At 64.6% G+C, this 56,399-nt stretch carries 54 protein-coding genes and 1 tRNA gene (2 of these 55 running past the window's edge); 33 read left to right on the top strand and 22 right to left on the bottom strand.

The features are described from left to right. The 8 genes from LDZ26_RS02165 to recA all read right to left on the bottom strand — a co-directional run. A protein-coding gene (locus LDZ26_RS02165) for a Wzy polymerase domain-containing protein (RefSeq protein ID WP_244847968.1) crosses the window boundary here: on the bottom strand, window positions 1-1,762 show its 5' portion. Its footprint begins 62 nt before the window's first position; the window shows 1,762 of its 1,824 coding nt (coding positions 1-1,762); its start codon is at window positions 1,760-1,762; its stop codon lies beyond the left edge, outside the window. A gap of 137 nt (window positions 1,763-1,899) precedes the next feature. Then, window positions 1,900-2,484: a pilin gene (locus LDZ26_RS02160; protein WP_370650658.1), complete on the bottom strand. Its 585-nt coding sequence runs from the start codon at window positions 2,482-2,484 to the stop codon at window positions 1,900-1,902. Between the two features lie 130 nt (window positions 2,485-2,614). Beyond that, on the bottom strand, window positions 2,615-3,313 hold the full coding sequence (locus LDZ26_RS02155) for a TerC family protein (protein ID WP_244847967.1): 699 nt from the start codon (window positions 3,311-3,313) through the stop codon (window positions 2,615-2,617). A 123-nt stretch (window positions 3,314-3,436) separates the two neighbouring features. Further along, a complete protein-coding gene (gene sucD, locus LDZ26_RS02150) occupies window positions 3,437-4,318 on the bottom strand; it encodes a succinate--CoA ligase subunit alpha (RefSeq protein ID WP_159835338.1) in 882 nt (293 codons plus the stop codon). Window positions 4,319-4,417: 99 nt separating this feature from the next. Beyond that, on the bottom strand, window positions 4,418-5,584 hold the full coding sequence (gene sucC, locus LDZ26_RS02145) for an ADP-forming succinate--CoA ligase subunit beta (protein WP_244847966.1): 1,167 nt from the start codon (window positions 5,582-5,584) through the stop codon (window positions 4,418-4,420). A 132-nt stretch (window positions 5,585-5,716) separates the two neighbouring features. Beyond that, window positions 5,717-6,343 (bottom strand): DUF2889 domain-containing protein, encoded by a 627-nt coding sequence (locus LDZ26_RS02140; RefSeq protein WP_244847965.1) that lies wholly within the window; start codon window positions 6,341-6,343, stop codon window positions 5,717-5,719. A gap of 120 nt (window positions 6,344-6,463) precedes the next feature. Further along, the gene (gene recX / locus LDZ26_RS02135; protein ID WP_370650628.1) at window positions 6,464-7,642 is read right to left on the bottom strand and encodes a recombination regulator RecX; all 1,179 of its coding nucleotides are present in this window, start codon (window positions 7,640-7,642) and stop codon (window positions 6,464-6,466) included. Between the two features lie 19 nt (window positions 7,643-7,661). Beyond that, the gene (gene recA / locus LDZ26_RS02130; RefSeq protein ID WP_305038311.1) at window positions 7,662-8,732 is read right to left on the bottom strand and encodes a recombinase RecA; all 1,071 of its coding nucleotides are present in this window, start codon (window positions 8,730-8,732) and stop codon (window positions 7,662-7,664) included. A 262-nt stretch (window positions 8,733-8,994) separates the two neighbouring features. Here recA and LDZ26_RS02125 point away from each other — a divergent pair, with 262 nt between their 5' ends. The 4 genes from LDZ26_RS02125 (at window position 8,995) to LDZ26_RS02110 (ending at window position 13,369) form a co-directional block, all read left to right on the top strand. After that, window positions 8,995-9,702, top strand: coding sequence for a response regulator (locus LDZ26_RS02125; protein WP_370650627.1), 708 nt, complete (start codon window positions 8,995-8,997; stop codon window positions 9,700-9,702). 12 nt (window positions 9,703-9,714) lie between these two features. Continuing rightward, window positions 9,715-11,310, top strand: coding sequence for a sensor histidine kinase (locus tag LDZ26_RS02120; protein ID WP_244847963.1), 1,596 nt, complete (start codon window positions 9,715-9,717; stop codon window positions 11,308-11,310). 227 nt (window positions 11,311-11,537) lie between these two features. After that, window positions 11,538-13,196 (top strand): MFS transporter, encoded by a 1,659-nt coding sequence (locus LDZ26_RS02115; RefSeq protein WP_244847962.1) that lies wholly within the window; start codon window positions 11,538-11,540, stop codon window positions 13,194-13,196. Between the two features lie 96 nt (window positions 13,197-13,292). Next, window positions 13,293-13,369 (top strand) — tRNA-Met (locus LDZ26_RS02110). A 360-nt stretch (window positions 13,370-13,729) separates the two neighbouring features. Here LDZ26_RS02110 and LDZ26_RS02105 read toward each other — a convergent pair. Genes LDZ26_RS02105 through LDZ26_RS02095 form a run of 3 tightly spaced genes read right to left on the bottom strand, consistent with a single transcriptional unit; the run spans window position 13,730 to window position 15,606 of the window. Next, on the bottom strand, window positions 13,730-14,116 hold the full coding sequence (locus tag LDZ26_RS02105) for a hypothetical protein (protein WP_244847961.1): 387 nt from the start codon (window positions 14,114-14,116) through the stop codon (window positions 13,730-13,732). Window positions 14,117-14,152: 36 nt separating this feature from the next. Then, complete coding sequence (gene bamE / locus LDZ26_RS02100) at window positions 14,153-14,704, bottom strand: outer membrane protein assembly factor BamE (RefSeq protein WP_175939542.1); 552 nt, start codon at window positions 14,702-14,704, stop codon at window positions 14,153-14,155. Window positions 14,705-14,718: 14 nt separating this feature from the next. Then, window positions 14,719-15,606: a peptidoglycan DD-metalloendopeptidase family protein gene (locus tag LDZ26_RS02095; protein ID WP_244847960.1), complete on the bottom strand. Its 888-nt coding sequence runs from the start codon at window positions 15,604-15,606 to the stop codon at window positions 14,719-14,721. Window positions 15,607-16,149: 543 nt separating this feature from the next. On the opposite strand from LDZ26_RS02095, the gene LDZ26_RS02090 reads away from it, so the two are divergent. Further along, window positions 16,150-16,401 (top strand): GlsB/YeaQ/YmgE family stress response membrane protein, encoded by a 252-nt coding sequence (locus LDZ26_RS02090; RefSeq protein ID WP_244848846.1) that lies wholly within the window; start codon window positions 16,150-16,152, stop codon window positions 16,399-16,401. Window positions 16,402-16,502: 101 nt separating this feature from the next. On the opposite strand, the gene LDZ26_RS02085 is transcribed toward LDZ26_RS02090, so the two are convergent. Continuing rightward, window positions 16,503-17,162, bottom strand: a complete 660-nt coding sequence (locus LDZ26_RS02085) for a VTT domain-containing protein (protein WP_244847959.1) — start codon at window positions 17,160-17,162, stop codon at window positions 16,503-16,505. Window positions 17,163-17,329: 167 nt separating this feature from the next. On the opposite strand from LDZ26_RS02085, the gene mutL reads away from it, so the two are divergent. Beyond that, entirely contained in the window at window positions 17,330-19,267 is a 1,938-nt protein-coding gene (gene mutL / locus LDZ26_RS02080) for a DNA mismatch repair endonuclease MutL (RefSeq protein WP_244847958.1), read from the top strand. Next, a complete protein-coding gene (miaA, locus tag LDZ26_RS02075; RefSeq protein ID WP_244847957.1) occupies window positions 19,264-20,220 on the top strand; it encodes a tRNA (adenosine(37)-N6)-dimethylallyltransferase MiaA in 957 nt (318 codons plus the stop codon). The genes mutL and miaA overlap by 4 nt, the downstream gene beginning before the upstream one ends. 52 nt (window positions 20,221-20,272) lie before the next feature. Here the strand turns inward: miaA and purM are convergent, their stop codons facing one another. Then, entirely contained in the window at window positions 20,273-21,328 is a 1,056-nt protein-coding gene (purM, locus tag LDZ26_RS02070; RefSeq protein ID WP_244847956.1) for a phosphoribosylformylglycinamidine cyclo-ligase, read from the bottom strand. 234 nt (window positions 21,329-21,562) lie between these two features. Between purM and hda the strand changes: the two genes are divergently transcribed. From hda to LDZ26_RS02035, 7 genes are all read left to right on the top strand, one after another. After that, window positions 21,563-22,381 (top strand): DnaA regulatory inactivator Hda, encoded by an 819-nt coding sequence (hda, locus tag LDZ26_RS02065; protein WP_244847955.1) that lies wholly within the window; start codon window positions 21,563-21,565, stop codon window positions 22,379-22,381. An 11-nt stretch (window positions 22,382-22,392) separates the two neighbouring features. Then, the gene (locus tag LDZ26_RS02060; protein ID WP_244847954.1) at window positions 22,393-23,079 is read left to right on the top strand and encodes an HAD family phosphatase; all 687 of its coding nucleotides are present in this window, start codon (window positions 22,393-22,395) and stop codon (window positions 23,077-23,079) included. Continuing rightward, window positions 23,072-24,718 (top strand): polynucleotide adenylyltransferase PcnB, encoded by a 1,647-nt coding sequence (gene pcnB / locus LDZ26_RS02055; protein WP_244847953.1) that lies wholly within the window; start codon window positions 23,072-23,074, stop codon window positions 24,716-24,718. Before LDZ26_RS02060 ends, pcnB begins: the two co-directional genes overlap by 8 nt. 116 nt (window positions 24,719-24,834) lie before the next feature. Then, window positions 24,835-25,398: a 2-amino-4-hydroxy-6-hydroxymethyldihydropteridine diphosphokinase gene (gene folK, locus LDZ26_RS02050; protein WP_244847952.1), complete on the top strand. Its 564-nt coding sequence runs from the start codon at window positions 24,835-24,837 to the stop codon at window positions 25,396-25,398. After that, window positions 25,395-26,075 (top strand): deoxynucleoside kinase, encoded by a 681-nt coding sequence (locus LDZ26_RS02045; RefSeq protein WP_244847951.1) that lies wholly within the window; start codon window positions 25,395-25,397, stop codon window positions 26,073-26,075. Before folK ends, LDZ26_RS02045 begins: the two co-directional genes overlap by 4 nt. A 55-nt stretch (window positions 26,076-26,130) precedes the next feature. Continuing rightward, complete coding sequence (gene panB / locus LDZ26_RS02040; RefSeq protein ID WP_244847950.1) at window positions 26,131-26,946, top strand: 3-methyl-2-oxobutanoate hydroxymethyltransferase; 816 nt, start codon at window positions 26,131-26,133, stop codon at window positions 26,944-26,946. 118 nt (window positions 26,947-27,064) lie between these two features. After that, window positions 27,065-27,364, top strand: coding sequence for a hypothetical protein (locus LDZ26_RS02035; RefSeq protein ID WP_244847949.1), 300 nt, complete (start codon window positions 27,065-27,067; stop codon window positions 27,362-27,364). Window positions 27,365-27,389: 25 nt separating this feature from the next. On the opposite strand, the gene LDZ26_RS02030 is transcribed toward LDZ26_RS02035, so the two are convergent. Then, the gene (locus tag LDZ26_RS02030) at window positions 27,390-28,322 is read right to left on the bottom strand and encodes a CopD family protein (protein ID WP_244847948.1); all 933 of its coding nucleotides are present in this window, start codon (window positions 28,320-28,322) and stop codon (window positions 27,390-27,392) included. A gap of 435 nt (window positions 28,323-28,757) precedes the next feature. On the opposite strand from LDZ26_RS02030, the gene LDZ26_RS02025 reads away from it, so the two are divergent. The 4 genes from LDZ26_RS02025 (at window position 28,758) to LDZ26_RS02010 (ending at window position 33,239) form a co-directional block, all read left to right on the top strand. Then, window positions 28,758-29,501 carry a cytochrome c gene (locus LDZ26_RS02025; protein ID WP_175940592.1) on the top strand — a complete coding sequence of 248 codons (744 nt, stop codon included), beginning with the start codon at window positions 28,758-28,760 and terminating at the stop codon, window positions 29,499-29,501. 21 nt (window positions 29,502-29,522) lie between these two features. Next, entirely contained in the window at window positions 29,523-30,821 is a 1,299-nt protein-coding gene (locus tag LDZ26_RS02020; RefSeq protein WP_244847947.1) for a cytochrome c, read from the top strand. 80 nt (window positions 30,822-30,901) lie between these two features. After that, entirely contained in the window at window positions 30,902-31,522 is a 621-nt protein-coding gene (locus tag LDZ26_RS02015) for a hemolysin III family protein (protein ID WP_244847946.1), read from the top strand. Window positions 31,523-31,739: 217 nt separating this feature from the next. Further along, window positions 31,740-33,239 (top strand): DEAD/DEAH box helicase, encoded by a 1,500-nt coding sequence (locus LDZ26_RS02010; RefSeq protein ID WP_244847945.1) that lies wholly within the window; start codon window positions 31,740-31,742, stop codon window positions 33,237-33,239. Between the two features lie 95 nt (window positions 33,240-33,334). On the opposite strand, the gene LDZ26_RS02005 is transcribed toward LDZ26_RS02010, so the two are convergent. The 5 genes from LDZ26_RS02005 to LDZ26_RS01985 all read right to left on the bottom strand — a co-directional run bounded on the left by LDZ26_RS02005 (window position 33,335) and on the right by LDZ26_RS01985 (window position 38,652). After that, a complete protein-coding gene (locus tag LDZ26_RS02005) occupies window positions 33,335-33,844 on the bottom strand; it encodes a hypothetical protein (RefSeq protein WP_244847944.1) in 510 nt (169 codons plus the stop codon). 51 nt (window positions 33,845-33,895) lie between these two features. Continuing rightward, the gene (locus tag LDZ26_RS02000) at window positions 33,896-34,720 is read right to left on the bottom strand and encodes a ferritin-like domain-containing protein (protein ID WP_244847943.1); all 825 of its coding nucleotides are present in this window, start codon (window positions 34,718-34,720) and stop codon (window positions 33,896-33,898) included. 353 nt (window positions 34,721-35,073) lie between these two features. After that, on the bottom strand, window positions 35,074-36,339 hold the full coding sequence (locus LDZ26_RS01995) for an MFS transporter (protein WP_244848844.1): 1,266 nt from the start codon (window positions 36,337-36,339) through the stop codon (window positions 35,074-35,076). A 255-nt stretch (window positions 36,340-36,594) separates the two neighbouring features. Then, window positions 36,595-38,232 carry a gamma-glutamyltransferase gene (gene ggt, locus LDZ26_RS01990; RefSeq protein ID WP_244847942.1) on the bottom strand — a complete coding sequence of 546 codons (1,638 nt, stop codon included), beginning with the start codon at window positions 38,230-38,232 and terminating at the stop codon, window positions 36,595-36,597. Between the two features lie 126 nt (window positions 38,233-38,358). Next, the gene (locus tag LDZ26_RS01985) at window positions 38,359-38,652 is read right to left on the bottom strand and encodes a hypothetical protein (RefSeq protein ID WP_244847941.1); all 294 of its coding nucleotides are present in this window, start codon (window positions 38,650-38,652) and stop codon (window positions 38,359-38,361) included. Between the two features lie 10 nt (window positions 38,653-38,662). Here LDZ26_RS01985 and LDZ26_RS01980 point away from each other — a divergent pair, with 10 nt between their 5' ends. Further along, a complete protein-coding gene (locus tag LDZ26_RS01980) occupies window positions 38,663-38,860 on the top strand; it encodes a hypothetical protein (RefSeq protein ID WP_175940590.1) in 198 nt (65 codons plus the stop codon). 47 nt (window positions 38,861-38,907) lie between these two features. Here LDZ26_RS01980 and LDZ26_RS01975 read toward each other — a convergent pair whose 3' ends face one another. Next, window positions 38,908-39,288, bottom strand: coding sequence for a hypothetical protein (locus tag LDZ26_RS01975; RefSeq protein WP_244848842.1), 381 nt, complete (start codon window positions 39,286-39,288; stop codon window positions 38,908-38,910). Window positions 39,289-39,497: 209 nt separating this feature from the next. On the opposite strand from LDZ26_RS01975, the gene glpK reads away from it, so the two are divergent. The 13 genes from glpK to gloA all read left to right on the top strand — a co-directional run bounded on the left by glpK (window position 39,498) and on the right by gloA (window position 53,846). Beyond that, window positions 39,498-40,994 carry a glycerol kinase GlpK gene (gene glpK, locus LDZ26_RS01970; RefSeq protein WP_244847940.1) on the top strand — a complete coding sequence of 499 codons (1,497 nt, stop codon included), beginning with the start codon at window positions 39,498-39,500 and terminating at the stop codon, window positions 40,992-40,994. Window positions 40,995-41,175: 181 nt separating this feature from the next. Beyond that, window positions 41,176-42,552, top strand: a complete 1,377-nt coding sequence (gene miaB, locus LDZ26_RS01965; RefSeq protein ID WP_244847939.1) for a tRNA (N6-isopentenyl adenosine(37)-C2)-methylthiotransferase MiaB — start codon at window positions 41,176-41,178, stop codon at window positions 42,550-42,552. A 33-nt stretch (window positions 42,553-42,585) separates the two neighbouring features. Then, window positions 42,586-43,701, top strand: a complete 1,116-nt coding sequence (locus LDZ26_RS01960) for a PhoH family protein (protein WP_244847938.1) — start codon at window positions 42,586-42,588, stop codon at window positions 43,699-43,701. Next, window positions 43,698-44,162 carry an rRNA maturation RNase YbeY gene (gene ybeY, locus LDZ26_RS01955; protein WP_244847937.1) on the top strand — a complete coding sequence of 155 codons (465 nt, stop codon included), beginning with the start codon at window positions 43,698-43,700 and terminating at the stop codon, window positions 44,160-44,162. Before LDZ26_RS01960 ends, ybeY begins: the two co-directional genes overlap by 4 nt. Before the next feature lie 30 nt (window positions 44,163-44,192). After that, complete coding sequence (locus LDZ26_RS01950) at window positions 44,193-44,879, top strand: gamma-glutamylcyclotransferase (RefSeq protein ID WP_370650626.1); 687 nt, start codon at window positions 44,193-44,195, stop codon at window positions 44,877-44,879. A gap of 190 nt (window positions 44,880-45,069) precedes the next feature. Continuing rightward, window positions 45,070-45,975 carry an HlyC/CorC family transporter gene (locus tag LDZ26_RS01945; protein WP_244847936.1) on the top strand — a complete coding sequence of 302 codons (906 nt, stop codon included), beginning with the start codon at window positions 45,070-45,072 and terminating at the stop codon, window positions 45,973-45,975. Window positions 45,976-46,038: 63 nt separating this feature from the next. Then, entirely contained in the window at window positions 46,039-47,697 is a 1,659-nt protein-coding gene (lnt, locus tag LDZ26_RS01940) for an apolipoprotein N-acyltransferase (protein WP_244847935.1), read from the top strand. Between the two features lie 198 nt (window positions 47,698-47,895). Next, complete coding sequence (glyQ, locus tag LDZ26_RS01935) at window positions 47,896-48,924, top strand: glycine--tRNA ligase subunit alpha (protein ID WP_175939512.1); 1,029 nt, start codon at window positions 47,896-47,898, stop codon at window positions 48,922-48,924. Between the two features lie 17 nt (window positions 48,925-48,941). After that, complete coding sequence (gene glyS, locus LDZ26_RS01930) at window positions 48,942-51,041, top strand: glycine--tRNA ligase subunit beta (protein WP_244847934.1); 2,100 nt, start codon at window positions 48,942-48,944, stop codon at window positions 51,039-51,041. 3 nt (window positions 51,042-51,044) lie between these two features. Then, a complete protein-coding gene (gene gmhB, locus LDZ26_RS01925; protein WP_244847933.1) occupies window positions 51,045-51,596 on the top strand; it encodes a D-glycero-beta-D-manno-heptose 1,7-bisphosphate 7-phosphatase in 552 nt (183 codons plus the stop codon). A 36-nt stretch (window positions 51,597-51,632) separates the two neighbouring features. After that, on the top strand, window positions 51,633-52,406 hold the full coding sequence (locus LDZ26_RS01920; protein ID WP_244847932.1) for a 1-acyl-sn-glycerol-3-phosphate acyltransferase: 774 nt from the start codon (window positions 51,633-51,635) through the stop codon (window positions 52,404-52,406). Window positions 52,407-52,493: 87 nt separating this feature from the next. Further along, window positions 52,494-53,375, top strand: coding sequence for a M48 family metallopeptidase (locus tag LDZ26_RS01915; protein ID WP_244847931.1), 882 nt, complete (start codon window positions 52,494-52,496; stop codon window positions 53,373-53,375). Between the two features lie 84 nt (window positions 53,376-53,459). Then, window positions 53,460-53,846, top strand: coding sequence for a lactoylglutathione lyase (gene gloA / locus LDZ26_RS01910; RefSeq protein ID WP_244847930.1), 387 nt, complete (start codon window positions 53,460-53,462; stop codon window positions 53,844-53,846). Window positions 53,847-53,913: 67 nt separating this feature from the next. Here the strand turns inward: gloA and LDZ26_RS01905 are convergent, their stop codons facing one another. Further along, window positions 53,914-54,594 carry a FadR/GntR family transcriptional regulator gene (locus LDZ26_RS01905; protein WP_244848823.1) on the bottom strand — a complete coding sequence of 227 codons (681 nt, stop codon included), beginning with the start codon at window positions 54,592-54,594 and terminating at the stop codon, window positions 53,914-53,916. A gap of 145 nt (window positions 54,595-54,739) precedes the next feature. Here LDZ26_RS01905 and dgoD point away from each other — a divergent pair, with 145 nt between their 5' ends. Continuing rightward, window positions 54,740-55,888, top strand: a complete 1,149-nt coding sequence (dgoD, locus tag LDZ26_RS01900) for a galactonate dehydratase (protein WP_175939507.1) — start codon at window positions 54,740-54,742, stop codon at window positions 55,886-55,888. A gap of 6 nt (window positions 55,889-55,894) precedes the next feature. On the opposite strand, the gene pabB is transcribed toward dgoD, so the two are convergent. Beyond that, window positions 55,895-56,399, bottom strand: the end of a protein-coding gene (gene pabB / locus LDZ26_RS01895; RefSeq protein ID WP_244847929.1) for an aminodeoxychorismate synthase component I. 1,295 nt of this gene lie beyond the right edge of the window; the window shows 505 of its 1,800 coding nt (coding positions 1,296-1,800); its start codon lies off the right edge, out of view; its stop codon occupies window positions 55,895-55,897.

The raw sequence follows: 56,399 nt of genomic DNA, 5'->3' as shown, positions 1-56,399 counted from the left end.
CCAGATCGGCCTTGAAGCCCGCCAACGGCGCACCGATTTCATCGACGGTCCGATACACCGACGCAAGTTGCGTCGGCCAGTCATGGAGTTGGGTCGCGAAGATTTGCAGACGCGCCATCGTATCCATTGCTTCGCTACGCTGACCCGCGAGCGCCTGCAACACCGCGTAACGGCGCAACACCGTCTCGCCGGGCAGCAAAGCGATGGCCTGCCGATGCGCCGCCAGCTTCGCTTCGATGTCCTGCGCGTTCATCGGCAGCAGCGTCGCCGCGCCATACTCGCCCCAAGCGCCGAAGAGGAACGACGGATCGTCGCGATACTGCTCCGCGGGCCGCGAGCCGTAGTACAGCACCTCGGCGCGGTTGTAGTCGCGCATCGTCGGATAGAGCGCGATCAGACCCGCCACGACGAGAAAGACATAGACGCCATACGACACCGGCCGCGCCACGAGCCGCAACGGCCGCGTCTCCAGAAGACCGATCACGAGCATCGCGGGCATCAGAAAGAACATGTACTGCTGCGGATATTCGACGAGCGCGTGCATCATCAGCACGCCCAGCAGCGAGAGCGCGAAAACGCGCGCCGGCGTATGCGGCGCCCGCAGCACGCGAATCAGCCACAAGACGATGCCCGCAACCAGCACCGCGACGCCGAGCAGCCCGGTCTTCGCCAACAGGTCGATGAAGATATCGTGCGCGTTGTTCGCAATCTCGACGCCGCCGAGCTCGCGCACCATGTCGAACTGGTAACGCGGAAACTCGCCCCAGCCGACGCCGAGCAGCGGATGCGTCTTGAACATCGTCCAGCCGTACTTCCACAGCGCGAGACGCGGCGCGATCTGATTGGCGTCCTGCATGCGCTCCGCCGCCGATTGCGCGAGGTCCAGTTGATAGCGCACGTTCACCCAGCGCACCACCGCGTTCACCGCCACGAAGAGCACGGCAAGCACGAACGGCACGACCCATGCGCGGACGTCACGCGCCTCGCGTCCATCGCTCCCGGTCGGGCCGTCGAGGTCGTCCGCCGCGCCGGGGCGTCGGCGAATGAAGGCCATCCAGAATCCGGCGACGACGATTACCGCCGTTTGCAGCCACGGTCCGCGCGAGACGGTGAGCGCGAGCCCGAACGAAAGCACCGCCGACACCACGAGCCCGATCACCACCGGCATGCGGCGCGTCTGCACCAGATACATCGCCCCTGCCAGGCCGAACGCGATGACGGTCGCGAGATGGTTCGCCTGCGCCATGTTGCCGAAGAGCCGCCGTTCCGTCGCGACGTTGTAGGCCACGACGAACGGCGCGAACCGGGCTTCCATGTGGAACAACTGCACGGTCTGGCAGAACACCGCGAAGAGGCCGCCCGCCAGCAACGCGGCAGCGCCGATGCGCAGCGCCTTCTCCGACAGTCCCGCGCGCACCAGCCCGAACCCCGTATGCACGGCCACGAACGATGCGAGCAGATAGGCGCCGCCGAGCCAGTTCATCGAAGGCTGCGCGACCGGCAGCAGCACCGTCTGCGCCACCAGCACGATGCCGAACGCGAGCGGCATCAGCCCGACAACCGGCGACGCGAACGGCACGCGCGGCTCCGAAACGCGGACGAGTATGGCGACCGTGGCTCCGAGCGCGAGATACAAGGCCAACGCGCTGTATTCGGCGTAGAACGTCGGGATCGGATACGTGTGGTTGACGACGCCGAACGGAATCGTCAACGCAAGACACAGAACGGCAAAGCAAAGGTAGCGCGCGAATTGGGAAGGCATGAGGGGCTGGGAACGTCGGGAACCGGCGCACTATACAAAACTTTGCGTCCGCTGTGCGCCGCGCACCGGCAAATGCTACGAAATCCACCGGTTCCCGCGCGGCGCTCATGCCTTCTTCTTCACCGCTTGCGATTCGCTCAGGCGCGGCACTCGGGCGGCGCAAGATTGGCCGGCAGGGTCGCGGCTTGCGCGGGCGCAGGTCCCGCGCCCGGCGCAGGCAGCGACGAAGCCGCTTTGCCTGCCGCGAAGCATTCCCACGTGATCGTGCCCGCCTGCACCGAGCCGCGCGTCAGCGCGACGCGGGCCGTCGGCGTCTCGGCGTTATCGGGCGCGGAAGGCACGAGCACGAGCGTATTCGATCCGGCCGGCGCGACGCGCGTCGTATAGGCAATCGTGATCTGCCCGCTGTCGCTGTCGACGTGGATGGACTCGATGTTGCGCGTGCCCGGCGGCGACGCATACGCGCTCGCCAGATCCGCGCCGCTCGCGGCATTCTCGGCCACCGCGAGCCGCGCCGATGCCGCGAGCGACATGCCCTCGCCCACGCGGCTACGCGACAGATAGTCCTGATACGCGGGAATCGCGTAAGCCGCGACCACGCCGACGATCGCCAGCACGATCATCAACTCGATCAGCGTGAAACCGCGCGCGCCGGCCTGCGCGCGTTTCAGCCATGCACCGAAGCCGTCGCCCTCGCGCGACGCCTTTACATCCAAAGCCATGCTCGTCATTGCCACTCCCTGAAAGACACGAAGCGTCGGCCGCGATATGCGAACCGAACGCTTCGATGGTAGGGAGGGCGCGACGGCCGCGACAGTCGGCCATTCGGCTAACGCCTGCGTACGTGGGGAGTCAGCCCGTGCTCGCGAGCGCGCGGCGCTTCATCAGCCAGCCCGCCGCGATCACGAGCGCCGCGCCCGCGAGGCGCGCGGCATACCCTGCCGCTTCGGTGTTGAGCGCGGGCCAGCGGTCGATGAACGGATCGTCGATGATGAGTCCGCCCGCGATCCATCCGAGCAAGCCCGCGCCGAGCAGCACGACAATCGGGAAGCGGTCGAGCAGCTTCAGCACCAGCGTGCTGCCCCACACGATCAGCGGAATGCTCACGACGAGCCCAAAAATGACGAGCACGAAGCGGTGCTGCGGGTCCGCGGTCTCGGCGGCACCCGCAATCGCGATTACGTTGTCGAGACTCATCACCGCGTCGGCGACGATGATCGTCTTGACGGCCGCCCAGAGCTTGTCCGACGAACCGATGTCGGGCTCGTCGTGGCCGGGTTGCAGGAGTTTCATGCCGATCCACAGAAGCAGCAAGCCGCCGAGGAATTTGAGGAACGGGATATCGAGCAGAAAGACCGCGAACGCGATCAGCACGACGCGCAAAACAATGGCGCCGAGGGTGCCGAGCACGATGCCGCGCGTGCGCTGCGTGGCGGGAAGATCGCGGCACGCGAGCGCGATCACGACGGCGTTGTCGCCCCCGAGCAGAATGTCGATGACGATGATTTGCAGAACCGCGCCCCAATGGAGCGTCGCGAAAAATTCGAGCATGGGCAGAACGAGCTGTGACCGGAAACAAAAAAGCGAGGAAGCCAACGCTCCCTCGCTTTTTATTCGCCTTAACGAAAGGATTCAGTAAGAGTACCAAACCCTCGCGTTGCGCGCCCGACTGCCTTAGATCACCGACTTCAGCAGGCGGCCCATCTCGGACGGGTTCTTCGTGACCTTGATGCCGCACGCGTCCATGATTTCGAGCTTGGCGTCCGCGGTGTCCGCGCCGCCCGAGATCAGCGCGCCAGCATGGCCCATGCGCTTGCCGGGAGGCGCCGTCACGCCCGCGATAAAGCCGACGACCGGCTTCTTCATGTTGTCCTTGATCCAGTAAGCGGCGTTCGCTTCGTCCGGACCGCCGATCTCGCCGATCATGATGACGGCGTCCGTTTCCGGATCGTCGTTGAACATCTTCATCACGTCGATGTGCTTCAGACCGTTGATCGGATCGCCGCCGATGCCGACCGCCGACGACTGGCCGAGGCCGAGCGCCGTCAGTTGGCCGACCGCTTCGTACGTCAGCGTGCCCGAACGCGACACCACGCCGATGCGGCCCTTGCGGTGAATGTGGCCCGGCATGATGCCGATCTTCAGCTCGTCCGGCGTGATGGTGCCGGGGCAGTTCGGTCCGAGCAGCAGCGTCTTGCGATTTTCGCGGCGCATGCGGTCCTTGATTTCGAGCATGTCGCGAACCGGAATGCCTTCCGTGATGCAGATCGCGAGATCGAGATCGGCCTCGACGGCTTCCCAGATCGCGGCGGCTGCGCCCGCGGGCGGCACGTAGATGACCGAAACGGTCGCGCCGGTTTCCGCCTTCGCTTCCTTGACGGACGCGTAGATGGGAATGCCTTCGAAGTCTTCGCCGGCCTTCTTCGGGTTCACGCCCGCAACGTACGCTTCACGGCCGTTCGCGTATTCGCGGCACGCGCGCGTGTGGAACTGGCCGGTCTTGCCGGTGATGCCCTGCGTGATGACCTTCGTGTCTTTGTTGATCAGAATCGACATGTAGTGACCTCTGTTCGTTTGGCGTCGCCAAAGCAGTTGCCTTGCGCCGCCATTCGTATCTGGTGGAACGCTCTCTTAGGCTCGGTAAGCGAAGCGCGCTTACTTGCCTTCGGCAGCCGCGACGACCTTCTGCGCGGCTTCTTCCATGCTGTCGGCCGAAATGATCGGCAGTCCCGACTCCGCCAGCATCTTCTTGCCGAGGTCTTCGTTGGTGCCCTTCATGCGCACGACGAGCGGCACCTTCAGGTCCACGGCCTTCGACGCCGCGATCACGCCTTCCGCGATCACGTCGCAGCGCATGATGCCGCCGAAGATGTTCACGAGAATGGCCTTCAGGTTCGGGTTCTTCAGCATCAGCTTGAAGGCTTCCGTGACCTTTTCGGTCGTCGCGCCGCCGCCGACGTCGAGGAAGTTCGCCGGTTCGCCGCCGAACAGCTTGATGGTGTCCATCGTGGCCATCGCGAGGCCCGCGCCGTTCACGAGACAGCCGATGTTGCCGTCGAGCGAGATGTACGCGAGGTCGAACTTCGACGCTTCGACTTCAGCCGGATCTTCTTCGTCCAGATCGCGATAGGCGACGATTTCCGGGTGACGGAAGAGCGCGTTCGAATCGAAGTTGAACTTGGCGTCGAGCGCGATCACCTTGCCGTCGCCGGTGACGATCAGCGGGTTGATTTCGGCGAGCGATGCGTCGGTTTCGTAGAACGCCTTGTAGAGGCCCTGCAGGATCGCGCGTGCTTGCGGGATCGATGCGTCCGGAATGCCGATCTTGCGCGCGAGGTCGTCCGCGTCCTTGTCTTGCAGGCCGGTCGACGGCTCGACGGCGAACTTGTGCAGCAGTTCGGGCGTCTTTTCCGCGACTTCCTCGATGTCCATGCCGCCTTCGCTCGACGCCATCACGACGATCTTCTGCGAAACGCGGTCGAGCACGAGGCCGACGTACAGTTCCTTCTTGATGTCCGCGCCTTCTTCGATCAGGAGGCGGTTCACCTTCTGGCCTTCCGGACCGGTCTGGTGCGTGACGAGCTGCATGCCGAGGATCTGATTCGCGTACTCGCGAACCTGCTCGATCGACTTCGCAACCTTCACGCCGCCGCCCTTGCCACGGCCGCCCGCGTGAATCTGCGCTTTGACGACCCAGACCGGGCCGCCCAGCTCTTCCGCGGCCTTGACCGCATCATCCACCGAGAACACGGGTTTGCCGCGCGGGACCGCGACGCCGAATTTCCGCAGGATTTCCTTACCCTGGTACTCGTGAATCTTCATGCGTGATTCCTTCAGTCTGAGAGTTGGAGTGAACTTCTTCGATTTCGAATTGCTTGAACCGCTGATTGTTTGATTCTTGTCCGGTTGCCGGGAGCGTTCCGCGTCGCGCATGGGAGCGTGTCTGCGAGCGTGTCAGGTGTCCGGCCTTTCGCGTTCCGCCTGGCCACGGTCCTCCGCCCGCGATGGCTCATGGCCGAACCAGCGTGGATAGTATTCGCGCACGGCCGGGCCGTCGAAGCGCAGCGCGTGGCAGCGGCCGAGCTGGAACGGCGGCTGGACGGACGCCGACTCTGTTCCGCCTTGCGCGAAAGGACTGCCGCTCTCGATGGACCACACTTCGCCGGAGAACGCCTGGATGGCCGCGGTCGGCAACACGGCGCATAGCTCGGTGAGATGCGTGCAGCCCGCCGTTCCGCGCAGGCGCGCGCCGGCTTCGCGACGAAAATTCTGGAGCAGATTGAGTCCGATGAGCGCGCGATACGCCGAATTCGACTCGGCGCACAACGCCGCATAAGGCGCCCACTCGGAAGACGCCTCGGCGTCGACGATGGTGAGCTTGCGGTCGATGGTGATGCGCAGCCAGAGTTCATGGATCGGCAGGCCTTGCGGCCGGACGCCCGCCGCGAGCGGAAAGTCGCGGGGCTTGTCATCGGTTAGACAGGCTTCGATGTCCCACAGACCGTCGTCCCGCTCGAACGCTTCCAGCCGAATCGCGCGACGATGGCGCAACTGTCGGGAAACGGGCGGAGAAAGAGGCATGGGACCAAAGCCGGAACGGGAAACCGTTGAATTTTAGCATAGCGAGTATTTCGGGCCGTGCATGCGCCTGATGATTGGCGGATGCCGGCGCACGGCGCGTCACGAGGGCCGCGAGGTGCGTCACTCGTCGCTCGGCTCGTCGATCCAGTCTTCGTCGCCGCCCTTCAGTATTTTTCCGATGGTGCTGGCCGAAAAACCGCGCGCCGCAAGAAAGCGGGCCTGTTTTGCACGCTCGGCGGGTGTCTCGGGCACGACGCCGTACTTCTTCTCCCACACGGCCTGGGCGCGCGCGGTTTCGGTTTGCGCGAGCTTGTCCGCCGTTTCACCGATCAACGCCTCGCCGACCGCGTGCCGCTTCAGTTCGTTGATGATCCGGCTGCCGCCCATGCGCGGCGCGCGACGATGAACGACGCTCTCCACGAAACGCTCGTTGGACAACCAGCCGTCGCGTTCCAGGCTGTCGAGCGTGTTTTCGAGCGAGTCGGCTTCCTGCACGTACGGACGCAGTTTGCGCGACAGCTCCGCGCGACTGTATTCGCGGCGCGAAAGGTAGGCCAATGCGCGGCCTTTGAGTGAGCGTTGCGGTCGTCTTGGGTTGTTCGCGTCCGGTGCCTTGCGCGGTCGTTCGGTCGAGCGGCTGTATGTCGGGTCTGATGGTGGTTCGGGCGCGCACTGCTCGAATGGCTCGAACGGATCGGCGTCTTCGAAGCGATTCGAAAAAGGATCTGCGCTGTCGTCCGGTAAGCGCGCTTCTTTCGGCGGCTTAGGCGGCCCGTCAAATTTTTGGACCGGTTGCGTCGTGGCCTTAGCGAGAAGCGAGCGCGCCTGCGCTAGACGCGCGGCGCGATCAGGCTCTTGCGCCGCCAACGGCTCATGCGCGGCGCTTGCTGGCGCGTCGGGATTCGCATCTCTCTTCGGGCTCGCAGTCTTTGACGACTTGGCCACCGAGCGCGGCGACTCGGCCACCGCGAATGTTTCTGTTGGGATTGGCCGGTCGGGTTCATTCATGAGCCCTTGCGCCGTATCAGAAACACCACGCGCCGACGCGAATGGCTTCGCGCCGGCGCGTGACGTCGTACTTCGGGTCGACCAGCGCGATTTGCTGGATGCCGCGCGCCGCTCGCTGCTGCGCTCGTAGCGGTCTATGCCATAAGCGTGATCGGCCGACTCACCGCCGCTGCGCGCAGACGACTCGAACGCAGCATCGTCGCCCGACTCACCCGCGCCGTCAGACCGGCCCGCACGGCCCCGCCGAAATTCGGCGCTGCCAGCCTTCGATCCGAACCGGCGCTTGAACATCGACCGTGCGGCGCGACGCTTATTCGTCGTCCGCTACTGCTGCGCCCGCGGTGACACCGTCCGCCAGCGCCGCCACACCCAGCGATTCGCGAATCTTGTTCTCGATCTCGCGCGCGATGTCCGGGTTCTCGCGCAGGAATTCTCGCGCGTTGTCCTTGCCCTGACCGATGCGATCGCCGTTATAGCTGTACCACGCGCCCGCCTTGTCGACGAGTTTGGCCTGCACGCCCAGGTCGATGATTTCGCCCTGACGCGAAATGCCTTCGCCGTACAGAATGTCGAAGATGGCTTCGCGGAACGGTGGCGACACCTTGTTCTTCACCACCTTGACGCGCGTTTCGTTGCCTATCACTTCGTCGTTCTTCTTGATGGAACCGATACGGCGAATGTCCAGACGCACCGACGAATAAAACTTCAGCGCGTTGCCGCCCGTGGTGGTTTCCGGGTTGCCGAACATCACGCCGATCTTCATGCGGATCTGGTTGATGAAGATCACGAGGCAGTTCGTGCGCTTGATGGTTCCGGTGAGCTTGCGCAGCGCCTGCGACATCAGGCGAGCTTGCAGACCCGGCAGCGAGTCGCCCATTTCGCCTTCGATTTCCGCCTTCGGCACGAGCGCCGCGACGGAGTCGATGACGATCATGTCGATGGAACCCGAGCGCACCAGCGCGTCCGCGATTTCCAGCGCCTGCTCGCCCGTGTCGGGCTGCGAGATCAGCAGTTCCTGCACGTTCACGCCGAGCTTTTGCGCGTATTGCACGTCGAGCGCGTGTTCCGCGTCGATGAATGCCGCCGTGCCGCCGATCTTCTGCATTTCGGCGATCACCTGCAGCGTGAGCGTGGTCTTACCCGACGATTCCGGACCGTAGATCTCGACGACGCGGCCGCGCGGCAGGCCGCCCACGCCGAGCGCGATATCCAGTCCGAGCGAGCCGGTGGACACGACCTGAATGTCTTCGACCGCCTCACCCGCGCCGAGCCGCATGATCGACCCTTTGCCGAATTGCTTTTCGATCTGCGAGAGGGCGGCAGCGAGGGCCTTGCTCTTTTCCGCAGTCATGCCAGCCGGGCCTTTCTTGCTTTCTTCCATGAATCGTCCTTTGCTATGATGAACGGCGTCTGAGGCTTGTGCGCGCGGGCTCTAATGCGGATTCCGCATACTTTCACCCCGCTTTTCGCACAGATGCAGACACTGTATAAAAAAACAGTAGTTTTTGCAAGCCCGATTGCGACGGCGTGGCTTTTTTCCACGTCGCCCGAACCGCGCAAAAACCGCACAACACCCTGGAGACCGCCGCGCCGGGCGAAATGCGGTGCCGGCAATGCGCAACCGCGCATCAGGCGCACAGACGATGCGAATCCTCATTGCCGAAGACGACAGCATACTCGCGGACGGCCTCGTCCGATCACTCCGCCAATCGGGATACGCCGTCGACCATGTGAAGCATGGCGTCGAGGCGGACACCGCGCTGACGCTTCAACCGTTCGACCTGCTGATCCTCGATCTCGGGCTGCCGCTCATGCCCGGTCTCGAAGTGCTGCGCCGGCTGCGCGCGCGCAATTCGCAGATGCCCGTGCTGATCCTGACCGCGGCCGACAGCGTCGACGAACGCGTGAAGGGCCTCGATCTCGGCGCGGACGACTATATGGCGAAGCCCTTCGCGCTCAACGAGCTGGAGGCGCGGGTGCGCGCGCTCACGCGGCGCGGCGCGGGCGGCGGGCCGACGGTCGTCAAGCACGGTTCGCTGTCGTTCGATCAGGTGGGACGCATCGCGCATATCGGCGATCAGGTGATCGACTTGTCGGCGCGCGAGCTGGGCGTGCTCGAAGTGCTGCTGCAGCGGACCGGGCGGCTGGTGTCGAAGGAACAGCTCGTCAATCACCTGTGCGAATGGGGCGAAGAAGTCAGCAACAACGCGATCGAGGTCTACGTCCACCGGCTGCGCAAGAAGATCGAGCCGAGCGGCGCGCGCATCATCACCGTGCGCGGACTCGGCTACACGCTCGAAAAAGCGTCGAACGGCGCGTCGGCAAGCGCGCCGATGCCGCCGAGTCACTAAGCCGGGCCACGCATGGCCTCGCCTGTTTCCAGCGAACGCGCAGACGAGCCGGCGCGCACGCCTCCCTCGTCGGCAAACGCGGCCAACGCAGCCACCGCCGACTCCGACGCGCTGCGCGACGCGCGCTACGCCAATCCCTTCGCTCCGCCGGACGAACTGGAACCGGACAGCGCGACGCATCCGCGCTCGCTCTTCGGCGAAATTCTCGACTGGATGCTCGCGCCGCTTCTTCTGCTCTGGCCGATGAGCATTGCGGTCACCTATCTGGTCGCGAAGTCCATCGCGAACGGGCCGTTCGACCGCGCGCTCGAAGCGGATGCCTATGTCATCGCGCGTCAGATTCAGCCGGTCAACGGCGTCGCGGAACTCCGGCTGCCCGACGCGACGCGTGATTTTCTGCGCGCCGACAACGTCGACAGCGTGTTCTTTCAGGTGCTCGGCACGCGCGGAGAACTGGTCGGCGGCGACCGCGACATGCCCTTGCCGCATGAAGACGACCGGCCGCAGCCAGGCATCGTCGAGTTTCGGGACGACGTGCTGCGCGGCAACGATATTCGCGTCGCCTATACGACCGTCGACCTTCGCGCACTCGACGCCCCGAACGCGCAGCCGGTGCTCGTGCAAGTGGCCGAAACGCTCGACAAGCGAAGCCAGCTCGCCAACGACATCATCAAGGGCGTGATCCTGCCGCAGTTCGTGATCTTGCCGCTCGCCATCGTGCTCGTCTGGTTCGGGCTGTCGCGCGGGCTCGCGCCTCTGCATGCGCTGCAATCGAATATCCGCGCGCGCCGCCCCGACGATCTCTCGCCGCTCGAAGCCGGCCGCGCGCCGCCGGAAATCGCGCCGCTCGTCGCGTCGTTCAACGATCTGCTCACGCGGCTCGAACAGAACATGGAGTTCCAGAAGCGCTTCATCGCCGATGCCGCGCATCAAATGAAAACGCCGCTCGCCGGCCTGCGCATGCAAGCCGAACTGGCGCTGCGGCAGGACGTGTCGAACGAAGTGCAGCGTTCGCTCGAACAGATTGCGACCAGCTCGGAACACGCCGCGCGGCTCGTCACGCAACTGCTCGCACTTGCCCGCGCCGAGAATCGCGCGAACGGGCAGATTTTCTCGCACGTCGAGTTGACGGATCTCGCGCGCCTCGCCGTGCGCGACTGGGTGCAGGCGGCGCTCGCAAAGCGCATGGACATCGGCTACGAGGAGCCGCCGTATCCGGTCGAAGTGGAAGGCAACGCGGTGATGTTGCGCGAGATGCTCTCCAATCTGATCGACAACGCAATCCGCTACACGCCGACCGGCGGGCGCATCACGGTGCGCGTGCGGGCCGACGAGACGAATGTCGATCTCGTGCATCTCGAAGTGGAAGACACCGGCCTCGGCATTCCGCCGGCCGAACGCGAGCGCGTCGTCGAGCGGTTCTATCGCATCCTCGGCCGCGAAGGCGATGGCAGCGGCCTCGGCCTTGCCATCGTCAAGGAGATCGCGACGATTCACGGCGGCACGCTCGCCATCGAGGATCACGTCTATCAGGAAGCGCCGAGGCTTGCCGGGACGCTGGTACGCGTCAGCTTGCAGCGGGTTTATCCTGCCCGGGACAAACCCTGAGCGCTTATTCGCCAGCGCGTCGATGATTCAGCGCGATGTGCGCGGTTTGTTTGCCGAACTGAGCGCTTTATCGACGAGTTAGCAGAACTTCGTAGTTCCGGCCCCACCAAGAGCCTGCATAGACCGAGTCAGAACGCCGTAAGTTTTCGTTCCAATAATCCTTGCACCGGCGCCGCGCTTGCGGCCCGATGGAATCGGGATAGACGGAAAACCTAAGGAGACGATTCATGGCAACGGTCGAAGGGCGCATTTCGCACGCGCCGATGACGAACGAGGAGCGGAAGGTCATCTTCGCCTCGTCGCTCGGCACCGTGTTCGAGTGGTACGACTTTTATCTCGCGGGCTCGCTCGCGATCTACATCAGCAAGACGTTCTTCTCGGGCGTCAACCCGACGGCCGGCTTCATCTTCACCTTGCTCGGCTTCGCGGCGGGCTTCGCGGTGCGTCCGTTCGGCGCGATCGTGTTCGGGCGGCTCGGCGACATGGTCGGCCGCAAGTACACGTTCCTGGTGACCATCGTCATCATGGGTCTCTCGACGTTCCTGATCGGCTTTTTGCCCGGCTACGCGACCATCGGTATCGCCGCGCCGATCATCTTCATCGCGATGCGGCTGTTGCAAGGGCTCGCGCTCGGCGGCGAATACGGCGGTGCCGCGACGTACGTGGCCGAACACGCGCCCGCCAACAAGCGCGGCGCGTGGACCGCGTGGATTCAGACAACCGCGACGCTCGGCCTCTTCATCTCGCTGATCGTGATTCTGGCCGTGCGCACGGCGACGGGCGAAGAGCAGTTCGGCGCGTGGGCGTGGCGCGTGCCCTTCCTCGTGTCGATCCTGCTGCTCGCCGTGTCGGTCTGGATTCGCATGAAACTGCACGAGTCGCCGGTGTTCGAGCGCATCAAGTCCGAGGGCAAGACCTCGAAGGCGCCGCTCACGGAAGCGTTCGGCGAATGGAAGAACCTGAAGATCGTGCTGCTCGCGCTCTTCGGCCTGACGGCGGGCCAGGCGGTCGTGTGGTACACGGGCCAGTTCTACTCGCTCTTCTTCCTCACGCAGACGCTGAAGGTGGACGGCACGAGCGCGAACATCATGGTGGCCATCGCGCTGCTCATCGGCACGCCGTTCTTCGTGTTCTTCGGTTCGCTGTCGGATCGCATCGGGCGCAAGCCGATCATCATGGCGGGCTGCCTGATCGCGGCGCTGACCTTCTTCCCGCTCTTCAAGGCGCTCGCGCACTACACGAACCCGACGCTCGAAGCCGCGACGCAGAAGTCGCCGATCTCCGTGATCGCCAATCCGGACGAGTGCTCGTTCCAGTTCAATCCGGTGGGAACGTCGAAGTTCACGTCCTCGTGCGACATTGCGAAGAGCGCGCTGTCGAAGGCCGGCCTGAACTATCAGAACGTGGCCGCGCCTGCCGGCACGCTGGCGCAGATCAAGGTCGGCGAGACGGTCGTGAACACGTACGACGGCAAGGCCGCCGACGCCAAGGCGCAAGGCGCGGCGTTCGACAAGACGCTCGCCGGCACGCTGAAGAGCGCGGGTTATCCGGCGAAGGCCGATCCGGCGCTCATCAACTGGCCGATGGCGATCGTGATTCTGACCATCCTCGTGATCTTCGTGACGATGGTGTATGGCCCGATCGCCGCGATGCTCGTCGAGATGTTCCCGGCGCGGATTCGCTATACGTCGATGTCGCTGCCGTATCACATCGGCAATGGCTGGTTCGGCGGCTTCCTGCCCGCGACGGCCTTCGCGATCGTGGCGGCGCGCGGCGACATCTACTCCGGGCTGTGGTATCCGGTGGTGATTGCGCTCGCGACGTTCGTGATCGGCATGTTGTTCGTGAAGGACACGCCCAAGTCGAACGTGTATCACGAGGATTGATGCGTTGCGTTCTGCCGGGCCTGCCGCCGTTTCAGGAAAAACTCGCGGCAGGGGTTGACAGGCGTTTCAACCGCCGCCATAATCTCGGCTTCTTTCGGCGAATTAGCTCAGTCGGTTAGAGCGACGGAATCATAATCCGCAGGTCCGGGGTTCGAGTCCCTGATTCGCCACCAGCTTCAAGAAAAAGCCGCTGTTCCGCAAGGACAGCGGCTTTTTTGTCGTCTGACTCCCCGTCCGCGGCTGCCCCCGCCATCGCCAACCTGATCTGGCACGAAATGTTAGTCACCGTACATTCAGACAATTCGCCCGGCGCGATACTCTGTTTGCGCACGGGGGATGTTTCAGCGCAACGAGAGACCAAGAAGACGGGCGGCACTCGACCGAGCCGTGGGTAAAGAATGGGCGTGATGTCTGGCGCAGGTCTTTGCCAACGTCCCGGCGAGTAGCAGGCGAAGAAGTGAACCAGCCATCGCCCCGACAACGAAGTTAAAAGCCGGCAATCGCCGGCTTTTTCTTTTTCGCGAGCCGTGCGCTCAGCGGTACCGAGCGAAGATGGTGCGGGCGCACTCGTCGCACCAGCGACGCTGGGCCGCATCGGCATCCGCTTGCCAGACGTGCCCGAACGCGCATTGCCAAGTCAGCGACGACGCGGCACCCGTCTGACACGACGGCACGAGCGCGCCGCCGCGAGCTTCCGCGATCGCCCGCGCCCGAGCGATTTCGGCCTCGCGCCGCTGCGTCGCGCAGTTCATGCAGCGCACGTTCTGCGACGCATCCAGCGCGTCGTCCCAGTGATGCCCGCGCGTGCATTCCCAGCGGACGAACGCGTCGTCGTTCCCTTCCGCGGATGCGCGCTCGCGGTATCGCAACGCTTCGTCCATCAATGCGCGCTGTCTCTTGCCGATATATTTTTCGCTCATCGCCTCAACGCCTTCGCCCCTGCCGACGCCACGTCGTCAATGCCGTCCGCCGCCCTCCGCCTCCGAACGCGATGTCGTGACCACCGTGCCGTCCGGCCCGAAATGCGCATTGAACATGGCGTCGCGATTCACGCCGTCTTCCAGCCAATGCCAGCTCCACACGCGCTCTTGCTTCAGCCGGTATTCGGCGACCGTCGTCGGCTTGCCTAGGAGCCGCCGCACTTCGTCCTGCGTCATGCCCGGCCGCACTTTAGCGATGTTCTCGGCAGTCAGCACCTGCGTGACCGAGACGAGCAGGCCATCCGGATCGAGATCCACCATGTAGGTGTTTGTGCCCGCCGGGCCGCGCGGATATTCGAGGCGCTTCGAGCCGTCCGTGTAGGTGCGCTCGGTTTCCGGCTCGCCCATCTGCTTGCGAATCTGCGCTTCGTTCGTGACGCCGGGCTTGAGGTCTTTCAGCAGCAGCACGTCCGGCTTCACCGAGTTGAAAAACGAGCTGAGTTTGTTCATCGCTTCCCCGCTCTGTTGCTGATCGCAGCCCGCGAGCAACGACGCCGCGACGAGCGCCGCGCACATGATTCTTTTCATACGGCTCCTTCGACTCAACTGCCCGCGCCGAGCAGCGGCACGGGATCGACGGCGGCGCCCGCCTTTCTGATTTCGAAATGCAGCACCGGCGACCCGCTCGGGCCCGTTCCCATATCAGCGATCGTCGCGCCCTGTTTGACCGTATCGCCTTCGCGCACGAGGAGCTTGTCGTTGTACGCGTAAGCGGTCAGATAGTCGTTGCTATGCCGGACGATGATCATGCGCCCGTACGACCGCAAGCCGCTTCCCGCATACACGACCTTGCCTGGCGCCGCCGCCTTCACGGGCTCGCCGACCTTGCCGGCAATGTCGATTCCCTTGCTCCCGCTCGCCCCGAAGCCGCGCACGATCTCGCCCTTCACCGGCCAGACGAAGGTGCCCTTGCCCGCGGACGCCGTCGCAGCGGGCTTCTCGGCAGCTTTCTCGCTCGATTTCTCAGCCGTCTGCTTCCCCGGCGTCGGCAGTAGCGGCGGCAGGTTTTTCGAAGACGAAGACGAAGACGAAGAAGAACCCGCAGCCGCACCCGCCGTCGACATCGACGCCCCCGGCGGCACGACGCGCAACACCTGCCCGACGTTGACCTGCTTGCTCTCCGGCAGGTTGTTCCACGCAGCGAGGTCGGCGGGCTTCTGCTTGTACTGACGCGAGATGCCGTAGAGCGTGTCGCCCGGCTTCACGCGATAGAAACCCGCCTCGACCGGCGCGGATGCCGACGCCGCCGGCGCGACCGGAACGGGCGCCGTGCTGACCGGCGCGCTTACGGCGACAGGCGGCGGCGGGGACATCGAATTGTCGACGATGGGCGCAGGCGTGCGCGGCGTCGACGTGCATCCGGCAAGACCCGCCGCGACGGATGCGGCGAGCCCGAAACTCGCGATGACCGCCCGAGTGCGCGGTCCCATGACAACTGTGTGCATCGACTCCAACTTTCCCATGCTCTTGTCTTGATCTAGTGCAACGCTCTTGAATTTCCCGCCGCCGGCCGCCGCGCTAACACACGGTCAAGCCGACGCCATACACCGAAGTACCGACACATCCGACGATGCCGCAGCCGGGCAACAGCGAAAGCGCCAGCGCGCAAACCGATATGACCGCAAGCCGCGATCCGCGCCCGCCAGTGCATTTCGCCTTCGGTTCGGACGAAATTGCGACAGCATAAAACATTACAGAATCCAGTTCCTCAGGTCAGTCGACGAGACACTTTAGGCGAAACTTCGCCTGATCCTTCGGGATTCTAAATTTTTCACGATTCTGCCCGCCCGCGCGTTGACGTCGCAGCACGCCGCCGCTTCACACGCCCCAAGCCGGACAGACAATCCACAATCCTTGACACATTGCGCGCTTTTGGCACCGCGCTTTGGGCTACATTCACTGCGCTCGAAAGCGGGAGCCTCCTGCAGTCCTGCATTTTCCTCATCTTTCCGGAGTACTAGCGCATGCAAATTCTGCATCATGGAATCATCGTCAGCCTCATCATCGGCGGCATCGCCGGCTGGCTCGCCGGCCTCATCATGAACGGTACGGGCTTCGGCGTGTTCGTGGACATTCTCGTCGGCATCGTGGGCGGCGTGCTCGGCAACTGGCTCTTCGGCGCAATCGGCATTTCGCTCGGCGGCGGCTTGCTCGGTTCGCTGCTGACGGCAGTGATCGGCGCAGTGGTGCTGCTTTTCATCATCCGCCTGTTCCGGCGCGCCTAAGGGCGCACCTAAGGGCGCGCGTAAGGGCGCATCGGCATGTCGGGCCGGGTTGCTTCGCGCCACGCGAAGCGCCGGCCCGGCCGAATTCCCTCACGCTGTGCTCACACCTTCGAGCCGCGACGGCTCATCTTCCACAGAGCGCCCAACGCAATCGGCACGATGGCAGCGCCAATGCCGACCAGCACGATCACGTTCAGATACTGCCGGATGAACGGGATATTCCCGAAGAAGTAGCCGAGCAGCACGAGAAGCAGCACCCAGATGGCCGCGCCCAAGATGTTGAAAAGCTGAAAGCGCGTCGCGTTCATCGCGGACGCCCCCGCCACGAACGGCGCGAAGGTGCGCACGACAGGCACGAAACGCGCGATCACGATCGTCTTGCCGCCGTGGCGTTCGTAAAAGTTATGCGTCTTCTGCAGCGCCTTGCGGTCAAGAAAACGCTCGAGCACCGGTATGTTCGTATCGAACACCTTCGGGCCGATGGCGCGTCCGATCCAGTAATTGACCGTGTTGCCCGCGACAGCCGCAATCAGCAGCAGCGCGATGAGCGCGCCGAGATCCATCTCGTGCGTGGCCGCGAACGCGCCGCCGATAAAAAGCAGCGAATCGCCCGGCAGAAATGGAAAGACGACGAGCCCCGTTTCGCAGAACACGATGAGGAACAGCACGGCGTACACCCATGCGCCGTACGTATGGATAAAGTCACCGAGCGATTTGTCGATGTGCAGGATGAGTCCCAGGAAATGCAGCAGCGTGTCCAAAAAACTTTCCTCGAAGAAGTGAGCCGGCAACAAGCGAAGGGTCGCGCCATGATACCGAAGTGACCCGGCGCGTCGGTTAAAAAGCACGCATCGAACCGCCATCTTGGGACGCATTGTCGGAACGATGCGCCCCGCGAGCGGCCGATGCGAATGGCTATAATTTCGGCATGGCCGATCTCAACGAACTCTCCGCCGGCGCTTCGACCGCCGCCGTGGCGCGCCGTTCGCGCGCCATCGCCCCGCTTCCCGACCAACTCATCAGCCAGATTGCCGCGGGCGAAGTCGTCGAGCGGCCGGCGTCCGTGGTCAAGGAACTGCTGGAAAACGCACTCGATGCCGGCGCGCGCAGCTTGCGCGTGACGCTTGACGAAGGCGGCGTGAAGCGCATCGTGATCGCCGACGACGGCTGCGGCATGCCTCCCGAAGAACTCCCGCTCGCGCTCATGAGGCATGCGACGAGCAAGATCCGCTCGCTCGCCGATCTCGAAGCCGTCGCCACGCTCGGTTTTCGCGGCGAAGCCATCGCCTCCATTGCATCGGTGGCGGAGCTGTTCATCACGAGCCGCACAGAAGAATGCGCGCACGCCACGCGCATCGACGCGCAAACGGGCGTTATTTCGCCCGCGGCGGGCACGGTCGGCACGACCATCGACGTGCGCGAGCTTTACTTCAACACGCCGGCGCGCCGAAAGTTCCTGAAAAGCGAACAAACCGAGCTCGGGCATTGCCTCGAAGTCATTCGCCGCGTGGCGCTCGCGCGGCCGGACGTCGCCATTTCCGTGATGCACAACGGCAAGGCCGTCGAGCACTGGAACGCGAGCGATCCGGCCACGCGCGTCGCGAAGATACTGGGCGAAGTGTTCGAGACCTCGCATCTGCCGCTCGACGAACGCGCCGGGCCGCTTGCCGTCTACGGTTGCGCGGGCCTGCCGACCGCCAGCCGCGGGCGCGCGGACCAGCAATATTTCTTCGTGAACGGCCGCTTCGTGCGCGACAAGCTGCTCACGCACGCGGTTCGCGCCGCGTATGAGGACGTGTTGCACGGCAACCGCTATCCGGCCTACGTGCTGTTTCTCGATCTGCCGCCCGAATCGGTGGACGTGAACGTGCATCCGTCGAAGATCGAAGTGCGGTTTCGCGATTCGCGCTCGATTCATCAGTACGTGTTCCACGCGGTCCAGCGCGCGCTGGCGCGGCACGCGGGCGCGTCGCCGGAAACGACAGCGGGCGGGCACGCGGCGCAACTCGAACCGACCGGGCCGGCGTCGTTCAGCGCGCGCCCTGTCGCGAGCGCGGGATCGGCGGCCAGGAACGAAAACGGCACCACGTGGATGCGTCAGTCGCGCATGACGCAAGGGTCGCTGCCCGTCGCGCAGCCGCTCGCGCTCTACGACGCGTTGTTCGGGCGCAAGAACGCCGCCGCGCCGGTCGAGTCTGCGGCAGCGGCATCGCCCGCCGTCGCGTGGGCCAACGACGACGGCGCGCCCGCCTACGCCCCCGCGAGCCACGCACACGCCGACGATCAGCCGCTCGGCTTCGCCGTCGGGCAGATTCACGGCATCTACGTGCTCGCGCAGAACGCGCGCGGGCTCGTCATCGTGGATATGCACGCCGCGCACGAACGCATCCTCTACGAGCAGTTCAAGCACGCGCTCGCGGACCGGTCCATCGCCGTGCAGCCGCTGCTGATTCCGGTCTCGATGACGGCCGACCCGGTGGAAATCGGCATCGTCGATGAAGAGCGCGAGACGCTGGACGCGCTCGGCTTCGATCTCGCGGTGCTGTCGCCGACTTCCATCGCGATTCGCGCGGTGCCCGCGTTGCTGAAAGACGCGGACCTCGCCGCGCTCGCCCGCGCCGTGCTCGCCGATCTGCACGCGTACGGCGGATCGCGCGTGCTCACCGAGCGCCAGCACGAACTGCTCGGCACGCTCGCCTGCCACCATGCGGTGCGCGCCAATCGCCGCCTGACGCTCGACGAAATGAACGCCCTCTTGCGTCAGATGGAAGCTACCGAACGCGCCGATCAGTGCAATCACGGCCGCCCGACGTGGTATCAGCTGACGCTCGCGGACCTCGACCGCCTCTTCATGCGCGGACAATGAGCGATTCCGCGTTGCACATAGCCTGTCTGCTCGGGCCGACGGCGTCGGGCAAGACGGCGGCGGCGCTCGCGTTCGCGGCGGCGTCGGCGCGGCCGGTGGAAATCGTGAGCGTGGATTCCGCGCTCGTCTATCGCGAGATGGATATCGGCACGGCCAAGCCCGACGCGGCCGAGCGGGCGGCCGCGCCGCATCATCTGATCGATATCATCGATCCGGCCGACTCGTACTCGGCCGCGCAGTTTCGCGCCGATGCCCTGCGGCTGGTCGGCGAGATCGTCGCGCGGGGCAACGTGCCGCTGCTGGTCGGCGGCACGATGCTGTACTACAAGGCGCTGACTCAAGGCCTTAACGACCTGCCGCCCGCCGATCCTTCCGTGCGCGCCACGCTCGACGCCGACGCCGCGCGCGACGGCTGGCCCGCGCTGCACGCGCGGCTCGCGGCTGTCGATCCGCAGACTGCGGCGCGCCTCGCTCCGAACGATTCGCAGCGCATCCAGCGCGCCCTCGAAATCTATATGCTGACCGGCCAGCCGATGTCCGCGCTGCTCGCCGCGCCGCGCGTGTTGGAGCAGGAAGCGCCGTATGACTTCGTGCCGATCGCGCTCGAACCGTCGGACCGCGCGGTGCTGCATGCGCGCATCGCGGCGCGCTTCGACGCCATGCTCGCGCACGGTTTCATCGACGAAGTGAAGCGGCTGCGCGCGCGCGGCGATCTCGACGTGTCGATGCCGTCGATGCGCTGCGTCGGCTATCGGCAGGCGTGGGAATATCTCGACGGCCTGACCGGCTACGACGAGATGCGCGACAAGGGCATCTTCGCGACGCGGCAGTTGTGCAAGCGCCAGTTGACGTGGCTGCGTGGGATGCCGGAGCGCGTCGTGGTGGATTGCTGCGCTTCAGACGCCACCCAACGCACCGTGCGCGAGATCGAGCGGATAGCGGACGGACAATAAAAAAGCCGCTCGAAAACGAGCGGCTCTTCACCGAAAACGTCCGGCAGCCGATTCAAACCACGACGGTCTGCGCCTCGCCCTCACGGCTCTCGCGCACCACGCCGATCTTCCACACCTGTTCGCCCGCCGCCGACAGCAGGCCCGTCGCCGCATCGGCATCTTCCGCCGCGACGATCACCGCCATGCCGATCCCGCAATTGAATACGCGATGCATTTCCGCATCCGCGACGCCGCCGTGCTTTTGCAGCCACGCGAAAAGCGGCGGCAGCGGCCACGCGCGATGGTCCAGCTCCGCCGTTAAACCCTCGCGCAGCACGCGCGGGATGTTCTCGACAAGCCCGCCGCCCGTGATGTGCGCCATGCCCTTCACCGTGATGCTCTGCATCGCGGAAAGCAGCGGCTTCACGTAGATGCGCGTCGGCGCCATCAGCGCGTCGGCGAGCGAGCGGCCGTCGAAATCGGCGTTCAGGTCCGGATTCGCGCGCTCGATGATCTTGCGCACGAGCGAATAGCCGTTCGAGTGAATGCCGCTCGACGCCAGCCCGAGCACCACATCGCCCGGCGCGATGGTGCTGCCGTCGATGATCTTGCTCTTTTCCACCGCGCCGACCGCGAAGCCCGCGAGGTCGTACTCGCCGTCCGGGTACATGCCCGGCATTTCAGCCGTCTCGCCGCCGATCAGCGCGCAGCCCGCGAATTCGCAGCCCTGCGCGATGCCCTTGACCACATCGGCCGCGGTGTCCACGTCGAGCTTGCCGCACGCGAAATAATCGAGGAAGAAGAGCGGCTCGGCGCCCTGCACCAGAATGTCGTTCACACTCATGGCGACGAGATCCTGCCCGACCGTGTCGTGCCGGTTCAGCTGGAACGCGAGGCGCAGCTTGGTGCCGACGCCGTCCGTTCCCGACACGAGCACCGGCTCCTTGTACTTCTTCGGCACCTCGAAGAGCGCGCCGAATCCGCCGATTCCGCCCAGCACGCCGTCGCGCAAGGTCTTCTTGGCAAACGGCTTGATCCGGTCGACGAGCGCATCGCCCGCGTCGATGTCGACACCTGCATCGCGATACGACAAACCTTGGGTGTCCGGGGCGGATTTCGGTTGATTCATGGGGGGAGAGCGAGAAGGTCGGTAAAATGCGATTTTACCCGATGATGATACGAGGACGGTCGCCCGGCAGCTTACCCCGCCGCGCGGCAGCGCCTTTTCGAGACAGAACGGCCCGGCCGACGAAACGCGCCTGCGCGCGCTGCGGCATGCCGCAGGCGGCTCCCGGCGCATCGGCGAGAACACGCCGCCTGTTTTCGAGAGAACGCAGCATCCAGCCGACGACATCCAATCCCCGTGCAACGCCAACTGACGCTCGACTTGGGCACGCCGCCGCCCGCCACCTTCGACAATTTCTTCGCCGCCGGCAACCACGAACTGGTCACGCGGTTGCGCGAGCTCGAAGGCGCGCTCGCGTCCGGCCCCGTCGCGGATCGCACGTTCTATGTCTGGGGCGAGGCCGGCAGCGGGCGCAGTCATCTGCTGCACGCGCTCGTTCATGAAGCGGGCAGCCGGGGGCGTTACTTGAGTCCGCAGAGCGCGTTGCATGCGTTCGGCTTCGATCCGCAAGTCGCGCTGTATGCCGTCGACGACTGCGACCGCCTCTCGCCCGCGCAGCAGATCGCCCTCTTCAACCTGTTCAACGAAGTGCGCGCGTATCCGGCGAGCGCGCTCGTCGCCACCGGCAACGCCGCGCCGATGACGCTCGCCGTGCGCGAGGACTTGCGCACGCGTCTCGGCTGGGGCCTCGTGTTTCATTTGCTGCCGCTTTCGGACGAAGCGAAGGCGTCGGTTCTCAAACACGCGGCGCACGAGCGCGGCATCGTGCTGGCGGAAGACGTCCCCGCTTATCTGCTCACGCATTTCCGCCGCGACATGCCGAGCCTGATGGCGCTTTTCGACGATCTCGACCGCTTCTCGCTCGAACAGAAGCGCAGAGTCACGCGCGCGCTGTTGCGCTCGATGCTCTCGCAAACCGGGCGCGCGACGCCGCTCGTGGCCGTGGCGCCGGATACGCCGCAGCAGGACGCAAACGGCGAGGACCGCGCCGCCCCGCCTGCCGACGCGCCCGACGCCGACGCCGCACCGGACAACGTTCCTACCCGCTTCAAGTAGAATGCGCTCCCATGAACCTTGCCCTCTTCGATCTCGACCACACGCTCATCCCCACCGACAGCGACCACGAATGGGGCCGCTTCATGGTGAAGCTCGGCATCGTCGACGCGACGGAATTCACGCGTCAGAACGACGCCTTCTACGCCGATTACAAGGCGGGCGTGCTCGATATCAATGCTTACCTGCACGCGATGCTCGCGCCGCTCGCGAAGTATTCGCGTGAGCAGCTCGCCGACTGGCACGCGCAGTTCATGCACGAGGTCATCAATCCGCGCATCGTGCCGGCCGCGGTCACGCTCGTGCGCGAGCATCAGGACAACGGCGATATGTGCTGCCTCGTGACCGCGACGAATGCGTTCATCACCGCGCCCATCGCGGAAGCGTTCGGCATCGACACGCTGATTGCCTGCGAAGTCGAAACCGTCGGCGATCATCCGCAAGGCGCGTTCACCGGCAGGCCGCGCGGCACGCCGAGCTATCGCGAAGGCAAGATCGTGCGCGTGGAGGAATGGCTCGCGTCGCTCGGCAAGACGCTCGGCGACTTCAAGCGCAGCTATTTCTACAGCGACTCGCATAACGACATCCCGCTGCTCGAGCGCGTCACGGACCCCATCGCCACGAATCCGGACGACACCCTGCGCGCGCATGCGCAAGCCAAAGGCTGGCGCATCCTGAACCTCTTCGATACACGTGATTAAAAAACTCATCCGCAAGCTGTTCGGACAAGAGAGCGCCGCATCCAGCGAAGGCGCCTCGAACGACACGCCGGGCGCATCCGCTGCCGGAGCCACCGCCGCCACCGAAGCCACCGAAGCCACCGAAGCGAAAGCCGCCCGCAAGAGCACGCGTGCCCCGCGCAAGAAAGCCGCCGCGCCGGTCAAGCGCGATCCGAATGTGCCGGTGATTCTGTCGTCGGACATTCACGGCATCGATCCGTCGCTCATCTCCAGGAACGCCATCCGCGTGACCGAAGGCTTGCAGCAGGCCGGGCACCGCGCGTTCATCGTCGGCGGCGCGGTGCGCGATCTGCTGCTCGGCGTCGCGCCGAAAGATTTCGACGTCGCCACCGACGCCACGCCCGATCAGGTGCAGCGGCTCTTTCGCCGCGCGCGCATCATCGGGCGGCGGTTTCAGATCGTCCACGTCCAGTTCGGGCAGGAGATCATCGAGACGTCCACGTTCCGCGCGCTCGTCGACGCGCCGCCGGAACCCGTCGCCGAAGCGCCACGACGCTACCGGCGCGGCGAGCTCGACATGCGAACGCACGCGGTGGACGCAAGCGGCCGGGTGCTGCGCGACAACGTGTGGGGCGAGCAGCACGAGGACGCCACGCGGCGCGACTTCACCATCAACGCGATGTACTACGATCCGGCGACGCAAACCGTGCTGGATTATCACGACGGCATGGCCGACATCCGCGCGCGCCTGTTGCGCATGATCGGCGATCCGGCCACGCGTTATCGCGAAGACCCGGTGCGCATGCTGCGCGTCGTGCGCTTCGCGGCCAAGCTCGGCTTCGAGATCGACGAAGCGACGCGCGCGCCGATCAAGGAGCTCGCCGATCTGATGGACAACGTGCCGGCCGCGCGTCTCTTCGACGAGATGCTGAAGCTGCTGCTGTCCGGCCACGCGCTCGCGTGCCTCACGCGTTTGCGTCAGGAAGGGCTGCATCACGGCGTGCTGCCGCTTCTGGATGTCGTACTGGAACAGCCGCACGGCGAGAAGTTCGTGACGCTCGCACTCACGAGCACGGACGAGCGCGTGCGCGCGGGCAAGCCGGTTTCGCCGAGCTTCCTGTTCGCCACGCTCTTGTGGCACGACGTGCAGACGCGCTGGCAGAAGTACACCGCCGCGGGCGATTATCCGGTGCCGGCGCTGAACCGCGCGATGGACGATGTCCTCGACATGCAGACGGAAAAACTCGCCATTCACAAGCGTTATTCCGCCGACATGCGCGAGATCTGGGGCTTGCAGCATCGGCTGGAAAAGCGCGGCCGCAGCGCGATGAAGCTCTTGGAACACCAGCGGTTCCGAGCGGGTTATGATTTCCTGCTGCTGCGTTGCGAGTCGGGCGAACTGGATGCGGCCATCGGCCAATGGTGGACCGATTTCATCGAAGGCGATAACGCCACGCGCGAAGCCCTGCTCTCGCAAGGCGGCAAGGAGCGCGCAGCGCCGAAGAAGCGTCGCCGGCGCAGCAATGCGAAGCGCAAAGCCAGTGAGTCTGCGGAAGGCGCGGAACGCGGCGCAGCGGACGGCGAGCGCGAGCCCGAACCGCATCGCCTGACGAACGAAGCCGGCGCGACGCGGAAAGACGAAGACGCGGACAACGAATAAGGCCGGTTTTCGCTAAAGTAGCGGATAACGGTTAGCACCCGGGCAATGTGCCGGCGTTTCGATGTGTTTTGGATGCCTCGCCGCTTCGCCCAGGACCTACGCGTAGGACTTTTGCCATGACGATTGCTTATCTCGGCCTCGGAGCGAATCTCGGCGATGCGCGCCAAACGCTGAAAGACGCAGTCGTGTGTCTCGCGCAGCAGCACACGATCACGGTGCTCGCCAAGTCGAGCCTGTATCGCACCGCGCCCATCGACGCGTCCGGCGACGATTACTTCAATTGCGTCGTGAAGCTCGAAACGACGCTGCCCGCGCGTGCGCTGCTGCGCCTGTGCCATCTCATCGAAGAACAGTTCGGGCGGGAGCGGCCGTATCGCAATGCGCCGCGCACGCTCGACCTCGATATCCTCCTGTACGGCGCGTTCAGCATCGACGAGATGGATCTCATCGTGCCGCATCCGCGCATGACCGAGCGCGCGTTCGTGCTCGTGCCGCTCATCGAACTCGAACCCGATCTCATCATCCCGCAGCGCGGCCGGGCCGATGCGTTCGTCGCGGGCGTCGCCGATCAGCGCATCGAGAAAGTCGCCCTGTGCCAGTGCGCGGCGCCCGCCGCGCAGCCGGCAGCGGCGCAAGCCTCCAGCGCCTCCACCGCCTCCACCAAAACCAATTGCCGATGAGCAATCCGCCTCTCACCGTCACGGCGCCGCAGTTGCGGCCGCCGCATCGTTATATCGCGATCGAAGGGCCGATCGGCGTCGGCAAGACGACGCTCGCCACGCGGCTCGCGGAACGCTGGTCCATGCGCACGCTGTTCGAGCGTCCGCAGGACAACCCGTTTCTCGAACGCTTCTATCGCGACACGACGCGGCACGCGCTCTCGACGCAACTGAGTTTCGCGTTGCAGCGCGTCGCGCAAACGCGGGAAGTGGCCGACATGCTCACGCAGAACACGCCGCTCATCGCCGACTTTCTCACGCAAAAGAGCGAGCTCTTCGCGCGCCTCACGCTGCCCGACGACGAGTTCAACCTGTACCGCGATATCGCCTCGCGCATCGGCGCGAGTGCGCCTGCGCCGGATCTCGTCGTGTATCTGCAGGCGAGCCCGGAAGTGCTGTTCTCGCGCATTCAGAAACGCGCGCTGCCGATGGAACTGCAAATCTCCGACTCGTACTTGCGCGCGCTCGCCGACGCTTACAACGACTTCTTCTATCACTACGACGCGACGCCGCTGCTTACCGTGAATGCGGAGCATCTGAACCCCGTCGCATCGGACGACGATCTCGAACTGCTCGTCGAGCGGATCGAGACCATGCGCGGGCGCAAGGAATTCTTTGTCAAAGGCGTCTCGGTGTGAGCTTGAACTTCATCTTCATGCTTCATGCTCGCGCGCCATTTCAACTGAAATCATCATGACGTATCTGCAGGAAACCAGCCGCTCGACGATCACCGTTCCGAAGCTGCAAGCCATGCGCGAGGCGGGTGAGCGCATCGCGATGCTCACGTGCTACGACGCGAGCTTCGCGGCGCTGCTCGATCGCGCGGGCGTCGATGTCATGCTGATCGGCGATTCGCTCGGCAACGTCCTGCAAGGCCACAGCACGACGTTGCCGGTGACGCTGGACGATATCGCCTATCACACGGCCTGCGTTGCGCGCGGCACCAGGAGCGCGCTGATCGTCGCGGACATGCCGTTCGGCACCATCGCATCGCGCGAAGAAGCGTATGCGCATGCCGTCAAGCTGATGCGCGCGGGCGCGCACATGGTGAAGCTCGAAGGCGGCGAGTGGCTCGCGGATACCGTGCGCTTTCTCGTCGAGCGTTCGATTCCGGTATGCGGCCACGTCGGGCTCACGCCGCAGTCGGTGCATGCGTTCGGCGGCTTCAAGGTGCAGGGCAAGTCCGAAGCGGCCGCGGAACAAATGCGCCGCGACGCGCTCGCGCTTCAGCACGCGGGCGCGCAACTGCTCGTGATCGAAGCGGTGCCGACGCTCGTCGCGCGCGAGGTCACGCAACAACTCGCGATTCCGACCATCGGCATCGGCGCGGGCATCGACTGTTCGGGACAAGTGCTGGTGCTGCACGACATGCTCGGCATTTTCCCCGGCAAGCGTCCGCGCTTCGTCAAGGATTTCATGCAGGGCCAGCCGAGCATTTTCGCGGCGGTCGAAGCCTACGTGAACGCGGTGAAGGACGGCAGCTTTCCCGGTCCCGAGCACACGTTCTGATTGTTTTCGATGTTTGCGTTGCGCCGTACTGCCCGCCCGTAAGCGCTGTCACGAACAGACCGAACTGGCGAGCTTCTTGCACACTAGGGTGAACCGTCAGCCAGGAGCGAGAAAGACCATGTGGCACGTCCTTCCCGATGAAACCGTCCGCGCGCAGCTTGCTGTCGGCGCGTTCGTGGCGCTCGGCGTGGCGCGCGTGGTCGCGGCGGTGCTGGGCGCGCAGCATGGCTGGCGCATCTCGATGGTGACGCGCGGTTTCATCGTGCTCGCGGTGGCGTTCTGCTTGCCACAGATCCTCGATGTGCTCTTCGTCGCGGATTCGCATACCGCTTTTGTCGAGCTTCAGGGCAAAGCGGCAGGATGCGCGCTCGCGCTCTTCTGCGCGCCTATCGTGAGCCATAAGCTCGGTTACGAGTGAGACGGCGCTCAAACCGCCAACCCGCTCAACCGCCCATCGCGAAACCCGGCAAGCTGTGCGACAGCACCGACGCCGCCACGAATACGCCCACCATCAGCACCGCTTCGACGCGCATCAGGTTGATGACCGTATGCGCGTCCGTCGTCGATGCCGTACGTTGCAGGCGCGGTAGCGCCGACCAGCGGTTGAGCGCGCCGAGCAAGAGCGCCGCCGCAACGAACGCGAGTTTCACGATCAGCGCGTGACCCCAGCCGCTTTGCGTCAGCGCCTCAGCCGATCCGCCGGTGCCGCGCCATGCGTTGGAGAGCCCCGTCGCGATGACGACCGCCACCGCGACCGTCGCCACGCTCGACATGCGCGCGACGACGCGCAACAACGCAGCGCGCGCAGCCGACGCATCGAGCGCGGGCAAGACGACCGCGCCCGCGATCACGACACCGCCCCACACGCCTGTCGCGAGCAAATGCAGACATTGCACGCCTTCCGCGATGGAAAACGCGCCCGCATCGGCGGCATGGCCGATCGCCGCTTTCCCCGATGCCGCGATCAACGCGCCAAGCACGGCGACGGCCACGCGGGCAGAACCCAACGGACGGCTCGTCGCCATGGCGAGCGCGAGCAACACGCCGCCCGCGACCGACACCGCCCAGCCGATGCCCGCGTGCGTCGCCGTCGCGACGAGCCAGAGCGACGAACCCGCATCGGCGATCGACGTGCCGCTCATCGCGGCCGACTCCAGCCACAGCGAAACGAAGCCGCACAGCACGAACGCGAGCGCCGCCGCCATGCCCACATGCGATGCGCGCCGCCAGCCGCGCTGCGCCGGCGACACCGCCGCAGCCACGCGTTCGCGAGACAGCCACGCGCCCAACAGCATCCCGCCGAGCGCGCACGCGAACGCCACATCCGATAGCGCGGCGAACACCATCTGCAAGAACGGCAACGAATCGCCGGTCATGATGCGGCGGTCATCGAGGCGTGAACGGGAATTGCTGTGAGGAGATCCGGGCGGGTCATCGGTGCGTCGGCAAGAAAGCGGCTCGCGAAGTCTAAACGAACAAGCGCAAACCGGAGCGCGCATCGCATCGGACGCTACAGACTTCGGCGCAACGCGTAAGACGCCTGTGTCGATTCTTTGTTGATTAGGAACGAATTCAATGCAATGTCAAAGTTCTTGTCTGTCGCGCGGCATTTTGTCGCGATTCCGCCTCAGAGCGCCCGAAAAGTTGTGTCAAATAGTCACCATCAGGCTTCGATGATAGAATTCCGCGTCGCATCAGAGGCTCATCGAGCCGCTGTGGCTGTGGTCCGCCACCCTCCGCCACCCTACGCGTGGCCGTGGTTCGCCACCTTCGCACCGAGCCGCACGAAGCTCGGCAGGTCCCCGAATTTCATGGAGTGTCGCGTGTTTTCAAGACGCATTTTCCGTCCGCTGCTCGCCTTGGCACTGATCGGCAGCGCCGGCGTTCTCAGCGCGGGCCAGGCGCTCGCCCAGGCGCAAAACCAGCCTATCGCGCCGGATACCATGGCGGCTCGCGTGCAAGGCTGCACCGCATGTCACGGCGTGCACGGCGAAGGCACGGACAATGACTATTTCCCGCGTCTTGCCGGCAAGCCCGCCGACTACCTGTACAACCAGCTCCAGAACTTCCGCGAAGGGCGGCGCAAGTACCCGCCGATGAACTACCTCGTCACGTATCTCTCGGACGACTACCTTCATCAGATCGCGAATTACTTCTCGCAGCAGCGTCCGCCGTATCCGCCGCCCGCGAAGACGAATGTCTCGGGCACGACGCTCGCGCGCGGCTCGCAGATCGTGCTGAACGGCGATCCGTCGAAGAACATTCCCGCCTGCGCGGCATGTCACGGCAAGGCGCTGACCGGCATGCAGCCGGCCATCCCGGGTCTCGTCGGCCTGCATTCGGACTACATCAGCGCGCAGGTCGGCGCATGGAAGTCGGGCACGCGCCACGCGAAGGCGCCCGACTGCATGCAGCAGATCGCTTCGCGCCTGTCGGATGACGACGTGACCGCCGTCGCCGCATGGCTCTCCACGCAAACCGCACCCGCCAACCCGGTGCCCGCGCCCGCTGGCTCGTTGAAGATGCCGCTCGTCTGCGGCAGCGAACCGCAATAAGGCGTCTGGAGCGACAACACAATGAAACGCAAGTCCCTGTTCGCACTTTCCTCGGCTGTCGTGGTGGCAGCCGTCGCAGCCGGCGCCGTCCTCTGGTCGGGCGGCGACAACCTCCATTCGGGCGGCGCGGTCGCGGCGACTCCGGCGGACCAGGCCGCGCTCGTCAAGCACGGCGAATATCTCGCCCGCGCCGGCGACTGTATCGCGTGCCACACGGTGCGCGGCGGCAAGCAGTTTGCGGGCGGCCTGCCCATGGCGACGCCCTTCGGCACCATGTTCACGCCGAACATCACGCCGGACGACAAGTACGGCATCGGCAAGTGGACCTCCGACGACTTCTATCGCGCGATGCACACTGGCCGCTCGAAGGACGGCAGCCTGCTGTACCCCGGCTTCCCGTTCACGAGCTACACGAAGGTGACGCGCGCCGACTCGGACGCGATCTACGCCTACCTGCGTTCGGTCCCGCCGGTTTCCGAGCCGAGCCGTCCGCATGAACTGCGCTTCCCGTTCAACAACCGCAATCTGCTGATCGGCTGGCGCACGCTGTTCTTCAGCGAAGGCGAGTACAAGCCGGACCCGACCAAATCGGTGGAATGGAACCGCGGCGCGTATCTCGTGGAAGGCCTCGGCCACTGCGGCATGTGCCATACGTCGATCAACGCAATGGGCGGCCCGGTCAACTCCGCCGCGTTCGCGGGCGGCCTGATTCCGCTGCAGAACTGGTACGCGCCGTCGCTCACGTCGAACAAGGAAGCCGGTCTCGGCGACTGGGACATCAAGGACATCAACGACCTGTTGAAGACCGGCGTGTCGCAGCGCGGCGCGGTGTTCGGCCCGATGGCCGAAGTGGTCCACAACAGTCTGCAGTACATGACCGACGCGGACATCAACGCGATCTCGACGTATCTCAAGTCGATCCCGCAGAAGAAGGAAGCGCCGGAACCGCTGCAGCTGGAAACGTCCGAGAAGTTCGGCGGCGAGCTGCTGACCATGGGCAAGAAGGTCTACACCGAGAACTGCGCGAAGTGTCACGCGGAAAACGGTCTCGGCAAGCCGCCCGCTTACCCGCCGCTCGCGAACAATCAGTCGATCCAGATGCCGTCGGCCGTCAACCCGATCCGCATGACGCTCAACGGCGGCTATCCGCCGAGCACGGACGGCAATCCGATGCCGCACGGCATGCCGCCGTTCGCGCAGTCGCTGTCGGATACGGAAGTGGCCGCGGTCGTGACGTACATCCGTATGTCGTGGGGCAACCACGGCACGCCGGTGTCGCCGCAACAGGTGAGCAACCTGCGTTCGGCGCCGCTCGACTGACATTCGCGCGAGACAGTACAATACGTAGTGGGCGCAGCCTTCATGTTGGGGCTGCGCCTTTTGTCTTTGGTGGACCAGTCATGCACGCAGGCGAGCGTTTCAACAGCATCAGCCATCTGATCGGCGTCGTTTTGTCCGTCGCGGGACTCGCGACGCTCGTCACGATGGGCGCGCTCGATGGCGACGCCTACAAGGTCGTGAGCTTCGCGATCTACGGCGCCATGCTGTGCACGCTGTACCTGATCTCGACGCTGTACCACTGTGCCCGCACGCCGCGCATGAAAGCGGTCTTGCAAAAGTGCGACCACTCGGCCATCTACTTGTTGATAGCCGGCAGCTACACACCCTATACACTGGTGACCTTGCGCGGCCCGTGGGGCTGGTCGCTGTTTGGCGTGAGCTGGGGCCTTGCTGTGCTCGGCATCACGCAGGAACTCACGCTCGGGCGAAGAACCCGCAGCGTTTCGATGGTGCTGTACGTGTTGATGGGCTGGCTCGCGCTCGTAGCCGTTCATCCGCTCTTGACGGCGCTGCCGCCCGCAGGCACTGCGTGGCTGGTGGCAGGCGGTCTGATCTATACCGCCGGCATCTGGTTTTTCATCAACGACGAGCGCATCCGGCACGGCCACGGTATCTGGCATCTGTTCGTGCTGGCGGGCAGTCTATGTCAGTTCGTGAGCGTCGCGCGCTATGTCGCGTGAGCCTTGAACGGGGCAAAGCGCCCGCATCGCGAAGCAACGCGATGCAACTTACAGCCAGCCGGCGTGTCTTGATAGCGCGTCGAACCTTGCGGCACAGCCAGGCGGTCCGAGACCGCGCACCAAGGCCGCCGCCCGATTCATCGCGAGCGTCGTACATCATCGCCGCTGATATCAGCCGCCTGCGCGCCGTTCGCCACAACGATTCGAACATCTATTTATGTCTTTTGATTCACTCGGTCTGTCAGAACCTCTCCTTCGCGCAGTCAACGAACTCGGCTACACGAATCCCACTCCTATCCAGCTTCAGGCGATCCCGGCCGTCCTGAAGGGCGGCGATCTGCTCGCCGGCGCGCAAACCGGCACCGGCAAGACGGCGGGCTTCACGCTGCCCATCCTGCAACGTCTCTCGCAAATGGCACCGGCCGCGGCCGGCAGCAAGCGCCCGGTGCGCGCGCTGATTCTCACGCCGACTCGCGAACTCGCGGCGCAGGTCGAAGAAAGCGTGCGCGCTTACGGCAAGTATCTGAAGCTGCGCTCGACCGTGATGTTCGGCGGCGTCGGCATCAATCCGCAAATCGACGCGCTGCGCCGTGGCGTGGATATCGTCGTCGCGACGCCGGGCCGTCTGCTCGATCACATGCAGCAGAAGACCATCGACGTTTCGCAGCTCGAAATTCTCGTGCTCGACGAAGCCGACCGCATGCTCGACATGGGCTTCATCCACGACATCAAGCGCGTGCTGGCGCGTCTGCCGCAGAAGCGCCAGAACCTGCTGTTCTCGGCGACGTTCTCCGACGAGATCAAGGCGCTCGCCGACAGCCTGCTCGATTCGCCCGCGCTGATCGAAGTCGCGCGCCGCAATACGACGGCCGAGCGCATCGAACAGAAGATCCACCCGGTCGACCGTGATCGCAAGCGCGAGCTGCTCACGCATCTGATTCGCCAGCACGACTGGTTTCAGGTGCTCGTCTTCACGCGCACGAAGCACGGCGCGAACCGTCTTGCCGAGCAACTGACGAAGGACGGCATCAGCGCGCTCGCCATTCACGGCAACAAGAGCCAGTCCGCGCGCACGCGGGCGCTCGCCGAATTCAAGGATCAGACGTTGCAGGTGCTCGTCGCGACCGATATCGCGGCGCGCGGCATCGACATCGACCAGCTGCCGCACGTCGTCAATTTCGATCTGCCGAACGTGCCGGAAGACTACGTGCACCGCATCGGCCGCACGGGCCGCGCGGGCGCGGAAGGCGAAGCGGTGTCGCTCGTGTGCGTCGACGAACTGCAATTGCTGAAGGACATCGAGCGCCTCATCAAGCGGCCGATTCCGCAAGAAGTAATCGCCGGTTTCGAGCCGGACCCGAACGCGAAACCCGAGCCGATCCAGCGCCGCAGCCAGGGGCGCGGCGGTCCGCGCGAAGGCGGACGCGCGCATGGCGGGTCGCAGGATCAGGCGCGTGCGCCGAAAGCGGGCAACGGCGGCGGTCAGGGTCAGCGCGACGGCCGCGGCTCGAAGCCGGCCAGCGCCAAACCGGCCGGCCACGCCAACGCGGGCGTCAAGGCGGCGCCCCGCCGTCCCGAAGCCGCGCACGCAGCCGGCCACGCGCCGGCACCGCGCGCAAAAGCCGGCAACCCCGGCGCGCTGCTCGGCGGCAAGTCGCGCAACGATAACGGCGGCGCGCGCCGCGACGGCATGCGCACGGGCGGACGCGGGCGCTGAGCGTCGGCGACGTCATGTCGAAAGCGAGCCGCCAACGCGAGCGGCTCGCGAAAGAACCGACAAGTAACAACCAACAAGCAACAACCAACAATCAATCAGGCAGCGGCGCTCGCCGCCTGCTTCAGCCAGTCGAGTTGCTCGCGCCAGCGCGAGATAACTTGCTCGGTGTCCGTCAGTTCGAACGTAATGCCGCCTGTCAGCCGCGCATACGGCACGCGCTGAATCTCCCCACTTTCAATGGTCCCGACGAAGCACGCGAGCGGCACGTCGTCGAGCGCGACGCGGCGCGCGTCGATCTGCACCTGATGGAACGCCTCGTCGAACACGAAAGCGAGCGTTGCGCTCGCGCCCGATGCGATCGCCCGCGCGGTTCGCGACGACGGCCACAGCGCGAAACACAGCGTACGCGCGTCCGGGGCGAGCAGTTCGCCCGCGCTCAAGAGAGCGGTGCGAATGCGCCCGCCCTCGTCCACGGCGGACAGCGACGCCGTGAAGCCGCTCGGCGCGCCCGTCAGCGTACCGTCGAACAACGCGCGCAGATCGGAGGGCCATTCGTCGAAGACGGTCTGCAAAGACAGCGTCTTCGCTGCGGTGGAGTCGGTCATTGACGTAGGCTCGTTGCGCGAAACGGCGCGAGGCCGCTGCACGCAACAGCGTTAGCGGAAGAAAAGTTGCGTGATCTTGGCGAGCGGATAATGAACGCCCGGCTGGATGCGCGCCGGCAAATCGAGCGGTTTCAGAAGCATCTTGATGCACTGATCAGCCGACAGATTCCGCCGAACCAACGCATTGACCTGTCCAAAGAGCGCGCGATTGTAGGTCGAATCCTTGACGCGCTCGGGGTATCGAACGGCGAAGACGTGCCGCAGCGCGATCTCCGAGTCCTCGCTCTTCAGCTCGGCCACGCGGCGCACCAGCGCGCCGAGCACGGCCAGGCGGCCATTGCCTTCAATCTTGTTCCACTTCTTGAAGAAGCGGAAGAAATGCTTGTAGTGGCGCACTTCGTCGATCCGGATATTGTCCGTGATCTCCTTGAGCACCGGCTCGTCCGAGCATTCGTTGATGGCCCGATACAGCGTGGCCGTTCCTGTCTCGATGACACAGCGCGCCACCATCTCCAGCGCGCGCTTTTTCTCGAACTGCTCGTACGAACACGTGAGCGAATATTCGGCGAAGAAGTTCTTGAACGCCGTGTCCCAGTCGAACTCCGGCCAGACGTGGTTGATGTAGGTTTTCAGCGCGCGGCCGTGCTGCATTTCCTCCGGCTCCCACTCGTTGTTGAGCCACGCCGCGATTTCCGGATCGTCGCGGAAGTAGGTGCTGAGGTTGCTCGTATAGAGATCCGTGCCGCTCTCGATGAACGAGCAGGCACAGAGCAACAAGAGCAGATGTTCGTTGGACGCCGCCTTCTGTCGGTCGATCCGATTGAGATCGATATCTTCAATGCGCCACGGCATCACGTGGGTGCTATCTGTATGCATGTATCGCGCTCCCTGGCTGAACTGAACGCGCCACCGGCCAAAAAAGACGGTCGAGGTTCGTACGACGCTGCGAACGCCGTCCAGCGTCTTCAAATCAAAGAAATAGCGGCTTGTGCTTTTTCATCTTAGCCGTCCTGCAACGAGTTTGCAGACATGGGGACAGACTTGCGCCGCGCTTCGCGGTTCCGTGCGCGCTTTGCCATGCGTCAATTTTCTACGTCTCGATGCCCGGCTGGGGTGGCGCAGCACTGAGCAGGAAGTGTGCCGAAAACGACGGAGGCGTGGAAGCGCGGCGTCAAAATGCACAACGGCGACCGAAGCCGCCGTTGTTCGCATATCGAGAAAAGCGGTCGCTATGCCGCAGCCTGCCGCGCGCCGCCGCGCATGCGCCACGCGACGATCGCGAGTGAAACGCCCGACAGCATTGCCGCGAGCAGCACGTAGTAGCTGGGCGCGAGCTTATCGCCGGTGACGTGAATGAACGCCTCGACGATGGTCGGCGCAAATCCGCCGAAAAGCGTCACGCCGAGCGCATAGCCGATGGACAAGCCGGTCGAGCGCACGCGCGTTGGGAAAATCTCGGACATGAGCGCAGGCATGGGACCGGAATACGCGGCTTTCAGGATGCCTGCCGCCGACTGAAGCACAACGAGCGAGAGCACCGTCGGCGATGCCTGAAGCCACGCGAACATCGGATAGATCGAGACGCCCATGACGATCGAGGTGCCGAGCATGATCCGAATGCGCCCGAACCGGTCCGAGAGCGCACCCATGATCGGCGAGAAGATGAACTGCAGCCCGCCGTTGAGCACGACCACGGCAAACGACGCCGTCGCGGGCAGATGCAGTTGCTTGACGGCGTACATCGGCATGTAGAGTTGCAGCACGTACACGCCGACCGTCGATTGCGCGACGATACCGACCGCCAGCAGCAGATTGATCCATTGATTCGAGAACGAGACGCCCGGCGCGCGAGCGTCGGTGCGCGCCGGCCGGGACGCCAGGAACTCCGGCGTCTCGTCGAGGTGCGAGCGGATGTAATAACCGACTGGCCCGATCAGCAGGCCGAACACGAACGGAATGCGCCAGCCCCACGACTCGAGCTGCGGTTGCGGCAGCCACGCGGTCAAGAGCGAGCCGAAAGCAGCGGCCATGATCGCGGCGAGCCCCTGACTCGCGAACTGCCAGCTCGCGTAATAGCCGCGACGCGCTTCGCTATGCTCCACCATGAAGGCCGTCGCGCTACCGAACTCACCGCCCACCGCGAAGCCCTGAATCAGCCGCGCGAGCAGGATCAGGAGCGGCGCGGCAATGCCGATGTGCTGATACGACGGCATCGCCGCCATGGTCAGCGTGCCGATCATCATCAACAGAATGGCGAGCGTCAGCGCGGCCTTGCGGCCGTTGCGATCGGCGTAGATGCCGAGCACGATCGCGCCCAGCGGACGCATCAGGAACGAGATCCCGAAGGTGCCGATGGCGAGCATCGTGGAAAGCCATTCGTCATGCGATGGGAAGAACGCCTTCGCGATGATCGCCGCGAAATAGCCGTAGACGAGGAAATCGAACCATTCGAGCGCATTGCCGACCGACGACGAAAACACGATGCGGCGAACCATCGCCTTCGACAGCGTGGCGGCCGGCGGATGCGAAACGTCGACGCCATGGGCAGCGGCAGGACGGCCTGCAACCGGTGTTTCGTGCACCGCTTCGTTCAAGATCTTTCCGTGTTGCGTCATCTCGTGCTCTCGGCTCAATGCAGCAATGCTGCGGACGTGCGCCACCGTTCGCACGGCGCTTGGCGCAGTGCGAAGGCGAAAACTCAGGGAAGGGCCGGCTGTCTCGCGCGTGAGCGCAGGCAGCCGTAAGCGTTGCTAGAAGCCGGCAGCGAGGCCGTCGCGGCGGCTGTCGCTTGCGGCAACGTAACCGCGGTCCGGATCGTCGCGGTCCAGCTTCCAGATGTACTGGCCGGAACCGAAGTCCATGTACGGATCGTCGACGGACTTGATCGTGTGGCCCATGCCCTCGAGCGCGCGAGCCGTCTCGAGATCGAGCGTAGCTTCGATGTCGATGGTGAAATCGCGGTTCACCTTCCAGCGCGGCGCGTCGCAAGCCGCCTGCGGCTGTTGACCGTAGTCGAGCATGCGCACGATCGACTGCAAATGCCCTTGCGGCTGCATGTCCCCGCCCATGACGCCGAAGCTCATCACCGCGTCGCGGCGGCCATCGATTGCCTGCGTGAGGAATGCCGGAATGATCGTATGGAACGGGCGCTTGCCGCCCTCGACGACGTTCGCCGATTTCGGGTCCATCGAGAAACCGCAGCCACGGTTCTGGAGCGAGATGCCGGTGTTCGGCACGACCACGCCTGAGCCGAAGCCCATGTAGTTCGACTGGATGAAGCTGACCATCATGCCGCGCTCGTCGGCCACCGACATATAGATGGTGCCGCCCGCCTTCGGCATGCCGAAGTCGAACTGCGTGGCTCGCGCCGGGTCGATGAGCTTGGCGCGCTCGGTGAGGTAGGCGTCATCCAGCATCTGCTCGGGCGTGACTTCCATCGAGCGCGGATCGGCAACGTAGCGATAGACGTCGGCGAACGCGAGCTTCATCGCTTCGATCTGAAGATGCTGCGATTCGATTCGATCGACCGTCAGCGCACTCACATCGAACTTGTCGAGGATGCCGAGCGCGATGAGCGCCGCGATACCCTGCCCGTTCGGCGGAATCTCATGGACCGTGTAGCCGCGATAATCCTTGCTGATCGGCTCCACCCACTCCGCGCGATAGTTTCGGAGGTCGTCCAGCGTCATTGCGCCGCCGCCCTCGCGAGCGAACGCGGCGATGCGTTCGGCGACTTCGCCCTCGTAGAACGCGCGCGGGCCATGTTCTGCGAGCGCGCGCAACGTATTCGCGTGACCCGGCATGCGCACCAGTTCGCTGACTTCGGGCGCGCGGCCGTGCGGCATGAAGACATCCGCGAAGCCGGGTTGATCTTTCATTTCAGGCACGGCAGCCGCCCACTTGTACGCGACGATGCTCGCCACCGCATGACCGCGCTCCGCGATTTCTATGGCCGGCTCCATGAGATCGGCAAACGGCAGCGATCCGAATTTTGCGTGCAACGCTTCCCAGCCGGCGATGACGCCGGGGACCGTCACGGTGTCCCATCCGCGCTTGGGCTGGCGTGCCAGGCCGTCTTCTTCGCCGTACTTGCGGCGGAAATAGTCGACGTTCCACGCCGCCGGCGCGACGCCCGACGCGTTAAGCCCGTGCAGCTTGCTGCCGTCCCAGACCAGCGCGAACGCATCCCCGCCCAGACCGTTCGATACCGGTTCCACGATAGTGATGGCGGCCGCCGCCGCGATGGCCGCGTCGACGGCATTGCCGCCTTTCCATAGCATGCGCAGACCGGCTTGCGCGGCGAGCGGATGCGAGGTCGAAACGATGTTGCGCGCAAACACCGGAAGGCGCGGAGTGGGATACGGGTTCTGCCAATTGAAGCGGTTCATGAATGGAATCCGAGTTACGGGCGGCTATACGCGTGCAAGGCACGCCAGAAGTCAATTCGTTGATGCGGCAAAAGAAGCATATTGCATTGCCACTGTAAGTCGGAACAAATTCATTTGTCGTATAGATTAATGAAACAATGGCATGAGTCGGTGCCGCGCTCTTTCAGTGTGCAGTGCAGCGCACTCCTCACCTAGATTCTGTAAGTCGGCGTCTCTGACCAACCGCTTGCGCAGCTGCCAAAAGTCAAAGCCGAAATTTTCACCGGTATGATTGGCACTCCTCAGACGCTTGCCTACAATCCGAATTCCCGGCAGCGCATTGAAGAAATACACGGGCTGCCCGGCAGTTGCAGTTTTCCCGCGCAACGTTTCGAAGGCAGGAGCCGGTCGCCGTTGGCCGTCTTGCGTTTCGGTCGTCATGGAGAACACGATGCTGAGTCCGCACGAATTTGCCACGCTGCTTTTGGTTCAGGAAGCGCCCAATCAGGTCGACATGGAACGCGAGGAACTCGACGCCCTGCTCGAACGCCAGCTCGTCCAGCTCGAACAACTCGCCTCCGGCAGACAGCAATGGCGGCTGACCGCAACCGGCGATTCCACCATCAAGGCCTTCAAGCGGTTCTCGTAGCAGCAAACGGGACGCGTGCCGCCGACCGCGTCCCACCCGCAGGTTTTTTATCCTCCTCGCAACGTCGGATCGACGGCCGCTCGCCAACTCAGCGCCTGCGCGCGCTGATCCAGCAGAAAATTGGCCCATGCGCTCTGCGCCGCCGGACCCGGGTTCGCGACATACACGCGATGCCGTTCCGCGATCCCCGCCTGAAACGAACAGAAGCGATCTTTCGACAGCGCGCCGCGCCGCTCGGCGACGTACGCGTCGAAGAAAGCCGAGTACACGGACTGCGCGTCGGCGCCCCAATCCGTGGACGCCATCCCGCACATGTCCTGAAGCGCGCCGAAAGACGGCGCGCCGAACGAACCCTCCAGACTGGGCGTCGTTACGCAGCCGGCCAATACGGCTGCCGCAACCGTGCCCGTCGCGATCCACTTTCGCATTGCAGTCACCCATCGCTCGATTGAGCCGCCAGTATCGGACGATCGCCGCGTCCTTGCCACTCGTCCAAATGGCATAGGCCGAATCACGGTGAGCACGAACCGTCCAATTCGCCTATGCCGTTCGGCCAGGTTGTCCACGTGCCGCGCCTCCTATAGATTGCGCATGCGGACTTCGCATGGCCGATGCCCGCTCAACCTCGGAGATGACCATGCAGGATCAAATCGTCCTTGCGCTCGACCAGGGCACGACGAGCTCGCGCGCCATGCTGTTCGACAGGAGCGGGAATATCGTGTCCGTCGCTCAGAAAGAGTTTCAGCAGATCTATCCTCGTGCCGGCTGGGTCGAGCACGATCCGCAGGAAATCTGGTCGACCCAGGCAGGCGTCGCGGCCGAAGCCGTGACGCGCGCGGGACTGAGTGCATCGTCGATCGCGGCGCTGGGTATCACCAACCAGCGCGAGACCACCATCGTGTGGGATCGCGAGACCGGCAAGCCGGTCTACAACGCGATCGTCTGGCAGGACCGCCGCACCGCCGCGCTATGCGATGAACTCAAGGCGCGCGGCCTCGAGCCAATGGTTCGCGCGAAGACCGGCCTGCCTATCGACGCCTATTTCTCCGCGACGAAAATCCGCTGGATTCTGGATAACGTCGAAGGCGCGCGGGACAAAGCCCGGCAGGGACGGCTCGCGTTCGGAACCGTGGACAGCTGGCTCGTCTGGAACTTCACGCGCCGGGGCATGCACATCACCGATATCACGAACGCGTCGCGCACCATGCTCTTCGACATACACGCGCGCCGCTGGGACGAGGAACTGCTCGACGCGTTCGACATTCCACGCAGCATGCTTCCCGAAGTGCGCGCCTCGTCGGAGGTGTACGGAACGACGCACGGCAGCTTTCTCGCCGCCGAAATCCCGATTGCGTCAATCGCGGGCGACCAGCACGCCGCGCTCTTCGGCCAGATGTGTACCGAAAGCGGCATGGTGAAGAACACGTACGGCACGGGCTGCTTCCTCGTCATGAACACGGGCGACAAACCGATCGAGTCGCGCAACAACCTCGTGACGACGATTGCGTGGCAGATCGGGGATCGCGTCGACTACGCGCTCGAAGGCAGCATCTTTATCGCCGGCGCAGTCGTGCAATGGCTGCGCGACGGACTCGGGCTCATCCGACACGCGAGCGAGGTCGAAGCGCTGGCGCGCGCCGTGCCCGACAGCGACGGCGTGTATCTCGTCCCGGCCTTCGCCGGGCTCGGTGCGCCGCACTGGAACGCGCGTGCGCGCGGAACGTTGTTCGGCGTCACGCGCGGGACCACGTCGAGCCACATCGCGCGGGCGGCGCTCGAATCCATCGCGTATCAGTCGCTCGACGTGTTGCGAGCCATGGAAGCGGACTCGGGCATGCCCATCGCGCAGTTACGTGTGGACGGGGGCGCGTGCGCCAACGACTTGCTGATGCAGTTCCAGGCCGACATGCTGGGTGTCGATACGGTGCGCCCGCGCGTCGCGGAAACCACCGCGCTCGGCGCAGCCTATCTCGCCGGGCTCGCGGTGGGCTACTGGAAGGATGTCGATGAACTGAAAGCGCAATGGCAGTTGGACCGGCGGTTCACGCGGTCCATGCCGGCGTCCGACGTCGAGCCGCGTCTTGCCGGATGGCGGCGCGCGGTAGCCGCGGCCAAGGCCTGGGCGGATGCCTGATGGGAGCCGACCGCCCAACCGCAGTGCGGCATCGCTCTACCGGCCGGCGAGCGTCCGAAGGCGCTGCGGGCTATAATATGCGGCTAACGTCAAGCGAAAGTAGCGCAGTTTCGCGCAAAACCGTTCAATTCCACTGTTCTCACTACGCCCCCAGGTTAACCACTGCGACCGGCGACCATTCATGACCAAGAAAGTTTACGTAAAGACCTTCGGCTGCCAGATGAACGAGTACGACTCCGACAAAATGGTCGACGTGCTCGGTGCCGCAGAAGGACTTGTCAAGACGGACACGCCCGAAGACGCGGACGTCATTCTCTTCAATACGTGCTCCGTGCGCGAGAAGGCGCAGGAAAAAGTGTTCTCTGACCTCGGCCGCGTGCGCGAGCTGAAGGAAGCGAATCCGAACCTACTGATCGGCGTCGGCGGTTGTGTCGCGAGCCAGGAAGGCGCGTCGATCGTGGCGCGTGCGCCTTACGTCGATATCGTCTTCGGACCGCAGACGCTGCATCGCTTGCCGGCCATGATCGACAAGCGGCGCGCCACGGGCCGCGCGCAAGTCGACATCAGCTTTCCGGAAATCGAAAAGTTCGATCATCTGCCGCCGGCGCGCGTCGAGGGCCCGAGCGCGTTCGTCTCGATCATGGAAGGGTGCAGCAAATACTGCAGCTATTGCGTCGTGCCTTACACGCGCGGCGAGGAAGTGTCGCGCCCGCTCGACGACGTGCTGACCGAAATCGCCGGCCTCGCCGATCAGGGCGTGCGCGAAGTGACGCTCCTCGGCCAGAACGTGAACGCCTACCGGGGCGCGTTGACGGCCGGCGCGCACGAGATCGCGGACTTCGCGACGCTCATCGAGTACGTCGCGGAAGTGCCGGGCATCGAACGCATTCGGTACACGACTTCGCACCCGAAGGAATTCACGCAGCGCCTCATCGACACCTACGCGAAGGTGCCGAAGCTCGTCTCGCATCTGCATTTGCCGGTGCAGCACGGCTCCGACCGCATTCTGATGGCGATGAAACGCGGCTACACCGTGCTCGAATACAAGTCGGTCATCCGCCGGCTGCGGGCAATTCGCCCGGATTTGTCGCTGTCGACGGACTTTATTGTCGGATTCCCCGGGGAAACCGAGGACGATTTTGCGAAGATGATGGCGCTCGTCGACGAAATGAGCTACGACACAAGCTTCTCGTTCATCTACAGCCCGCGACCAGGCACGCCGGCTGCAAACCTGCATGACGACACGCCCCGCGAAGTCAAGCTCAGGCGCTTGCAGCACTTGCAGGCGACGATCGAGGAAAACGTCGTGAGAATCAGCAATTCGATGGTCGGCACGGTGCAGCGCATTCTGGTGGAAGGCCCGTCGCGCAAGGATCCGAGCGAACTCGCCGGACGCACGGCGAACAATCGCGTCGTGAATTTCCCGGCGCCGCTCGCTTCGCATGCGCGACTCATCGGCCAGATGATCGATGTCGAGATCAATCACGCGTATCCGCATTCGCTGCGCGGCGCGCTCGTGCTCGCACCCGCGACGGCCGCCCCCGAGCTTGCCAATTAATCCTACGAGACCGGACAGGACACCCACCCCGCCTTGAAGAACGCTCCCCAGCAGCATCTCGAATTCACCGCTCCGCGCGAAGACAACGCGCGGCTCGCGAACCTCTGCGGCCCGCTCGACGAAAATCTGAGACAAATCGAACAGGCGCTCGACGTGACGCTGTCGCGACGCGGGCACAAGATTTCAATTCGTGGCCGGGGCGCCAAAGTCGCGCTTGCGGCGCTCGAAAACTTCTACAACCGCGCGCGCGATCCGATTTCCGTCGACGATATTCAACTCGCGCTCGTCGAGGCGAGCCATGCGGCGCGGCTAGCGAAAGACGCCGGCCAGAACGGCGAAGACGACGGTCAGAACGACCCGCGCTTCCGCGGCGACCCCGATCACCCGTTCGACGAGCCGAGCGCCACGATGGATCTCGGCGAGGACGAAGACCATGGCCCGACGCTGTACACGCGCCGCGCCGACCTGCGTGGCCGAACGCCCATGCAGCGCCAGTATCTGAAGCAGATCGTCGCGCACGACGTGACGTTCGGCATCGGGCCGGCGGGTACGGGCAAGACGTATCTCGCCGTCGCCTGCGCCGTGGATGCGCTGGAGCGCGATCAGGTCAAGCGCATCGTGCTGACGCGCCCGGCCGTCGAGGCAGGCGAGCGGCTCGGCTTTCTGCCCGGCGATCTCGCGCAGAAGGTCGATCCGTACTTGCGCCCGCTCTACGACGCGCTCTACGATCTGCTCGGCTTCGACAAGACCGCGAAGATGTTCGAGCGCCAGATGATCGAAATCGCGCCGCTCGCCTACATGCGCGGCCGCACGCTGAACCACGCGTTCATCATCCTCGACGAGGCGCAGAACACCACGCCCGAGCAGATGAAGATGTTCCTCACGCGTATCGGCTTCGGCTCGAAGGCGGTCGTGACCGGCGACACGACGCAGGTCGACCTGCCGCGCGGCCACAAGAGCGGGCTGATCGAAGCGCAGCATGTGCTGTCGGAAGTGCGCGGCATCGCTATCACGCATTTCACGTCGGCGGACGTGGTGCGGCATCCGCTCGTCGCGCGCATCGTCGAGGCTTACGACGCGCAGTCGCAGAAAGACGCCGCCCTCGCGGAGGCAGCGCGCGCGGCGCAGCAGTCGCAAAAACCTGCATGAAGCCGAGCCTCACGCTGAACCTGCAGTTCCCGGCTGCAAAGGCGTTTCCGTCGCACAAGGCGCTGTTGCCGCGCGCGACGGTCGCCCGCTGGATCAAGGCGTCGCTCTTTGCGGACGCCGAATTGACTGTCCGCTTCGTCGACGAAGAAGAAGGCCGCATGCTGAATCGCACGTATCGGCAGAAGGATTACGCGACCAACGTGCTGACCTTCGCGTATGCCGAATCCGAAGACGATCCCGTTTCCGGCGATCTGATTCTGTGCTGTCCGGTGGTCGAACGCGAGGCGAGCGAGCAAGGCAAGCCGCTCGCCGCGCACTACGCGCATCTGATCGTGCACGGCACGCTGCATGCGCAGGGCTACGACCACGAGGTCGAAAGCGAAGCGCAAGAGATGGAATCCATCGAGACGGATATCATGCAGTCTCTCGGCTTCCCCGATCCTTACGTGCCATTGGTCTGACTTTCGCCGATCCGCTGCCCCGTCCGCACCGTGAACGACAAGACACCCGAGTCCACGCCCGCTATCGAGAGCCCGCCGCTCGATCCGCCGCAGCCTCGCCCGGACTATCCGCCCGCGCTACTTGAGACGCCGCTTCTCACCGATGAGGAACTCGCCGCATCGCGCGAAGCGGCGCTTTTGCATTGGGACCGCACGTCGGACCTGTGGCTCTTCGGCTATGGCTCGCTCATCTGGAATCCCGGTCTGCCGACGCTCGAGGCGGTGCGCGGCAAAGTGCATGGCTATCATCGCGGGCTGTATCTGTGGTCGCGCGTCAATCGCGGCACGCCGGAGCAGCCGGGCCTGGTGCTCGCGCTCGATCGCGGCGGCTCCTGCACCGGCATGGCGTTCCGGCTCGGCGGGCCGGACACGGAGGAGCATCTGGACGTCCTGTGGCGACGCGAAATGGCCATGGCCTCTTACCGCCCGGCGTGGCTGCCGTGCACGCTGATCGACGGACGGCGCGTGCAGGCGCTCGCGTTCGTCATGCGCCGCGATGCCACGTCGTACACGGGCAAGCTGGCCGATCCGGTCATCCGCACAGTGTTCGGCTGCGCGAGCGGTCGATACGGCACCACGCTCGATTACGTGAGCCGCACGGTAGAAGCCTTGCGGGAAAGCGGCATGCCGGACCGCGCGCTCGAGGCGCTGCTGCGACGTTGCCAGGGCAGCGAGTGAGCTTCTCGCGGAATAAAAAAGGGGTCGGCCGATCGGCTAACGATGCCCGCCTGACACCTATTTTGCATATCGATCGGCTAGCATCGTGGAGCGTTTCGCTAAGCGCGCCGCACCACGCAGGCCGCGTTTTACCTTGGTGTATGCTTAAGTTTCTGTTAATTCGCGCCCGGGTCTTCCCGGGCGCTCCGCTATGAACGAACCCTATCCCAGTCGACGCCACGCCGACAAACCGCAGGAAAAACGCTCGCTGCTGGAGCGTCTGACCGATTTCATCTCGCACGAACCCGAGTCGCGCGACGAGCTTCTCGAAGTGCTGCAGGACGCCCACGAGCGAAACCTGCTCGACGCCGATTCGCTTTCGATGATCGAAGGCGTCTTTCAGGTGTCCGATCTCTGCGCGCGCGACATCATGATTCCGCGCGCCCAGATGGACGCCATCAACATCGCGGAAACACCCGCCGAATTCATTCCCTTCGTGCTGGAAAAAGCGCACTCGCGCTATCCGGTGTACGAGGGCAACCGCGACAACGTCATCGGCGTGCTGCTCGCGAAAGACCTGCTGCGCTATTACGCCGAGGAAGAGTTCGACGTGCGCGGCATGCTGCGCCCCGCCGTGTTCATCCCCGAGTCGAAGCGTCTCAACGTGCTGCTGCACGACTTTCGCGTGAACCGCAATCACATCGCGATCGTCGTCGATGAATACGGCGGCGTCGCGGGCCTCATCACCATCGAGGACGTGCTGGAGCAGATCGTCGGCGACATCGAGGACGAATACGACTTCGACGAGGAAACCGGCAATATCATCGCGTCGCCGGACGGCAAGTTCCGCGTGCGCGCGCTGACGGGCATTCAACAGTTCAACGAAGAATTCGGCACCGACTTCTCCGACGAGGAAGTCGACACCATCGGCGGGCTCGTCACGCACCGCTTCGGGCGCGTGCCACATCGTGGCGAGAAGGTGCGCATCGACGACTTCGCGTTCGAGATTCTTCGCGGCGACGCCCGCCAGGTTCACGTGCTGCTCGTGCGGCGCGTGCCCAATCTCACGCAGCAACCGCGTCAGCCCGGCGACGACGAGAGCGAGCTGCGCGACTGACCTGCGGCCCGCGCGCCGCCCACCGCTTCACGAATACTTTCGCCTCCGCCGACCTAGCAATCCATGGCCGATTCACCGTTTCGCTCCCTTTCGCGTCACCGCGACGCGTCAGCTTCGGCTGCGCCGCGTGCCCTCCCGTTCTGGCATTACCTCGTCGCGGCCGTGCTCGGCGCGGCGAACACGCTGTCTTTCGCGCCGACGCCGCACGGCGGCTGGATCGAACTCGTCATCTTCGCGTGCTTCTTTGCGTGGCTGTCGCGCACGAACGGCTGGAAAAGCGCGGCGGCAACCGGCTGGGCCTTCGGCTTCGGGAACTTCGTTACGGGCGTCTGGTGGCTGTATGTGAGCATGCACGACTACGGCGGCATGGCCGCGCCGCTCGCCGCCGCCGCGGTCGCGCTGTTTTCGCTTTATCTCGCGGTGTATCCGGCGTTGTCGAGCCTCGTCTGGTCGCTCGTCGCGGGACGCGCCCGCTTCGGCGACGAAGACGCCGCCATCGCCCGCGAGATCGACGCATCGCCTCGCTTTGCGCCCACCTGGCACGGCGCGTTCGCGTTCGCAAGCGCCTGGGCGCTGGGCGAATGGCTGCGCGGACTCGTATTCACCGGCTTTCCGTGGCTCGCGAGCGGCTATGCGCAAGTGGACGGCCCGCTCGCCGGCTTCGGCGCGGTTGCCGGCGTGTATGGCGTCGCATGGGTGCTCGCGCTCGTGGCTGCATGCATCGTGCAGGCGGTGGTCGCGTTTCGCGGAATGCGGCGGCGCGCGCTCGCGCCCGCATTGACGGCGCTTGCGCTGATCGTCGCCGGCATGCTGCTGTCGCTCGTGCAATGGACCACGCCTGCCAACGCGCCGCTCGACGTGCGTCTGCTTCAAGGCAATGTAAAGCAGGAGATGAAGTTCGAGCAGGCGGGCGTCGACGAATCGCTTGCGCTGTACAAGCGGCTCATCACCGAGAAGCCGGCCGATCTGATCGTCACGCCGGAGACGGCGCTGCCTGTGCTGGCCGTTCAGGTGCCGCCGGCATTCGCGAGCGCGATCCGCAGTTTCGCGGACAGCACGCATTCGTCGATTCTCTTCGGCGCGATCGGCGTCACGATTCAGCCGGACGGGCGCCCGACCGATTTCACGAACAGCCTCTTCGGCATCACGCCGGGCGTGAACGATGTGTATCGCTACGACAAGCATCATCTCGTGCCGTTCGGCGAATTCGTGCCGCTCGGCTTCCACTGGTTCGTGAACCTGATGGGCATTCCGCTCGGCGATCTCGCGCGCGGCCCAGTCACGCAGAAGCCGTTCTTCGTGCATAACCAGCCGGTCGCCGTCGATGTTTGCTACGAGGACATCTTCGGCGAAGAGATTGCGCGCACGCTGCGCGAACAGGAAACGCCCGCCGGCATTCTCGTCAACTCGACGAATCTCGCGTGGTTCGGCAACACCATCGCGCTCGATCAGCATTTGCAGATCGCGCGCATGCGTTCGATCGAAACCGGCCGCCCGACGCTCCGGGCGACGAACACGGGCATGACGGCCGTGATCGCGGCGAACGGCGATGTCGTGTCGCGTCTGCCGACATTTACGACCGGCGTGCTCGAAGCGCGCGTGCAGGGCACCTCGGGACGCACGCCGTATGTGACGAGCGGGAATGCGACGGTGATCGTCGTGTCGCTGCTGTTGCTGGCGGTCGGGTTTGCGTTTGCGCCGGGGAAGAAGCGCCGCGTCTGACGCGTGTATCGCAACGCGACTCTGGCGCGCAACACGGGCTGCAATGACGCACAGGCGCGCAGCCCGGTCAAGCGCCCTCACTCCCAAAAAGTCCCGCCGGTCCCGCGTTCCAGCTAAAATTCAAGGTTTTAGCACTTCGGCCGAGCCTCGGAGCCGCGCGTTTTATCGGCGCGCGCCCGGTCCGTATCAAAGGCAACCATGCTCACCTTTCAGCAAATCATCCTGACGCTGCAGTCCTATTGGAACGACAAGGGCTGCGCGCTTCTCCAGCCCATCGACATGGAAGTCGGCGCGGGCACCTCGCACGTGCACACCTTCCTGCGCGCGATCGGTCCCGAGCCGTGGCGCGCGGCCTACGTGCAGCCGTCGCGCCGCCCGAAGGACGGCCGCTATGGCGAGAACCCCAACCGCCTGCAGCACTACTATCAGTATCAGGTCGTGCTCAAGCCCGCGCCCGAAAACATCCTCGATCTGTATCTCGGCTCGCTCGAAGCACTCGGCTTCGATCTGAAGCAGAACGACGTGCGCTTCGTCGAAGACGACTGGGAGAACCCGACGCTCGGCGCATGGGGACTCGGCTGGGAAGTGTGGCTCAACGGCATGGAAGTGACGCAGTTCACGTACTTCCAGCAGGTAGGCGGCCTCGACTGCAAGCCGGTGCTCGGCGAGATCACGTACGGTCTCGAACGCCTCGCCATGTATTTGCAGAAAGTGGAGAACGTGTACGACCTCGTCTGGACCGAATGGGAAGAAGACGGCCCGAACGGCAAGGTGCTGCGCCGCCTGACTTACGGCGACGTCTATCACCAGAACGAAGTCGAGCAGTCCACCTACAACTTCGAGCACGCGAACGTCGATCTGCTCTTCAACTTCTTCAACAGCTACGAAGCCGAAGCCAAGAAGATGATCGAGGCGAAGCTCGCGCTGCCCGCGTATGAACTCGTGCTGAAGGCCGGCCATACGTTCAATCTGCTCGATGCGCGCGGCGCGATTTCCGTGACCGAGCGCGCGGCGTATATCGGCCGCATTCGGGCGTTGTCGCGTCTCGTCGCGCAGGCTTATTACGATTCCCGCGAAAGTCTCGGCTTCCCGATGCTAGGCAATCCGGTGCACGCCGCCGCGGAGCTCGTCACCGATCAGCAGGAAGCCGCGCGTCCGGCCTGGGCGCCGCCGCTGAAGGTGGAAAGCGCGCCGCCGGGCGAAACGCGCAACAACGATCAGGTTTGACGAGGCAAGACAGAACAATGACGCAATCCAATCACGCTTCCCTGCTCGTCGAGCTGCTCACCGAAGAACTTCCGCCGAAAGCCCTCGCGCGTCTCGGCACCGCGTTCGCCGAAGGCATCGTCGAGCGGCTCGCCGCCCGCGATCTGATCGAAGGCGCCGTATCGTTCGAACAGTACGCGACGCCGCGCCGCCTCGCCGTGTTGATCCGCAACGTGCGCGATGTCGCGCCCGAGAAGCAGGTCCGCGAAAAAGTGCTGCCGGTCTCGGTCGCGCTCGACAAGGAAGGCAATCCCACGCCGCCGCTCGCGAAGAAACTCGCCGCGCTCGGCTTCCCCGACTTCCCGCTCGCGGAGCTCGAACGCGCGCAGGACGGCAAGGCCGAGGCGTTCTTCCTGCGCTATGCGGCGCCCGGCGCGACGCTCGCCGACGGCCTGCAAGCCGCGCTCGACGAAACGCTGACCAAGCTGCCGATCCCGAAGGTCATGACGTATCAGCGTCCGGACGGCACCAACGTGCAGTTCGTGCGTCCGGTGCAGCGCCTTGTCGCCATGCACGGCCGCAATGTCGTGCCGGTGAGCGCGCTCGGCGTCGATGCGGGCGATACGACCATCGGCCATCGCTTTCTGTCGCACGGCTTTATCGCGATTCCGAGCGCCGACGACTACTCGGAAACGCTGCGCACGAAGGCGCATGTCGTCGCAAATTTCGATGACCGCCGCGAATCCATCCGCACGCAATTGCAGGCGTTCGCAGGCGAAGACCGCGTCGTGATGCCGGAGTCGCTGCTCGACGAAGTGAACGCGCTCGTCGAATGGCCGGTCGTGTATCAGTGCCGCTTCGACGAGGAGTTCCTGCAAGTGCCGCAGGAGTGTCTCATCCTCACGATGCAGACGAACCAGAAGTATTTCGCGCTCACGGACCAGAACGGCAAGCTGCGCTCGCGTTTCCTGATCGTGTCGAACATCGATACGCAAACGCCTGCCGAGATCATCGAGGGCAACGAGCGCGTGGTGCGTCCGCGTCTCGCGGATGCGAAGTTCTTCTTCACGCAGGACAAGAAGAAGCGCCTCGAAGAGCGCGTGCCGCTGCTTGCCAACGTGGTCTATCACAACAAGCTCGGCTCGACGCTCGAACGCGTACAGCGTCTCGAAGCGCTCGCGGGCGAAATTGCGCCGATGGTCGGCGTCGATGCCGCGCTCACGCGCCGCGCGGCGCGTCTTGCGAAGGCCGACTTGCTGACCGACATGGTCGGCGAATTCCCCGAGCTGCAAGGCACGATGGGCACCTACTACGCGCGCCACGACGGCGAGCCCGAAGAAGTCGCGCTCGCGTGCTCGGAGCATTACCAGCCGCGCTTCTCCGGCGACGACACGCCGTCCACGGGCGTCGGCTCGGCGGTCGCGCTCGCGGACAAGCTCGAAACGATCGTCGGCATCTGGGGCATCGGTCTCGCGCCGACGGGCGAGAAGGACCCGTTCGCGCTGCGCCGTCATGCGCTCGGCGTGCTGCGCATCCTGCTCGAAAAGAAGCTGCCGGTCGACCTGCGCGATCTCGTCGCCGCCGCGCAGCGCCAGTTCGCCGGCATGCCGCAAGTCGCGGATTCGACCGAAGCCGTCTATGCATTCTTCCTCGACCGTCTGCGTGGCCTCTTGCGCGAACGCGGCTTCGAAGCCAACGACATCGAGGCCGTTCTCAGCCTGAATCCGACGCGTCTCGACGATATCGTCGCGCGGCTGGACGCCGTGCGCGAATTCGCGGCGCTGCCGGAAGCGGCATCGCTCGCAGCGGCCAACAAGCGCATCACGAACATCCTCAAGAAGTCCGAGCAAGGCGCGCCTTCGTCGGTGAATCCGGAACTGCTCGTGGAACCGGCCGAGAAGAATCTGTACGCGCAGATTCAAAGCGTGACGCCGCGCGTGCAAAGCCAGCTCGCCGCGCGCAATTACACGGAAGCGTTGAGCGCGCTTGCCGCGCTGCGCGAGAGCGTCGATACGTTCTTCAACGACGTGATGGTGAACGCGGAAGACGCGGCGCTCAGAAACAACCGCCTCGCCCTGCTCGGCGCGCTGCATCAGCAGATGAACTGCGTGGCCGACATCTCCAAGCTCGCGGCGTAAGTCATGAACAGACGACTCGTGATTCTGGACCGCGACGGCGTCATCAACGTCGATTCGGACGCGTTCATCAAGTCGCCGGACGAATGGGTCGCCATTCCCGGCAGCCTCGAAGCCATCGCGCGGCTGAATCAGGCGGGCTACCGCGTGGCGATCGCGTCGAACCAGTCGGGCATCGGGCGCGGTCTGTTCGACATGGCCGCGCTCAACGCCATGCATCAGAAGATGAACCGCGCGGCGGCGGCGGTCGGCGGACGCATCGACGCAATCTTCTTCTGTCCGCATACGGCCGAAGACGAGTGCGATTGCAGAAAGCCGAAGCCCGGCATGCTGCAGCAGATCATCGACCGTTTCGAGATCGATCCGGAAGACACGCCCGTCGTCGGCGATGCCCTGCGCGATCTTCAGGCGGGCGCGGCGCTCGGCTTTCCGGTGCATCTCGTGCTGACCGGCAAGGGCGAAAAAACGCTCGCGCAAGGCAACTTGCCCGAAGGCACGGAGGTTCACAAGGACCTGCGCGCGTTCGCGCTCGACTTTCTCGCGCGGCACCACGACTGACCGCTCTTTCGCTCTGCCACGTACCGCCAGGACTTCATGCGCTTCATCCGTTCTCTGCTGTTGATGCTGTACTTCGTCGTGTACACGGTGCCGTACGCGACCGCCTGCTTCATCGCGTTTCCGTTCATGCGCGCGCACAACCGCTACTGGATGGCGGCGGGCTGGTGCAAATCGACGATCGTCGTGCTGCGGTATCTCGTCGGCATTCGCTACACGATAGAAGGCATGGAGAACCTGCCGAATGGCCCCGCCGTGCTTCTGTCGAAACATCAATCCGCATGGGAAACGCTCGCGTTTCCGGCGCTGATGCCGCGCCCGCTCTGCTATGTGTTCAAGCGCGAGTTGCTGTACGTGCCGTTTTTCGGCTGGGCGCTCGGTCTCCTGAAGATGGTGCACATCGACCGCTCCCAGGGCCGCGACGCATTCGCCTCGGTCACGCGCCAAGGCCGCGCGCGCATGGACGAAGGCGCGTGGGTCATCATGTTTCCGGAAGGCACGCGCACACGCGTCGGCGCGCAAGGCAAGTACAAGACGGGCGGCGCGCGCTTCGCGGTGGCCACGGGCGCGCCTGTCGTGCCGATCGCGCATAACGCCGGGCACGTCTGGCCGCGCAATTCGTTCATGAAATATCCGGGTATAGTCACGGTGTCGATCGGCAAGCCCATCGATACCGCCGGACTCTCGCCCGAAGAAGTGAATGCGCGCGTCGAGAGCTGGATCGAAACGGAGATGCGCCGTATCGATCCGCTCGCGTATGCCGCGCCGGGCAGTGAGCCGCATCGGGCCGGCGCTGCGGGCGCGGGCCGCTGACGCGGCCTCGCACTCGAAAGTCAGAGCCGCGGCGTGCCTTATTCGTTCCTGTCGTCATTCCTGCGCCGCGAGCGCAAAGCCGAGCCGATGCAGAAGACTCCCTCGCGACAGCGCCCCGCCGTCGCGCTCGATACACTGCAACTCGATCTTCCGTTCGAGCATGCGCCCGCCGCCGCGCCCGCGCCGCTGCGCGGCGAGCTTCCCTCTTCCGAGCCGACCGCCAAGCCTGCGCCGCTGCCCGAAGGCGTGCGGCTGCGGCGCATCGTGCTCGGCGCGCGCGCGCTGGATTACCGCTTCAAGCGGTCGGCGCGCCGGACCATCGGCTTTTGCATCGACGCGACCGGACTCACGATCACCGCGCCGCGCTGGGTGACGATCGCGGATATCGAAAGCGCCATCGTCGACAAGCAAAGCTGGATTCTGCGCAAGCTGGCCGAATGGCAAACGCGCGTCGAGGAACGCGCGCTGCCGCGCATCGAATGGAAGGACGGCGCGGAGTTTCCGTTTCTCGGCAAGACGATTCGCGTGTCGCTGAACGCGGCCGCGAGCGCGCTTTCCTTCGATGCCGAGACCAACGTGCTGGCGCTCGCCCTGCCCGCGCTCGCCGACGCGCAGCAGATCAAGGACCGCGTGCAGAACTGGCTGCAAAGCGAAGCCAAGCGCATCTTCGGCGAGCGGCTCGCGGTGTATGCGCAGAAGCTGGGCGTCGAATTTCGCGCGTACGCGTTGTCGTCGGCGGCGACCCGCTGGGGCAGTTGTTCGAGCGACGGCAAGATTCGCCTGAACTGGCGGCTCATTCACTTTCCGGTGTGGATCATCGATTACGTGGTCGCGCACGAGCTTGCGCACTTGCGCGAGATGAACCACAGCCCGCGTTTCTGGCGCACCGTCGAATCCATCTTTCCGGAGTTCCGCGAGGCGCGGCATACGTTGAAGCACCATCCGCCGGACCTGCTGCCGACGCTGTAAGCACGCGTTCTGGGCGAACGGTACAATTTCGCATACCCCGCAATCGCGGCTTTGCGCCGCCGTTCATACAACAGGACCCCCACCATGCGACTCCTCCACACGATGCTGCGCGTCGGCGACCTGCAGCGTTCCATCGATTTCTATACGCGTATTCTCGGCATGAAAGTGCTGCGCCAGAGCGAGAACCCGGAATACAAGTACACGCTCGCGTTCGTCGGCTACGGCGACGAGAGCGAGAACAGCGTGCTCGAACTGACGTACAACTGGGGCGTCGAAAAGTACGAGATGGGCACGGCTTACGGCCATATCGCGCTCGAAGTGAATAACGCGGCCGAGGCGTGCGACCGCATCCGCGAAGCGGGCGGCAAGGTCACGCGCGAAGCCGGTCCCGTGAAGGGCGGCAAGACGGTGATCGCGTTCGTGGAAGATCCGGACGGCTACAAGGTCGAGCTGATCGAAAAGCATTCCTGATCGCTGATTCAGCGACAAAGCAAGCGCGCTGCGATTCTCGTCGCCGCGCGTTTTTTTTCGCCTGCCGTCAGCCTTCGATACGGTCGCGTGTCACGCCGAGCAGATCGGCCATCGCGCGCCGAGCGGCGGCGGCGTCGCGAGCGGCGATGGCATCGAACACCGCCGTATGTTCGGCCAGCGACGCGTTGAAGACGTCGGCGCGCTTCGCATTCAGGCGCAACTGGCCTTCGAGCGTGCGGGCGATCAACGCGCCAAGCGGCACCAGCAACTCGTTGCTGCAAGCGGCCAGCACGCATAAGTGAAAGTCGAGGTCGGCGCGCACCCATTCGTCGACGTTGCGCGCTTCCGTCATCGCGCGATGCGCGCGTTCCAGCCGTTCCAGCGTGCTCGGCTCGTGATTGCCGGCGGCGAGCGCGGCCGCATACGGCTCGATCATCTCGCGCATTTCCTGGAGCTTCAGCGCAAAGAGCATGGGCGGCGCGACCCGCGAGTACCAGTCGAGCATGTCGGCGTCGAGCAGATTCCACGCGTCCTTCGGGCGCACCCGCGTGCCCACCTTCGGCCGCGATTCGACGAGCCCTTTCGATGTGAGCGTGCGCAGCGCCTCGCGCAGCACGGTGCGGCTCACGCCGAAGCGTTCAATCAGATCCGCCTCGCGAGGCAACGGCGAGCCGGGCGGGAAGTCGCCCCGCAGAATAGCCATGCCCAGTTCGTGCGCCACGCGGCCATGCAAATCGCGGTGAATGATTCGCTCCTAGTCGGTCTCGTTGATTCGGGCGTGATTATGCTCGAACACCTGCGACGCCCAAAGCGCTCTGCCGCCAATAGTACTATTAATACGACCAGACGCGCCGCTTTTTGCTACTATGGAGACCCTTGCAGGAGACGCTCACATGAAAATCACGAAACTCGAAACCTTCATCGTTCCGCCGCGCTGGTGCTTCCTCAAGATCGAAACCGACGAAGGCATCACCGGCTGGGGCGAGCCCGTCGTCGAAGGCCGCGCGCACACGGTGGCCGCCGCCGTCGACGAACTCGCGGACTATCTGATCGGCAAGGACCCGCGCCATATCGAAGACTTGTGGCAAGTGATGTATCGCGCGGGCTTCTATCGCGGCGGCCCGATCGGCATGAGCGCGATCGCGGGCGTCGATCAGGCGCTGTGGGACATTCTCGGCAAGCATCACGGCGTGCCGATTCACGCGCTGCTCGGCGGCCAGGTCCGCGACAAGATCAAGGTGTATTCGTGGATCGGCGGCGATCGTCCGAGCGATGTCGCGAACAACGCGCGCGCGGTCGTCGAACGCGGCTTCAAGGCCGTGAAGATGAACGGCTCCGAAGAATTGCAGATGATCGACACGTTCGACAAGGTGCAAGGCGTGATCGACAACGTTCGGGCCGTGCGCGAGGCGGTCGGCCCGAACGTCGGCATCGGCGTGGACTTCCATGGCCGCGTGCACAAGCCGATGGCGAAGGTGCTGGCGAGAGAACTCGATCCGTTCAAGCTGATGTTCATCGAGGAGCCGGTGCTCTCTGAGAACGTCGAGGCACTGCGCGATATCGTCAATCAGACGAGCACGCCGATTGCGCTCGGTGAGCGGCTGTATTCGCGCTGGGACTTCAAGCACATTCTCGCGGGCGGCTATGTCGATATCATTCAGCCGGACGCGTCGCACGCGGGCGGGCTGACGGAGTGCCGCAAGATCGCGTCGATGGCGGAAGCGTACGATGTCGCGCTCGCGCTGCATTGCCCGCTCGGCCCGATTGCGCTCGCCACGTGTCTGCAAATCGATGCCGTCAGCTACAACGCGTTCATTCAGGAACAGAGTCTCGGCATTCACTACAACACGGGCAACGATCTGCTCGACTACATCAAGAATCCCGAAGTCTTCAAGTACGACGACGGGATGGTGTCGATCCCGCAAGGGCCGGGACTCGGCATCGAAGTCAACGAGGAGAAGGTGCGCGAGATGGCGAAGGTCGGGCACCGCTGGCGCAATCCGGTGTGGCGTCACGCGGATGGCAGCGTCGCGGAGTGGTGATCGGCTTTAGCGTTTGAGCCTTGCCTCGACCGCGCCGCGCAGCGCATTGCTGAGAAGCAAACCTTCGGCGCGGTCGATGTCTCGCACGGTCAGCGTGCGTTCCGACGCGCCGAGTTCGTCCATCAGCACCGCCCGCATGACGCCCGGCAACACGCCTGCGCTTAAGGGCGGCGTCCACCACTTTCCGTCCAGCTTCACGAACACGCTCGAACGGCCGCCTTCGGTCAGTTCGCCGCGCTCGTTCGTGAACAGCACGTCGAACGCGCCTTCGACTTCGGCGGCTTTCCACGCGCGGTCGTAGTCGGCGCGGCGCGTCGTTTTGTGGCGAAGCAATACATCGGCGGATGATTGCGGCGCGAAGCCTCGGTCCGCGGCGAGCAGCACATCCACCGTATCCGACGACAATGGCGCAAGCGGCGCACTCGTCAGCGCGAGGCGTCCGCTCTTGTCGAGCACGATGCGCAAGCGATACGGCTTGCCCGCTTCGAAGCTCGCGCATTGCTGCGCGACT

It is taken from the genome of Caballeronia sp. SL2Y3 (assembly GCF_022879575.1).
Classification (GTDB): Bacteria; Pseudomonadota; Gammaproteobacteria; order Burkholderiales; family Burkholderiaceae; genus Caballeronia.
This window is presented reverse-complemented; position numbering and strand designations above follow the sequence as displayed.

What these genes read in the sequence shown, in the direction of transcription:
- LDZ26_RS02025 (WP_175940592.1), top strand. Translation starts at nt 28,758, where the DNA reads ATGGAGTGTCGCGTGTTTTCAAGACGCATTTTCCGTCCGCTGCTCGCC.
- LDZ26_RS02115 (WP_244847962.1), top strand. Translation starts at nt 11,538, where the DNA reads ATGGCAACGGTCGAAGGGCGCATTTCGCACGCGCCGATGACGAACGAG.
- dgoD (WP_175939507.1), top strand. Translation starts at nt 54,740, where the DNA reads ATGAAAATCACGAAACTCGAAACCTTCATCGTTCCGCCGCGCTGGTGC.
- lnt (WP_244847935.1), top strand. Translation starts at nt 46,039, where the DNA reads ATGGCCGATTCACCGTTTCGCTCCCTTTCGCGTCACCGCGACGCGTCA.
- LDZ26_RS02125 (WP_370650627.1), top strand. Translation starts at nt 8,995, where the DNA reads ATGCGAATCCTCATTGCCGAAGACGACAGCATACTCGCGGACGGCCTC.
- LDZ26_RS02035 (WP_244847949.1), top strand. Translation starts at nt 27,065, where the DNA reads ATGTGGCACGTCCTTCCCGATGAAACCGTCCGCGCGCAGCTTGCTGTC.
- miaB (WP_244847939.1), top strand. Translation starts at nt 41,176, where the DNA reads ATGACCAAGAAAGTTTACGTAAAGACCTTCGGCTGCCAGATGAACGAG.
- LDZ26_RS02000 (WP_244847943.1), bottom strand. Translation starts at nt 34,720, where the DNA reads ATGCATACAGATAGCACCCACGTGATGCCGTGGCGCATTGAAGATATC.
- bamE (WP_175939542.1), bottom strand. Translation starts at nt 14,704, where the DNA reads ATGAAAAGAATCATGTGCGCGGCGCTCGTCGCGGCGTCGTTGCTCGCG.
- sucD (WP_159835338.1), bottom strand. Translation starts at nt 4,318, where the DNA reads ATGTCGATTCTGATCAACAAAGACACGAAGGTCATCACGCAGGGCATC.
- LDZ26_RS02060 (WP_244847954.1), top strand. Translation starts at nt 22,393, where the DNA reads ATGAACCTTGCCCTCTTCGATCTCGACCACACGCTCATCCCCACCGAC.
- glyQ (WP_175939512.1), top strand. Translation starts at nt 47,896, where the DNA reads ATGCTCACCTTTCAGCAAATCATCCTGACGCTGCAGTCCTATTGGAAC.
- LDZ26_RS02045 (WP_244847951.1), top strand. Translation starts at nt 25,395, where the DNA reads ATGAGCAATCCGCCTCTCACCGTCACGGCGCCGCAGTTGCGGCCGCCG.
- sucC (WP_244847966.1), bottom strand. Translation starts at nt 5,584, where the DNA reads ATGAAGATTCACGAGTACCAGGGTAAGGAAATCCTGCGGAAATTCGGC.
- LDZ26_RS02155 (WP_244847967.1), bottom strand. Translation starts at nt 3,313, where the DNA reads ATGCTCGAATTTTTCGCGACGCTCCATTGGGGCGCGGTTCTGCAAATC.
- panB (WP_244847950.1), top strand. Translation starts at nt 26,131, where the DNA reads ATGACGTATCTGCAGGAAACCAGCCGCTCGACGATCACCGTTCCGAAG.
- miaA (WP_244847957.1), top strand. Translation starts at nt 19,264, where the DNA reads ATGAGCGATTCCGCGTTGCACATAGCCTGTCTGCTCGGGCCGACGGCG.
- LDZ26_RS02140 (WP_244847965.1), bottom strand. Translation starts at nt 6,343, where the DNA reads ATGCCTCTTTCTCCGCCCGTTTCCCGACAGTTGCGCCATCGTCGCGCG.
- LDZ26_RS01945 (WP_244847936.1), top strand. Translation starts at nt 45,070, where the DNA reads ATGAACGAACCCTATCCCAGTCGACGCCACGCCGACAAACCGCAGGAA.
- mutL (WP_244847958.1), top strand. Translation starts at nt 17,330, where the DNA reads ATGGCCGATCTCAACGAACTCTCCGCCGGCGCTTCGACCGCCGCCGTG.
- purM (WP_244847956.1), bottom strand. Translation starts at nt 21,328, where the DNA reads ATGAATCAACCGAAATCCGCCCCGGACACCCAAGGTTTGTCGTATCGC.
- LDZ26_RS01920 (WP_244847932.1), top strand. Translation starts at nt 51,633, where the DNA reads ATGCGCTTCATCCGTTCTCTGCTGTTGATGCTGTACTTCGTCGTGTAC.
- recA (WP_305038311.1), bottom strand. Translation starts at nt 8,732, where the DNA reads ATGGAAGAAAGCAAGAAAGGCCCGGCTGGCATGACTGCGGAAAAGAGC.
- LDZ26_RS01915 (WP_244847931.1), top strand. Translation starts at nt 52,494, where the DNA reads ATGCAGAAGACTCCCTCGCGACAGCGCCCCGCCGTCGCGCTCGATACA.
- ggt (WP_244847942.1), bottom strand. Translation starts at nt 38,232, where the DNA reads ATGAACCGCTTCAATTGGCAGAACCCGTATCCCACTCCGCGCCTTCCG.
- glyS (WP_244847934.1), top strand. Translation starts at nt 48,942, where the DNA reads ATGACGCAATCCAATCACGCTTCCCTGCTCGTCGAGCTGCTCACCGAA.
- LDZ26_RS02010 (WP_244847945.1), top strand. Translation starts at nt 31,740, where the DNA reads ATGTCTTTTGATTCACTCGGTCTGTCAGAACCTCTCCTTCGCGCAGTC.
- LDZ26_RS01975 (WP_244848842.1), bottom strand. Translation starts at nt 39,288, where the DNA reads ATGCGAAAGTGGATCGCGACGGGCACGGTTGCGGCAGCCGTATTGGCC.
- LDZ26_RS02120 (WP_244847963.1), top strand. Translation starts at nt 9,715, where the DNA reads ATGGCCTCGCCTGTTTCCAGCGAACGCGCAGACGAGCCGGCGCGCACG.
- folK (WP_244847952.1), top strand. Translation starts at nt 24,835, where the DNA reads ATGACGATTGCTTATCTCGGCCTCGGAGCGAATCTCGGCGATGCGCGC.
- gloA (WP_244847930.1), top strand. Translation starts at nt 53,460, where the DNA reads ATGCGACTCCTCCACACGATGCTGCGCGTCGGCGACCTGCAGCGTTCC.
- recX (WP_370650628.1), bottom strand. Translation starts at nt 7,642, where the DNA reads ATGTTCAAGCGCCGGTTCGGATCGAAGGCTGGCAGCGCCGAATTTCGG.
- LDZ26_RS01995 (WP_244848844.1), bottom strand. Translation starts at nt 36,339, where the DNA reads ATGGTTCGCCGCATCGTGTTTTCGTCGTCGGTCGGCAATGCGCTCGAA.
- LDZ26_RS02015 (WP_244847946.1), top strand. Translation starts at nt 30,902, where the DNA reads ATGCACGCAGGCGAGCGTTTCAACAGCATCAGCCATCTGATCGGCGTC.
- gmhB (WP_244847933.1), top strand. Translation starts at nt 51,045, where the DNA reads ATGAACAGACGACTCGTGATTCTGGACCGCGACGGCGTCATCAACGTC.
- LDZ26_RS02030 (WP_244847948.1), bottom strand. Translation starts at nt 28,322, where the DNA reads ATGACCGGCGATTCGTTGCCGTTCTTGCAGATGGTGTTCGCCGCGCTA.
- glpK (WP_244847940.1), top strand. Translation starts at nt 39,498, where the DNA reads ATGCAGGATCAAATCGTCCTTGCGCTCGACCAGGGCACGACGAGCTCG.
- LDZ26_RS02020 (WP_244847947.1), top strand. Translation starts at nt 29,523, where the DNA reads ATGAAACGCAAGTCCCTGTTCGCACTTTCCTCGGCTGTCGTGGTGGCA.
- LDZ26_RS01980 (WP_175940590.1), top strand. Translation starts at nt 38,663, where the DNA reads ATGCTGAGTCCGCACGAATTTGCCACGCTGCTTTTGGTTCAGGAAGCG.
- LDZ26_RS02105 (WP_244847961.1), bottom strand. Translation starts at nt 14,116, where the DNA reads ATGAGCGAAAAATATATCGGCAAGAGACAGCGCGCATTGATGGACGAA.
- ybeY (WP_244847937.1), top strand. Translation starts at nt 43,698, where the DNA reads ATGAAGCCGAGCCTCACGCTGAACCTGCAGTTCCCGGCTGCAAAGGCG.
- LDZ26_RS02160 (WP_370650658.1), bottom strand. Translation starts at nt 2,484, where the DNA reads ATGGCTTTGGATGTAAAGGCGTCGCGCGAGGGCGACGGCTTCGGTGCA.
- LDZ26_RS02095 (WP_244847960.1), bottom strand. Translation starts at nt 15,606, where the DNA reads ATGGGACCGCGCACTCGGGCGGTCATCGCGAGTTTCGGGCTCGCCGCA.
- LDZ26_RS01985 (WP_244847941.1), bottom strand. Translation starts at nt 38,652, where the DNA reads ATGACGACCGAAACGCAAGACGGCCAACGGCGACCGGCTCCTGCCTTC.
- LDZ26_RS02005 (WP_244847944.1), bottom strand. Translation starts at nt 33,844, where the DNA reads ATGACCGACTCCACCGCAGCGAAGACGCTGTCTTTGCAGACCGTCTTC.